We start from the raw sequence: 57,671 nt of genomic DNA, 5'->3' as shown, positions 1-57,671 counted from the left end.
CATTGCCATCACGGCCGAACTGCCATTTCGTGGCCGGAAGATCGTGCATGATGGAGCCTGGTCGAAAGGACGGCGCGATCAGGCAAGTGCTAACGCCGTCTGAACGCACTGATCCGCTAGGGTGATGGAAATCGTGAAGGTTGGCCGCATATTGTTCCTAACTGCCGCCGGAGTTAATCATGTTCAGTAAAGACCTCGAACACACCATCGGACAGTGCTACAAGCGCGCCCGTGAGGCCCGGCATGAATTCATGACGGTGGAACACCTGCTGCTGGCACTGCTCGACAACCCGTCCGCCCAGGCCGTCCTCAAAGCTTGTGGCGCCGATGCCGACCGCCTGCGCCAGGAACTGGAACAGGCCATCGAGGCGTCCGTCTCGCGCCTGGCCGAAGATGATGGGCGCGATACCCAGCCGACGCTGGGCTTCCAGCGCGTGCTGCAGCGCGCGGTGTACCACGTGCAGTCCTCGGGCAAGAAGGAGGTCACCGGCGCCAACGTACTGGTGGCGATCTTCGGCGAGAAGGACTCGCATGCCGTGTACTACCTCAACCAGCAGGACGTCACCCGGCTGGACATCGTCAATTATCTCTCCCACGGCATCGCCAAGCTGGGCGAGGAGGGCGAAGTGCCGCCTGCCGCCGATGGCGAAGGGCGTGCCGAAGGGGCCGAGGGTGAAGGCAAGGGCGATGCCCTGGCCGAGTTCGCCAGCAACCTCAACGAGCAGGCCCGCAACGGCAAGATCGACCCGCTGGTCGGCCGTGCCGATGAAATCGAGCGCACCATCCAGGTCCTGTGCCGCCGCCGCAAGAACAACCCGCTGTACGTGGGCGAGGCTGGCGTGGGCAAGACGGCGATCGCCGAAGGCCTGGCCAAGCGCATCGTGGAAGGTTCGGTGCCGGACGTGCTCGCCGATGCGGTGATCTACTCGCTGGACCTGGGCGCGCTGGTGGCCGGGACCAAGTACCGCGGCGATTTCGAAAAGCGCCTGAAAGGCGTACTGACTGCGATGAAGAAGCTGCCGAACGCGGTGCTGTTCATCGATGAGATCCACACCATCATCGGTGCCGGCTCGGCCTCGGGCGGCACCATGGATGCCTCCAACCTGATCAAGCCGGCCCTGGCCTCGGGCGAGCTGCGCTGCATCGGCTCGACCACCTTCCAGGAATACCGCGGCATCTTCGAGAAGGACCGGGCGCTGGCCCGCCGCTTCCAGAAGATCGACATCGTCGAGCCGACCGTGGGCGAAACCTACGAGATCCTGCAGGGCCTCAAGCCCAAGTACGAGGCCCACCACGGCGTGACGTACGCCGATGACGCGCTGCAGGCCGCGGTGGATCTGTCGGTCAAGCACATCAACGACCGTCTGCTGCCGGACAAGGCGATCGATGTGATCGACGAAGCGGGTGCCCGCCAGCGGCTGCTGCCGGACGGTGAGCGCAAGGAACTGATCGACATCGAAGAGATCGAGACCATCGTCGCCAAGATGGCCCGCATCCCGGCCAAGCAGGTCAGCGCGACCGACAAGGACGTGCTCCAGCATCTGGAGCGCAACCTGAAGATGGTGATCTTCGGCCAGGATCCGGCGATCGAGACGCTCTCCTCGGCGATCAAGCTGGCCCGCTCGGGCCTGGCCAATCCCGAAAAGCCGATCGGCAACTTCCTGTTCTCCGGCCCCACCGGCGTGGGCAAGACCGAGGTGACCAAGCAGCTCGCGCTGCAGCTGGGCATCGAGCTGGTCCGTTTCGACATGAGCGAGTACATGGAGTCGCATTCGATCAGCCGTCTGATCGGTGCCCCTCCGGGCTATGTCGGGTTCGACCAGGGTGGTCTGCTGACCGAGAAGATCGTCAAGACCCCGCACTGCGTGCTGCTGCTGGACGAGGTGGAAAAAGCCCACCCGGACATCTTCAACATCCTGCTGCAGGTCATGGACCGCGGTGTGCTGACCGACACCAATGGCCGTGAGGCGAACTTCAAGAACGTGGTGCTGGTGATGACCACCAATGCCGGCGCGGCCCAGGCCTCGCGGCGGTCGATCGGCTTCACCCGCCAGGACCATGCCACCGACGCGATGGAAGTCATCCGCAAGAGCTTCACGCCGGAGTTCCGCAACCGTCTGGATGCGATCGTGCAGTTCCAGGCACTGGGCTTCGAGCACATCCTGCGCGTGGTGGACAAGTTCCTGATCGAGCTGGAAATGCTGCTGCAGGAAAAGCATGTCAGCCTGTCGGCCACCCCGACCGCGCGCGACTGGCTGGCCCACCATGGCTTCGACCCGCTGATGGGTGCGCGCCCGATGGCCCGGGTGATCCAGGACAAGATCAAGCGTCCACTGGCCGACGAGCTGCTGTTCGGCAAGCTGGTCAACGGCGGCAAGGTCAGCATCGACGTCCGCGACGATCAGCTGTTCGTCGAGACCGAAGCCGAGCCGGAGCGGCTGTTGCCGGCCACGGTGTAACCCCGGTCTCGTCTCGTTGCCTGCAATCGAAAAGCCCCCGCAAGGGGGCTTTTTTGTGCGTGGGCCCAACGCGCCTGCTCAGCGGCGCATGCGCGCCTTGCGGGCGAACTCTTCGGCGCTCAGGGGTTCCACCGCAGCGACGGCGCAGCTCTGGGAACTGGTCTTGAGCTTGGTCACCCCGGCGCCGCACAACTGACCGTCCTGGCCGGGCGTGGCGAACGTCAGTTTCGGAGACATCGCCGCACTGGTGCACGAACGCTCAAAGCGCACGAGGTAATGCTGGTCACCATTGCGCAGCAGCACATCGCGATCGGCGCGGTTGCGCACCACCTGCTGATCGGCAGACAGCGTGATGCAGTCCGTGGGTGCGGCGGGCTCGGCGGCCTGGGCCGAGGCAGCGGTGGCAACGCAGGAGGCGAGCAGGAGCAGGGAAGGCAGGCACTTCATGGCGGGGGCATCGGGCAGGATCCGGATTGGATCGAGCGCCAGAGTGGACGATTGCCCGCAAGGGCGAATCTGCATCAAGGCATCCTGACCGACGTCAGGGTGCACTGGGTCAGGGTGCCGCATGGCAGGGTGGGGTCGCTGGCTGAATGGCGCCCACGCGAAAAGGCCAGCACCTGGCTGGCCTTCTGGCGGGAACAACCCCCGGACCGCTTATTTCATGCGGTAGGTGATGCGACCCTTGGTCAGGTCGTACGGGGTCATTTCGACCTTGACGCGGTCGCCCGTCAGGATGCGGATGTAGTTCTTGCGCATGCGGCCGGAGATATGGGCGATGATTTCATGCCCATTTTCCAGTCGTACGCGGAAAGTGGTGTTCGGCAGCGTCTCGCTGACGGTGCCTTCGAACTCGATGGAGTCGTCTTTCGACATGTAGTCCTGTGCAGTTCTGTAACCGGCCGAGCTGGCCTGAAGAGCGGGCATTTTACGCGCGTCGGGCGTTTGATGCAAAGTTTTGGTTAAGGCGGTCCCGGATCAGCGAGTTCGGTGGCAGCCAGGACGCCGAACAAATCCACCCAATCGCCTGCGGTGGCAGGCTGTTGGACCTGTTCACGCACCAAGGCGAGAAAGCGCTGCCGCGGCCAGTGTTCTGCCCCCATGCGCAGCAGGTGGTCGTTTTCCACCTGTGCATCGATCAATGGCCATCCCCAGCCGGCCAGCCGGTGGGCCAATCCGGCCAGGGCGACCTTGGAGCCGCCCGACGCCGCGCTGAACATGCTTTCCCCGAAAAACATCCGACCGATCGCCACCCCGTAGATGCCACCGACCAGGTGATCGCCCTCGAACACCTCCACCGAGTGCGCGAAGCCGAGCTGGTGCAGCTGGACATATGCATCGCGCATGTCAGGCGTGATCCAGGTGCCGTCCTGGCCGGGGCGCGGGCTGGCCGCGCAGGCATCAATCACCTGCTCGAAACGGGTGTCGGCCCGCAGTGTCCAGCTGCTGCGCCGGAGCGAGCGTCGAAAGCGGCTGGACAGGTGCACGCCGTTGGTGCGGAACACCATGCGTGGGTCCGGCGACCACCATAGCAGCGGCTGGCCTTCGGAGAACCACGGAAAGATGCCGCCTGCATAGGCATTGAGCAGTCGCACCGGTGAGAGGTCGCCGCCAAGTGCCAGCAGGCCGTCCGGATCGCGCAGGGCGGTCTCGGCGGGCGGGAACGGCGCATCGGGTGCCTCGTCCAGGCGCCAGGGCAGTCGGCGGGTCACGCCGGGTCGACCTTGTCGGCCTTGAACGGGCTGTGCGCCGCCAGCACCCGCGCATAGTGGGCGACCTCGGCGCGTTCCTGCGCGCACCACGCCACCAGGGCATCGGCAAAGGCCGGTTCTGCGATCCAGTGGCGGCTGCGTACCGTGTGCGGCAGGAACCCGCGGGCCAACTTGTGCTCACCCTGCGCGCCGGGCTCGAAGTGGGCCAGTCCCTCGCGCAGGCAGTAGGCGATGCCCTGGTAGTAGCAGGTCTCGAAGTGCAGGCCGGGCAGGGTGGCACCGCCCCAGTAGCGCCCATAGAGCGTGTCCGCGCCACGCAGGCACAGCGCGCCGGCAACCGGCTCGCCATCGAGCACGGCCAGGAAGATCACCAGCGCGCGCGGCATCGTGCGGGCGAGATGCTGCAGGAACGGGAGTGTGAGCGCGGGCGAGTTGCCGTACTCGGCGAAGGTCTGCAGGTAGAAGCCATGCATGGCGCGCAGGTCGGCCTCGGTCGCCTCATCGCCATGCACGATGCGATACGTGACACCACTGCGCGCGAGCTTGGCGCGTTCCTGGCGGATGTTCTTGCGGTGCTTGTGGTCCATCGCGCCGAGGAAGTCGTCGAAGGTCTGCCAGCCACCGGGGTTGTGCCACTGGAACTGGATGTCCTCGCGCAGCAGCCAGTCCGGGCTGAAGGCGGCGTCTTCGTCGGCGGGGTGGAAGTTGATGTGGGCCGAGGACCAGCCCATGCGAGCCACTTCGCCTGCCAGCACTGCCAGCAGCGCGGCCCGGTCCTCGACGGTGCCTGCCAGCACGCGTGGCCCGGTCACGGGCGAATACGGCACCGCGCCCAGCCATTTGGGGAAGTAGTCCAGCCCATGCTGGGCGTAGGCATGCGCCCAGGCGTGATCGAACACGAACTCGCCGTGCGAATTGTCCTTGAGATAGCCAGGGATTGCTGCGAGCAGGGTGTCCCCGTCCCACAGGGTGAAGTGGCGTGGCCGCCAGCCCCACTCCGGGCGCAGGCAGACGTGTTCTTCCAGGCCGGCCAGGAAGGCGTGCGACAGGAAGGGGTTGCGACCGTCGTGCAGGGCGTCCCAGGCAGCGGCGGGGACATCGGACAGGCGATGCAGGAAGCGTGGATCGGGCATGGGCAGAGGATAGAGCAGGTGGGGCGGGCGCAGTGCGCGCGGAACGTACCGGCCAGTAAAAAGGCCGGTGAACGATTCACCGGCCTTCGTGTGCTGCGCGATGCGGGCGGCAGGTCAGCTCGCCTGACCCTTCGCATCCAGATAGCGCTCGGCATCCAGCGCGGCCATGCAGCCGAAGCCGGCCGAGGTGATTGCCTGGCGGTAGTGTTGGTCGGCCACGTCGCCGGCGGCGAACACGCCTTCCACCGAGGTCTGGGTGGCGTTGCCGCCCAGGCCCGAGCGGATGTCCAGGTAGCCGTTGTTCATCGTCAGCTGGCCATCGAACAGGCTGGTGTTGGGGTGGTGGCCGATCGCCACGAAGAAGCCGTGGGCCTCGATGTCACGGGTGCTGCCATCCAGCGTGGACTTCACGCGCACGCCGGTCACGCCGGCCTCGTTGCCCAGCACTTCGTCCACCTGGTGGTGCCACACCGTCTCGATCTTGCCGGCGGCGACCTTGGCGAACAGCTTGTCCTGCATGATCTTTTCCGCCTTCAGCGTGTCGCGGCGGTGGACCAGGTAGACCTTGCGGGCGATGTTGGACAGGTACAGGGCCTCTTCCACAGCGGTGTTGCCGCCGCCGACCACGACCACGTCCTGGTCACGGTAGAAGAAGCCATCGCAGGTGGCGCAGGCCGATACGCCGCGGCCCTTGAAGGCCTCTTCGCTGGGAATGCCCAGGTACTTGGCGGTGGCGCCGGTGGCGATGATCAGGGCATCGCAGGTGTACTCGGCGCTGTCGCCAATCAGCTTGAACGGGCGCTGGGAGACATCGGCGGTGTGGATGTGGTCGAAGATGACCTCGGTCTCAAAGCGCTCGGCATGCGCCTGCATGCGGCTCATCAGGTCCGGGCCCATCAGGCCGTGTGCATCCCCGGGCCAGTTGTCCACCTCGGTGGTGGTCATCAGCTGGCCGCCCTGCTGCAGGCCGGTGATCACGACGGGCTTGAGGTTGGCGCGCGCGGCGTAGACGGCGGCGGTCCAGCCGGCCGGGCCGGAACCAAGGATCAACAGGCGGGAGTGCTTGGAGTTGCTCATGTAAGCTCGCAATAGAAGGTAGGGCGGGACGCGGGCAGGGTGATTGCGCGGCGTCCGAGCGAAGTCATAGAGTGGCGGCAGGGGCGGGGCGATTCAAGGCGCGCAGTGGAACGCGGCGGCCCGAGAAGCGCGACGCCCATTCCGGCGCCGGAGTTTTGACGCTGACCGTGCCGGCCAGCGGCCGGCACCTACCGGGGTGGGGTCCAGTCGTTTATTATCAAGCACTAACAGTGCATTCCCAAGGTGTGGTCTAAGGTGGCGAAACAGGTCCCGGAACGAGCCAAGGCGTCCGACAGCAAGGCAGCGCCGCGCAAACCGGCCGGCGAGGACAATCCGCGCCGGCAGCGCCTGTGGCGCGACCTGGGGTTGATCGCGGTCGCCCCGGCATTGCTGTATCTGGTCGCCAGTCTGTTCACCTACTCGGCCACCGACCCGGGCTGGTCGCATACCGGCAGCGTGGTCGCGCCGGTCCACAACATGGGCGGTCGCGCCGGTGCGTGGATCGCCGATGTGCTGCTGCAGCTGTTCGGCTACATGGCCTTCGTGTTGCCGATCGTGCTGGGCGCACTGGCCTGGATCGCGATGTTTGGACTGAAACGGGAGGCCAAGGGCGAGCATGACCTGGATCCGGCGCTGCGCCTGGTCGGCCTGGTCGGCTTCCTGATCGCCGGCACCGGCTTCCTGCATCTGCGCCTGTTCGTGGCCGATGTGGCCCATGCTGGCGGCATCCTCGGCAAGCTGGTGGGCAGCTCGCTCAGCGTGGGTTTTGGCGCATTGGGCGCCAACCTGTTCGTGCTGGTGCTGCTGCTGGCCTCGATCACGCTGGCCACGGGCATCTCCTGGTTCGTGGTGATGGAGAAGATCGGCAACTGGGTGCTGGCACTGCCGCCGCTGTTCAACAAGAAGAAAGAGCAGGCCACCGAGTGGCAGCAGACCCGCGCGATGCGCGAGGAGCGCCAGGAAGTGCGCAAGGTCGACGCCGAGGTGCGCGCCAAGCGCGAGCCGGTCAAGATCGAGCCGCGGCCGGAGCCGGTGCTGGAGAAGAGTGATCGCGCCAAGCGCGAGACCCAGATTCCCATGTTCCGCGGAGTCAATGGCGATGGCTCGGATGTGCCGCCGCTGGCGCTGCTGGATGATCCCAAGCCGCAGCCCAAGGGCTACGACGAGGGCACACTGGAGACGCTCTCGCGCCAGATCGAGTTCAAGCTCAAGGACTTCCGTATCGATGCGCAGGTGGTCGGTGCGTATCCCGGCCCGGTGATCACCCGCTTCGAGATCGAGCCGGCCCCGGGCATCAAGGTCAGCCAGATCAGTTCGCTGGACAAGGACATCGCGCGCGGCCTGTCGGTGAAGTCGGTGCGCGTGGTCGATGTGATCCCGGGCAAGTCGGTGGTGGGCCTGGAGATCCCCAACGTCACCCGCGAGATGATCTATCTCTCCGAGCTGTTGCGCTCCAAGGAATACGACAAGTCCGCCAGCGTGCTGACCCTGGCGCTGGGCAAGGACATCGCCGGCCGCCCGACCGTGGCCGACCTGGCGCGCATGCCCCACCTGCTGGTGGCGGGCACGACCGGCTCGGGCAAGTCCGTGGCGGTCAATGCGATGGTGCTGAGCCTGCTGTACAAGGCCTCGCCGAAAGACCTGCGCATGCTGATGATCGACCCGAAGATGCTCGAGCTGAGCGTCTACCAGGGCATCCCGCATCTGCTGGCGCCGGTGGTCACCGACATGAAGGAGGCCGCCAACGGCCTGCGCTGGTGCGTGGCCGAGATGGAGCGCCGCTACAAGCTGATGAGCGCGGTGGGTGTGCGCAACCTGGCCGGCTTCAACAAGAAGGTCAAGGATGCCCAGGACGCCGGGCAACCGATGATGGACCCGCTGTTCAAGCCCAACCCGGAACTCGGCGAGGCCCCGCGCCCGCTGGAGACGCTGCCGTTCATCGTCATCTTCATCGACGAATTCGCCGACATGATGATGATCGTCGGCAAGAAGGTGGAAGAGCTGATCGCCCGCCTGGCGCAGAAGGCGCGTGCGGCCGGCATCCATCTGATTCTGGCCACCCAGCGCCCCTCGGTGGACGTGATCACCGGCCTGATCAAGGCCAACATTCCGACCCGTATCGGCTTCCAGGTCAGCTCGAAGATCGATTCGCGCACCATCCTCGATCAGTCCGGCGCGGAAACGCTGCTGGGCCACGGCGACATGCTGTATCTGCCGCCGGGTACGGCGTTGCCGGACCGCGTGCACGGCGCGTTCGTCTCCGATGAGGAAGTGCACCGCGTAGTGGAGCACCTCAAGGCCAGCGGCCCGACTGACTACATCACCGGCGTGCTGGACGAAGTGCAGATGATGGGCGATGGCGTCGTGGTCGGCCCCGGTGGCCTGCCCGAGGCGGGCGGCGGTGGCGGCGATGAGTCCGATCCGCTGTACGACGAGGCCCTGCGCATCGTCACCGAAACCCGTCGTGCCTCCATCTCCGGCGTGCAGCGTCGCCTGAAGATCGGCTACAACCGCGCCGCGCGCCTGATCGAAGCGATGGAGGCGGCTGGCGTGGTCAGCCCGCCCGAGCACAACGGCGACCGCAGCGTGCTGGCGCCGCCTCCGCCCAAGTAACGCCGGGCCCGGCCTGGCTGCGTAGAACCCGGGCGCGGCCCGGGTGTTGCCGAGCACAAGGAACCTGCAATGAAGCCGATGATCTGGACGATGCTGGGCGCCATGACGCTCGCGCCGGTAGTGGCGTGGGCCGATGCCCAGCCCGTGCCGGCATCCGTGACACCCGTGGCACCGCCCACCCCGGGCGGGCAGAGCGGCCCGGCCGCGGGCGCTGAAGCGCAGGCCAACAACAACTTCAGCTTCGTGCGCTATCGCGCCGACTACGTGGTGCGCCCGGATGCGGGCAACACGCAGACCGAAGAGTACGAGATCCTGCTCAAGACCAAATCAGCGATCGAGCAGTTCAGCCAGGTGCGGCTGAGCTACAGCGAGAAGATGGAAACGCTGGAGGTGCTGCAGGCCTACACGTTGACGGCGGATGGCCAGCGCCGCGACGTGCCGGCCGACCGCATCTACACGCAGGAAAGCTATTCCAGCGCGGCAGCGGCGATGTACGCCGACCGCAAGGTGCGCGTGGTGGTCTTCCCGAATCTGGCGCCCGGTACACGCGTGGTCTACCAGACCCGCCGCACCCAGAACACGCCGTACTTCCCGGGCTACTTCGGCCTATGGGAAACCTTCAGCGTGTTCACCCAGTACGACGATGCCCGCGTGACCCTGAGCGCGCCTGCCGATCTGCCCATGCAGGTGGAGCAGCGGGGCGTGCAGGGCAGCCAGGCGCCGCGTGTGCGCAATGGCATGGCGCGCTGGGAGTGGACGTACCGACGCACGGATCCGCTGAAGGCGCAGAACTGGTCCGCCGCCGCGTGGGAGTACAGTCCCACCATCATGGCCAGTACGTACCGTGACTGGTCGCAGGTGGCGCAGGCCTACCAGCTCAAGGGTGGCGAGGCCGCCGCTGTCACGCCGCAGATCCAGGCGCTGGCCGACGAGCTCACCCGGAGCATTACCGATCGCCGCGAGCAGGCCGCCGTGCTGTACCGCTGGGTGGCGCAGAACATCCGCTACGTGGCGGTGTACCTGGGCAACGGCGGGCTGGAGCCGAACCCGGCGCAGAGCATCCTCGACAACCATTACGGCGACTGCAAAGACCATGTCGTGATCCTGGAGCGTTGTTGGCTGCGCGTGGCATCCAGAGCACGCCGGTGCTGATCGGTGCTGGCGGTGGACCGACCTTGCCGGCGATTCCGCTGCTGGGACGTTTCGATCACGCCATCACCTACATCCCCGAGTTCGACCTGTACCTGGACTCGACCGCGCCCTATGCGCGTATTGGCCAGTTGCCCGAGGGGGATCTTGGCGCGCCGGTGCTGCATACCCGCCAAGCCGTCGTGGCGCGCACCCCGGCCAACGATGCCTCGCGCAACGGCAACGGGATCGAGGCAACGTTCCGGTTCGATGCGGCGGGCAATCTGTCTGGCCGGACCGTGCTCCAACCGAGCGGCGTGACCGAAATTGGCATGCGCGGCGCCTTCGCACGGCTCAACGCGCAGAACCGGGCGCGTGCCGAAGAGTCGATGATGGCTGCGTCCGGCTTCGACGGCAGTGGCGCACTGACGCTGCTGGGTGACCCGCAGGACCTGACCCGGCCGTTCAACTTCCGCTATGACTTCCTGGCCAGCGACTACGTCGATTTTGGCGTGGTCGGCGGGATGGTGCTGCCGGACGCACCGGGCAGCCAATCGTTCCGTGACCTGTATGTCAGCACGTCGGCGCCGGAAAACGCAACGCCGTTCTACTGCAACGACAGTCTGCGCGATGAGCGCTACCAGCTGACGTTCCCAGCGAACGTGCCGATCGTAGCGATCCCGCGCAGCCAGCACTTCGCCAATGCGGCGGGTGAATATCAGGTGGACTGGACGCGCGAGGGGCAGGTGATCACCGCGCACCATCGGCTGCACCAGCGGGCCGTGCGCGGGGCGGATGCGCTGTGCCAGCCTCAGGATTACGCCGCGTTCCGCGAGCTCTACCAGCAGGTACGCCGCGGCTTCCGCGGGCAGGTGGTGTATGGAGACCTGAAGACGGTGCAGGCCGGGCCGTAAACCGCGATTGGAAAGCGGCTACCAGCGCATAATGTGCCCCTGATCGCCCATTCAGGATTGAATGGGCACACTGCCTCCCATCCTTCCCATTTGCCTGGATACCTGCATGCACACCACCTTCCGCCGCTCCCTGCTTGCCGCCACTCTGGTTGTTGCCAGTGTCGGGTCGGCGTCGGCCTGGGCAGGCGCCCGTGATGAACTCAACCGCTTCACCCAGGGCCTGAAGGGCCTGGACGGACAGTTCAGCCAGCAGGTGTTCGACAGCAAGGGCAAGGTCAAGGAAAACACCAGCGGTCGCGTTGCGTTGTCCGCGCCGCGCCTGTTCCGTTGGGAGTACATCAAGCCGCACGAACAGTTGATCGTGGCCGACGGCAAGAAGGTCTGGGTCTATGAGCCGGACCTGGAGCAGGCCAGCGTGCGCCCGCAGGGCCAGGAAGAGCAGAACAGCCCGCTGACCGCATTGATCAATCCGGCGCTGCTGGACAAGCAGTACGACGTCAGCGAAGAGGCCGCCGTGCGCGATGGCCTGCAGTGGCTGTCGCTGAGCCCGAAGCGCGAGACTGACACTGCCTTCCAGTACGCCGCCCTGGGCTTCAATGGCCAGGGCCTGGCCCGCATGGAAGTCGTGGATGCGGTCGGCCAGCGCACGGTGATCAACTTCACCGGCTGGAAGCGCAACCCGAGCTTTGCTGCCGGTACCTTCAGCTTCACCCCGGCCAAGGGTGTGGACGTCATCGGCGAATGACGGTGTAGTGCCGGCCGCTGGCCGGCATCCCCGCTGCAATCTGCCGCGATACACTAGACACGTGGCCAGAAACCGAACGACTTTCAATGGGCCCGATCTGCTGACGGTGGATCGGGACAACATGCGTCCGCTCGCCGAGCGGATGCGCCCGCAGACCCTGGATGAGATGGTGGGCCAGAAGCGCCTGCTCGCACCGGGCAGTGCGCTGCGCCGGGCCGTCGAGTCCGGCCATGTGCACTCGATGATCCTGTGGGGCCCGCCGGGCTGCGGCAAGACGACGCTCTCGCTGCTGCTGGCGCATTACGCCGATGCCGAGTTCCGCGCGATCTCCGCCGTGCTGTCCGGCCTGCCGGAGGTGCGCCAGGTGCTGGCCGAGGCCGCGCAGCGTTTCGCTGAAGGGCGCCGCACGGTGCTGTTCGTGGACGAAGTGCACCGTTTCAACAAAGCCCAGCAGGATGCGTTCCTGCCGCATATCGAACGCGGCACCATCGTGTTCGTGGGCGCGACCACCGAAAACCCCTCGTTCGAACTGAACTCGGCGCTGCTGTCGCGGTGCCGCGTGCACGTGCTGGAGTCGGTCTCTCCGGCGGACATCGTGGAGGCGCTGGAGCGTGCGCTGCAGGACACCGAGCGTGGCCTGGGCGCGGAGCAGCTGCAGGTGGCGCCGGAGGCGTTGCTGGAGATCGCGACCGCCGCCGATGGCGATGTGCGACGCGGCCTGACCCTGCTGGAGATCGCGGCCGAGCTGGCCAGTGGCGACGGCGGGCGGATCAGTCCGGAGATGCTGGTGCAGGTGCTGGCAGACCGCACGCGTCGCTTCGACAAGGGCGGCGAGCAGTTCTACGACCAGATCTCGGCGCTGCACAAATCCGTGCGCAGCTCCAACCCCGATGCCGCGCTGTACTGGCTGACGCGCATGCTCGATGGTGGCTGTGATCCGTCGTATCTGGCACGTCGCCTGACCCGGATGGCGATCGAGGATATTGGGTTGGCCGATCCGCGCGCGCAGTCGATGGCGCTGGAAGCCTGGGACATCTACGAGCGGCTGGGCAGCCCGGAAGGTGAACTCGCGTTCGCGCAGCTGGTGCTGTATCTGGCGAGTACCGCCAAGTCGAACGCCGGCTATGCCGCGTTCAACAAGGCCAAGCAGGAAGTGCGCGAGACCGGTACCCAGGAGGTGCCGCTGCACCTGCGCAACGCCCCGACCAAGCTGATGAAAGAGCTGGGCTACGGCAAGACCTACCAGTACGACCATGATGCCGACGGCGGGATCGCGCTGGATCAGACCGGTTTCCCCGATGCGATGGGCGAGCGGGTGTATTACGAGCCGGTGCCGCGCGGGTTGGAGATCAAGCTGAAAGAAAAGCTGGATCGCCTGCGTGCCGCCCGGGAACAGGCGCGTGCGGAGAAGGGCGCGGAATGATGGACGGCATCGGCCTGTGGTGGCAGCAGCTCGGACTGGTGATGGCCGGCGGCGCACTGGGCGCGGCGCTGCGTTTCATGATCGGCGATGCGATGCTGCGCCAGTTCGGTACTGGCTTCCCGTGGGGCACGCTGACGGTGAACCTGGTCGGCGCGTTCGTGGCGGGTTACGTGATGATCTGGCTGCAGAGTCGTGGCACGGCCGCGGTGTACTGGCGCGCCTTTCTGATCGTGGGAATCGTGGGCGGGTTGACCACGTTTTCCTCGATGATGCTGGAGTCGCTGGTGTTTACCCGCGCGGATCGAAGCCTGATGGTGCCGCTGTATCTGGGTATCAGTCTGCTCGGTGGCATGCTGCTGGTGTGGGCTGGTGCGCGTGTGGCCGAGGCGTGGCGCTGAGGTTCACGCGCTGCCATCGCAGAAATCCACGCAAAACGCTGGATTAAAGTGATGTCTCACGATATCGTGCGCGCCCCCGTTTGCATCCTCGTCCGTCATGCGCGATGAACAAGACCCCGGAACACTGGAACTGACGCTGCCGCGCAAACGCGGCCGTCCGCCCACGTTCGGCTACGCGATGACCGATGCACAGCGTGCGGCCCGTTACCGTGCGCGCCGCGCCGGGCAGGCAGGGCATGCCGATGTGCGCAACTGCAGCGACATGGTGCTGTTGGACAAGATCCGCGCCTCGATCACCAGCAAGGACCCGGAACTGACCGGCTTCCTGGTGCACGTGCTCTGGCAGCGCTACCCGCTGCAGCTCAAGTAGGCGCGCCCGCCCGTTCCTGATCGAGCAGGCCCGTCAGGCGCATGGCCAGGGCTTTGACCAGCGGGTCGGCCGTGGTGCGGTGAAGCAGGGCGATCTCGAAGGTATCGATAGGCGGCAACCCTTGTTCCGGGCCCAGTACGATGTGTTCGCGACTCAGGGCGCGCGCCGGCAGCAGACTGATGCCCATGCCGTCGGCGACGGCGCCCTGGATGCCGCTCAGGCTGGAGCTGGTGAAGCTGATCCGCCAGCGGCGACCGAGTGCTTCAATCGCATCGATGATGTCGTCGCGGTACAGCCCGCGCGGCGGGAAGGTGACCAGCGGGACCGGGTCGAGGTCGATGCAGCCGTTGCGGGCGCTGTCGATCCACACCATCGTCTCCGGCCAGCAGGCCACGGCGGCGCGGCTGTTGCGGCGCTGCTTGACCAGGATCAGGTCCAGTTCGCCGTGATCGTAGCCATTGGCCAAATCACGACTGAGGCCGCTGGTGACTTCCAGCTTCACCTGCGGATGCTCCCGATTGAAGGCGCCAAGCAGCTGGGTGGTCGCGGCGCTGACGAAGTCTTCCGGAACCCCCAGCCGAACGGTGACGGCCACCGTGGTGCCGGCCAGCGCTTCGAGGAGCTGGTCGTTGAGTGCCAGCAATTGGCGGGCATGGCCGAGCACGAGCTGGCCGGCATCGGTGGGATGCACATCACGGTTGCCCCGCACCAGCAGTGGATGGCCGGCCATGTCCTCCAGCCGGCGGATCTTCTGGCTGATGGTGGATTGGGTGGAATGCAGGCGCGCCGCAGCCGTGGTGAAGCTGGCGCAATCGGCCACCATCACCATGGCGCGCAGGAGATCCAGGTCGAACAGGGTGCGATTCGGTTTTTCACTTGCGGTCATGCCGCCATTCTGAATCGCAATGACTTTCTGCGCCAATGCCGACGCGCTTGCGGTCAGGGCGTGTTGGTGCCCGCCGACGCTTCCGGCGGTTCGCGACGGGCCAGGTTGCGGGTGATCCGTTCACCTGCCTCGCGCATGGCCTCATGCAGTGCAGGCGGTCCCAGCACTTCGAACTCCAGCCCCAGCGCCAACAGCCAATACACCACCGTGCCCAAGGGGTTGGCGGCGCAGCGCAGCAGGCAGCGCCGATCATCGACTGCTTCCAGCTCCCCGGCCGATGCCGGTATCTGCTGGCGCATGACCGAGAGCGGCGCATGCAGGATGATCCGGGCCTCGTCGTGGTGCTGGCCCAGTGAGAGCGAGCGGGCGACCCATTGGCGCAGGTCACCGTCGCCTGGGCCTGCGCGGGGTGCAAAGTGCGCGCCCACCAGCGGTGCGCTGGCGATCCGGTCGATGCGGAAGGTGCGCCAGTCATTGCGCCCGGTGTCCCAGGCGACCAGATACCAGCGGCGGTCGGCATGCACCACGCCCTGAGGCTCGACCTGACGTGCGCTGGAAACGCCCTCCCGGTCGGTGTAGTCGAAGCGGAGTTGTACCTGGTCGCGGCAGGCGCAGGCCAGGGTGGTCAGGCGCCCGGCATCCACCTGCGGGCCGATCGGGTGGGCGGGCAGAAGCGCCGAGCGCAGTGCGGCCAACCGGGGGCGCAGTCGCGGCGGCATGGCCTGTTCGATCTTCACCAGTGCCGTGATCGCGGTCTGCTCGATGCCGCTGATCGTGCCGGTCACCGCCGTGCGCAGCGCGACCGCCGCCGCCAGCGCCTCCTCGTCATCCAACAACAGTGGCGGCAATGCACGCCCCGGGCGGAACGCATAGCCGCCGGCGAGGCCGGTGCTGGCGTGGATGGGGTAGCCGAGCTGGCGCAGGCGATCAATGTCACGCCGGAGCGTGCGCGGATGGATGGCCATGCGCTCGGCCAGCTCGCCGCCGGCCCAGTGCGGGCGGGATTGCAGCAACGAAAGCAGGCTCAGCAGGCGGGCGGACGCGGTCAGCATGCGCGGCAGCGTAGCAGCCATTGCGGGCCGATTCTGTCCGCAATGCTGCCTAGTCTTGAGCGCACGGTGCAGCACCAGTCCCGCCGCACCTTTCCACCCCTCTCAAGGAGTTCTTCAATGTCCCTCGTTTTCTATTGGCACCCGATGTCCAGCGCCTCCCCGGTCGCCTGCGCCCTGGCCGAACTGGCCGTCCCGCACGACCGGGTCAGGATCGACATCCGCAGCGGCGAACAGCGCACGCCGGCGTACCTGGCGATCAACCCGAACGGCAAGGTCCCGTGCCTGGTGGTGGACGGCACGCCCTTGTTTGAAGGCCTGGCCATCCACCTGTGGTTGGGCGAGCAGTACGGGGTGGGCCAGGGCCTGTGGCCGGCGGCGGGGACACCGGCTCGACTGGAGGCGATGTCCTGGAGCACGTGGGCGTACGTTACCTACGCAGCGGTGCTGGGGCGGGTATGGCTGGCGACCGTGGACGATGCGCTGCGTAGCGTCGAGCATGCTGCCGCCGGCATCCGTGCCGCCAACGAACTGCTGGATCTGTTGGAGGCGCGCCTGTCGCAGCAGCCGTGGATGCTTGGCGAGGCATACTCGTTGGTGGATCTGGTGGTTGGCCAGGTGGTGGGCTACGGCACCCATCTGGGGGCGGTGGTGGGTGCGCATCCGGCGGTTGCGGCCTGGCTGCAGCGGGTGCAGACCCGCCCGGCCATGCGGGGCGAGAACTGAGGCTGCTGCGTATTGCAGCAGGCTCCATTGCAATCATGCATGCGCATCATGCTGAAATTTAACTGGTGAATGTGCCGGGCCTGACCGTAAGGTGGCCCGGTTCTCTTTTTCCGGTGCGCGCTCCATGTCCTTCCGTCTTGCGATCCCGGTGCTGCTTGCACTGGCCCCTTCCGCGTTCGCGGCCGAGCAGGCCGATCTGATGATCCGGCATGCCACCGTGGTCGACGTCGAGCGCGCCACGACGGTGGCCGACCAGACGGTCGTGGTGCGTGGCCAGGACATCGTTGCGGTCGGCAATGACCGGGCGATGCGCAAAGCGTGGCGAGCCACGCAGGACGTGGATGGCAAGGGGCGCTATCTGATCCCCGGGTTGTGGGACATGCATGTGCACTTCGGCGGCGGGCCGGCGCTCATCGAAGAGAACAAGGCGCTGCTGCCGCTGTACATCGCCCATGGCATCACCACCATCCGTGATGCGTCCGGTGATCTGCCCGAGCAGGTACTGCAGTGGCGCGGTGAGATCGCCGACGGTCGCCTGGCCGGCCCTCAGCTGTTCACCTCCGGGGCGAAGATCGAAGGCATCAAGCCGGTCTGGAAGGGCACCCTCGAAGTGGGTTCGCAGGCCGACCTGGATGCAGCGTTCGTGCGTCTCAAACGTGACCGCGTCGACTTCGTCAAAATCACCGACAGCACCCTGACCCCGGAGCTGTTCCTGGCTGCCGTGCGCGGGGCGCGCGCCAATGGGTTGCGTGCTTCCGGCCACATTCCGATGGCGTTGACCGTGCAGCAGGCCGTCGATGCCGGTATCAGCTCGATCGAGCACCTGGACTACGCCTACAAGGCCGGGGTCAAGGATGAGGCGGCCATCGCCGCGGACTTCGCGGCCAAGCGGATTGATCGTGCCCAGGCCAACGCACGGCTGGATGCCGGCTTTGATCGTGATACCGCCATGGCCGCTTACCGTGGTTTCGCCGCGAAGGGCGTGTTCGTAACGCCGACGCTCAATGGCGGCCGCATCCTGGATTTCCTGGACCAGGATGATCATCGCGATGATCCGTATCTGGCCTACATCGGCCCAAAGCTGCAGGCCACCTACGCCTGGCGTGTGGAGCGCGCGGCCAAGGCAACCCCGGCCCAGATCCAGGCCCGTCACCAGGAATACCACCAGGTCGCGGCAGTACTGCCGATGCTGCAGCAGGCCGGCGTCACGATCATGGCCGGCACCGATGCGGGCTTCCTCAACTCCTTCAACTATCCCGGTATCGGCCTGCATGAGGAACTGTCGCTGTTCGTCAAGGAAGGGTTGACGCCGGCGCAGGCCTTGTCGGCGGCCACCCGTGCAGGCCCGGCCTGGTTCGGCACGCTGGATCGCTACGGCGCGGTTGCGCCGGGCAAGGCGGCTGATCTGGTGCTGCTGGAGCGCAACCCCCTGGAGGACATCGAGGCAACGCGCGGCATCCAATACGTGGTCGTGCGTGGTCACGGGTATGACCGCAAGGCACTCGACGCACTTCTGGAGCAGACCAGGGCGAAGGTGGCGGAGTGGAAGGCCGAAGACGCGGCGCCCAAGCCGTGATGCATCAGGGCGGAGTGCATCGGTTTGGCCGCCGCATCGGATCGGCTCAGCCGGCTGCCTCGTCGGGCGGGGTGGCAATGCGTCGCCCCAGTGCATACGCCGTCGACAGATGGGCCGGTGCATCGCCCGAGTCCGTTTCCAGCAGCAGCGTGGACGAGCGTATCGGCGCGCCGCAGTAATCGAAGATGCCGGTCTCGATCTGGATCTTCATTGCGTCGGTGTAGCCGCGCTTGTGCCAGGTGCGTTCGTCGGCACCGCCGATGCCGACCAGGTGGATGGGCAGATGCCCCAGTTTCTTGAGCACGCCCTGGCCGCTGCTGTCGTCATAGGCCCAGCCATTGGAGAACACGCGATCGATCCAGCCCTTCATGAGGGCCGGCATGCTCCACCAGTAGACCGGAAACACCAGTACCAGTGCATCGGCGCGGTCCAGGCGGGCCTGTTCGGCCAGGACGTCAGCGGGGAAGGGCGCCTCGCGTTGATGGCCCTTCATGTCGTCCTGGTTGAAGCGGGGGTCGAAGCCCTCTGCACTCAGGTCGGCCAGTTCGGCCGTGGCACCGACGCCTGCCGAAGTGATGCCTTCTGCAATGCGGCGGGCGACGGCATGGGTCAGGGCGTCTGGATTGGGGTGGGAGGTAACAATCAGGGTGTGCATCGGCGTCCAGAGGTGGGGGAGGCTGTATACTTTCGGTAAGTTACTGACTGTAAGTTACGATTGGTATATAGCCATGTCAAGCCCTCGCGAGCCTGCTGCCCCCACCACGCCACGCCGCCGCATGTCCCGCGACGAGCGCCTGCGCCAATTGCTGGAGGAGGCCTGGCGGCTGATCCGGGAGGAGGGCACCGACGCACTGACGCTGGGGCGGCTGGCTGAGCAGGCCGGGGTCACCAAGCCGGTGGTGTATGACCATTTCGGGACGCGGGCGGGTCTGCTGGGCGCGCTGTATCGCGATTTCGATGCACGGCAGGGGGTGGTGATGGAGACGCTGTTTGCCAGTAGCGGCCCGACCCTCGCGGCGAAAGCGCAGGTCATCGCCGACGCCTATGTGGCCTGCGTGATGAAGCAGGGGCGCGAGATTCCCGGCGTGATTGCTGCGCTGGCCGGCTCGCCTGAACTGGCGCGGATCAAACGCGACTATGACGTCGTGTTTCTCGAGCAGTGTCGCGCGCTGCTGTCTCCGTTCGCGCCCGACGGCACGTTGGCCCAGGCCGGGCTGTGGGGCATGCTGGGTGCCGCCGAAGGTCTTTCGTCTGCGGCGACGACCGGCGACATCACACCGATGGAGGCCGAGCAGGAGCTGGCCGCGACGATCGAGGCGATGGTGATGCGTGGTTGAGCGTTGCAGTACGGCAGCGCGCTTGAGCGATGGCGCGGTGCGCTGGGCGGATGCGATCGGGCGCGTATGATGTCCCGCCCTTCTGGACTGGATGCCATGCGCGCTTTTCTCACTGTTGCTGCACTCACCGCCGCGATCACTGTGGCCGTGCCCGCCAGTGCTGCGACGCTGTCGTTGACTGAGCGCCTGAAGAGCGCATCAAGTGTCGAGGTGAGCCAGGTCCCGGCGAGCGGCGCGTCCTTGATCGGCCGGGTGCAGCAGTTCCGCAATGGCGACAGCCTGGTCCGCCTCGGCGAGGGTGGGGGTGAACCGCTGGTGCTGACGCTGTGCGATGGCAAGGCGCATATGAATCTCGACGCGCGCTGGCCGGGCGCGCCCGCGGCAAAGACGCAGGAAGAGAAGCAGATGCGTGCGTACGGCCTGTACATGGCGGTGATGGGCGGCATGGCGATGGCGCAGAGCATCGCGGGTGAGACGCTGGAGGTTCCCGCCGAAGGGCAGGCTGTCACGGTGCAGCGCGAGATGCCCTGGGCCTATGGCAAGGAGCAGTACGCAGTGACGGTGAGCAACAGGGCCGACGGCGAGCTGCGGATCAGGGTGGCCAAGACGGGAACCACTACCAGCACACCAGCGGCGGGGCCCGATGACGTCGTCAGCACCGACGGAGACAAGGCCGCGCGCCTGGCCGAACTTGAGCCGGTCGGCACCGCCCGTGAGCTGGTGATCTCCGCAGCGCCGATGGGAGCGTCCGTGCCGGACGACATGTCCTTGAAGGGTTGGATGTCGGTCAGCGGCAAAGGCGGTGCGACGGTGGGTGCGGCACGCAAGGCCTCGGGCGATTGCGCGCGCTGAACCGGGTGGCGCAACGTCAGTGATACCCATTCTCATTTGAGTTACACTGGCGCGATAGCACCGTCCCTCGCTCCGGGTAGTCATGAATGTTTCCTCGTCGCTGATCTCTTCCGTATCGCCGTGGTTGCGCACGCTGGGCGTGGCAACCGTGATCGGCATGGCGGCGCTGTCACCCGCCTCGGCGCAGCAGCGCAATCCCGAGCAGAAGGTGGGTGAGACGGTGCTGGATGAGCCGGCGCAGAGTTATCGTTTCGAACACTTCGTGCTCGACAGCCCCGACAAAGCCCGCCGCTGGCGGGTGAATGTCGGCGTGCCAACCAAGGCCTCGGCCACGCCGGCACCGGTGCTGTACATGCTGGATGGCAACGCCGCGGCGATGGTGCTCGACCAGACGATGCTTGCTGATCTGGCCGCGCACGCCGCGCCGGTGCTGGTGTTCATCGGTTACGACAACGACCTGCGCATCGATTCGCCGTCACGCACCCGCGATTACACCGCGTGGATCGACACCGCCGACGACGAGAACGGCACCTCGCAGTCCAGCGGCGGCGGTGCGTATGCGTTCTTGGATCTGATCGAACGCCGGATCAAGCCGGAAGTGCAGCGCCGCGCCAACGTCGATCTGCAGCAGCAGTCGCTCTGGGGCCATTCGCTCGGCGGCCTGTTCGTGGTCAGCACGCTGTATACGCGGCCGGCCGCGTTCCAGCATTACGTGTCGGCCAGCCCATCACTGTGGTGGAGCCAGGGCGCCCCGCTGGGCGACATGGAGCGACAGTTCATCGCCAACGCCCAAGGCCAGCCGGCACAGGTCACGGTGATGCTTGGCGGCGACGAGCGCACCGGCAACCGGGGTGTGCGCGACATGACCAATCCGCGTGTGGTCGCTCATCTGCGCCGTATTGGTGGCGCCACTCCCGATGCCGCGCAGCAGCTGGCCACGCGCCTGGCCAAGGTGCCGGGCCTGACTGTGCAGTACCGCGAATTCCCCGGCCTTGGCCATGGGCCGATGCTGCCGGCATCGCTCAAGGCCACGCTGAGCCAGTTGTATGGCATCGCCGATCGCAGCGGTACGCCCGCGCCGGCCCCCTGATTTTTTCGTTACCCAGGCAGTTCCGTGGCCGTGTGCCACCGCCGCAACGGACCGCGGCCACGCCAAGGCAAGCACTGTGACAACGCGCCAACCGGCGCGCCCCCAACAGAAGGAGTCTGCTGATGTACACCCTGAAAACCCTCCCGCGCGTCGCCACCCTGGCCCTTGCGCTGTCGCTGGCCAGCCCGACCGTGCTCGCCCAGCCGGTGTTCGATGCGCCGGCCAACGGCTTCCGCGGTGAAGTGGTCAGCCGCGGCCAGAACGTGGTGCCGGGCAGCGACGCCGAGGTGATCGGCCGCCAGTTCGTCCCGGGCCAGCAGGTGACTCTGCTGCGCGGTGAAACGGTGCTCAACGCCACCCCGTACGTGGTCGATGCCGAGGGCAACTTCAAGGGCAAGGTCGCGATTCCGGCCGATGCCGTGCCCGGCCAACAGCCGGTGATCGTGCGTGCCAGCCAGCCGTCCGCCGCCACCGTGCTGTCGCTGCGCGTTTCGCCGAACCTGCCGCTGAGCGGCCAGCAGAACTTCAACCAGACCTCGGCCAAACTGGTACAGGGCCTGTACCAGTCCGCGTACAGCGCGGCCAGCAACGCGGTGTTCGTCACCGCTGCCGTCGGTCGCCCGCCGGTCACCCAGTCGCAGCTGCTCAAGCTGGACCCGAAGACCCTCAAGGTCACCGCCAAGGTCACGCCGGCGGAAGTGCCGGGCGGCAAGGGCGGTGCAGTGTTCGCGGTCTATGGCGTGGGCGTGGATGATGCCAACGGCAACGTGTGGGTCACCAATACCCGCCAGGACACCGTGGCTGTGTATCGCCAGAAGGATCTGTCGCTGGTGCGCCAGTTCGATGTCGGCACTGTGCCGCATGCCCGCGACGTCGTGGTCGATGGCCGTCATGGCAAGGTATTCGCTTCGGCCGCCGGTGAGGATCATCTCTCGGTGTTCGATGCCCGCACCCTGCAGCCGCTGGAGCCGATCGCCCTGGCCTCGGGCGTGGACGACAAGAAGTTCGTCCCGATGAGCCTGGTGCTGGATGAAGCGGCCGGCAAGCTGTTCACCGTCAGCATCGGCACGCCCGAAGCGGCCGTGATCGACACCACCACCGGCAAGGTGGAGAAGGTCATCGATCTGGGCAACGCGATCAGCGCCTCCGGCGTGGCCTATGACGCTTCGGCAGGTCGCCTGTACGTGGCCTCGCAGGGCACTGACAACCTGCTGATCGTCGATGTCGCCAGCGGCAAGGTGCTGCACGACGTGCCGGTCGGCGCCGGTGCGCTGAACGTCGCTTTCGAGCCGGTGTCCAAGCTGGCCTATGTGACCAACCGCGGTGCCGGCACGGTGACCGTGGTCGATGGCAACGGCAAGGTGGTGGGCAACCTGGATGGCGGCACCTTCCCGAACCATGTGCGTGAAGATGGCAAGGGCAACGTGTTTGCCGTCAACAAGTCGCGTGATGCCCAGGATCCGAAGGGCGACCGCATCACCCGCATCAGCACCCGCGCGAACTGAGTCCTGCGCAGTGCGTTGCACTGGCGGCGGGGCGAACAGCCCCGCCGTTCTGATTGAAAAGGAACTGCCATGAAGTCGATTGTTGTCCGCCGCAGCCTGCTGGCGCTGTCCCTGGTTGCCGTGATCGCCGGGTGCTCGAAGGAACCTGCCGCACCGGCTGCCGACACCGCTGCGGCACCTGCGGCACCTGCCGCGCAGGGCGCTGAAGCGTTGCCGGACGGCTGGCAGCGGTTGGCGGGCGTGGACGTGCCGGATATCGACGGCGCCACCCAGCAGTTGCCGGCACAGGTCACCTCCGATGATGGTGTGGCCACGACGGTGACCGATACCTCCAAGATCATTGCTGGTGGCGATGACATCATCGCCGTGCTCGAAGCGCTTGGTCTGGACGACCAGGTCTACGCCGCGCCGCTGCGCTCGGCCACCGCGTCCGGCCGCAAGGCCCCCAAACAATTTCTGTTCAACCGCACCACCGGCGTGGAAGGCGTGTTGAGCCTGCAGGGCACCCTGTTCCTGGGCAACAGCCTGCGCCGCCATTCCGATCTCGCCGCCAAGCTGCGCGGCGCAGGCGAGGCGGCGGTGATCGTCGACGATCTGCAGCCGGCCGCGGACAAGGTGCGCAAGGTCGCCGCCGCCGTCGGCATGGCCGAGCAGGGTGAAGCATTGGCCACGAAAGTGCAGTCGCAGCTGGATGCGGCCAAGGCCAGTGGTGCCGCATTGGCATGGCACCCGCGTGTGATCCATGTTTCCGCGACCGGTGCCGGCGGCGCGCCGACGGTGGCCGGTTCGGACAGTGCGTCGGGCAAGCTGATCACGCTCGCCGGCGGCATCAACATCGGCGACGAAGCCGGTGTGGCCAACTACTCGGCCCTCAGCAATGAAGGCGTGGTGGCCGCTGCGCCCGACGTGATCCTCGTGACCGAGAACGATCTGGCCCTGTTTGGTGGCCAAGCCGGGCTGTGGCGCGCCTATCCGACGCTTCGGCAGACGCCGGCCGGTGCGGCCAACCGCGTGTGGGTGATGCCGGATGTGGAGTTGAAGTCCGCCAGCGTTGCCTCGGGCAGTGGTGCGGTGGCACTGGCTGCTGCTTTCGCAACGGTGCCGCGCCCGTGAGGGCGTGAGGCATGGCGGTGTTGAGTCCTGTGCGTCGCCGTGGCGCGACTGTGTTGATCTGGGCCGCGGTGGGGCTGCTGATCGCGGTCATTGCCTCGTTTGCGGTGGGCCCGTTGCGCCTGCCACCGATGGAAGTGCTGCAGGCGATCGGCGTGAAACTGGGGTTGGTCGATCCGGCCAGCGTCAGTACCCGCGATCTGGCCGTGGTATGGCAGCTGCGCATTCCGCGTGCCTTGCTGGGCGCGATGGTGGGGGCCGCACTGGCGATGGCCGGCGCGAGCCTGCAGGGGTTGTTCGGCAATCCCTTGGCCGACCCCGGCATTGTCGGCGTGACCCAGGGCGCTGCGTTGGGCGCGGTCTCGGCGATCGTGCTGGGTGCCGGCGCCTTCGGTGCATGGACGCTGCCGCTGGCGGCGTTCGCCGGTGCCGGTGGCGCGATCACCTTGACGTACCTGCTGGCGCGACCGGGGCAGGGCACCGGCACGGCGACATTGCTGCTGGTCGGCATTGCGATCGCGGCGTTCTGCTCGGCGATGATCGGGTTCCTGACCTACGTCGCCAGCGAGAGTGAGCTGCAATCGCTGGTGTTCTGGCAGATGGGTTCGTTGGCCCAGGCCGACTGGATGGACGTGATCGCGGTGGCGCCGGTGTTCGTGCTCGGCACGATCGCGTTGCTGCGTCTGGCTACGCCCTTGGACATGCTCGCGCTGGGTGAGCGTCAGGCCCAGCACCTGGGACTGGATGTGAAGCGCACGCGGCTCAAGTTGATTGCTTTCAGTGCGTTGCTGGTCGGTGCCGCCGTCGCCTTTGCCGGCTCGATCGGTTTCGTGGGTCTGGTTGTGCCGCACGTCGTGCGTCTGCTGGTCGGCCCCGGCCATCGCTGGCTGCTGCCGGTCTCAGCCGTCGCCGGTGCGCTGCTGATCGTGGTCGCCGACACCGCCGCACGCACGCTGGATCCGCCGTCGGAGATTCCGCTGGGCCTGTTCTCGGCCGCGCTGGGTGCGCCGTTCTTCCTGTGGCTGGTGATGCGTCAGCGCCACCGGAGCGGCGCATGAGCGCGCTGCTGCAATTGCAGTCGGTGCAGTTGAGCCGCGGCGCGCGGCGCATTCTGGATGACATTACGCTGGATTTCGTGCCCGGCACGGTGACGGCGCTGGTTGGGCCGAACGGCGCGGGCAAGTCAACGTTGCTGGCGGTGGCCGCAGGCGATCTGGAGGCGGAGCAGGGCAAGGTGCTGCTGCGTGGTCAGGCGCTGGCGGACTGGAAAGCCAAGCCGCTGGCACGCGAGCGCGCGGTCATGCCGCAGGAGCACGCGGTGCGGTTCGCCTTCCGTGTGCATGAAGTGGTGGCGATGGGGCGGCTGCCGCATCCGCCGGATCCGGTCAAAGATGCCGCCTGCATTGCCGATGCACTGGCACGAGCGGACCTGCATGCGTTGATCGAGCGGGAAGTGGAACATCTGTCCGGTGGCGAGGCGGCGCGGACGACCTTCGCCCGCGTGCTGACCCAGGATACGCCGTTGTTGTTGCTGGATGAGCCGACGGCCGCCCTGGATCTGCGGCATCAGGAGCGTACGCTGCGTGCGGTACGCGACCTGGCCGATGCCGGTGCCTGTGTGATCGTGGTATTGCATGATCTGAATCTGGCCGCTGCGTATGCGGACCGGATCGTGTTGCTGGAGCAGGGCCGCGTGGCGGCCGATGGCACGCCCACCGAGGTCCTGACGGTGGAACACATCGAACGGGTGTACCAGCAGCCGGTGCTGGTGCTGCGGCATCCGCAGCGCGATGTCCCGTTGGTGGTGGTCACCGACGCCTAGCGCCGGGAGTTACCCCGGCGCCGCCACCAGTTACCAGCCGAACCGCGCCGTCGCCATCACGGTGCGGCCACTGCCGTAATAGCACGACGACACGCCGGTGCAGGTCGATACGAAACGCTTGTCGGCCAGGTTGCTGGCGTTGAGTGCCAGCTGCACCTGGGTGCCGCCGATCTGACCCACGTCATAGCGGATCGCCGCATCGAACAGTGTGTAGGACGGAATCCGGTACAGGTTGGCGCTGTCGCCGTAGCTGACACCGTTGTAGCGCGCGCCCGCAGCCAGGCTCAGGCCCTGCAGTGCGCCGGCCTGGAAGGTGTAGTCCGCCCAGAACGAGGCGCTGTAGTCGGGCACCATCGCCAGTTCCTTGCCTTTGTAGGGTGCCGAACGGGTCATCTCCGAGTCCATCCGTGATGCCGCGCCGATCAGGCTGAAGCCCTCGATCGGGGTGATCCGGCCTTCCAGTTCGATGCCGCGCACGCGACCTTCGTCGCCCTGGATCGAGCAGGTCGCGGTGCCGGTCGCGCCGCAGTTGCGGTGCGAGGCTACTGGATCATCCACGATCATGTTCTGCTGGCGCAGGTCGTACACCGACAGTGTCACCAGGCCGTCCACCGAGGCGGGCTGATACTTCAGACCGGCTTCCCACTGCGAGCCGGTCACCGGTTCGAACGCGGTCTGGGTGAAGCTGTCCAACGGCGATTTGGTCGAGGGCTGGAACGATTCGGCGTAGCTCACATACGGGGTCAGCCCGTTCTCGAACACATACAGCACGCCGGCGCGGCCGGTGAAGGCCTCGCTCTTGATCACATTGCGTCCGCCCGGCGTGGAGATGCCGGTAGCGATGTTGCGGTTGGCGCTGCTGCTGTCATCCTTGGTCCAGTCGTAGCGACCGCCGAACGTCATCCGCCAGTTGCCGAGCGCCAACTGATCCTGCAGGTACACGCCGCTCTGCCGGTTGATGCCGGCGGTCGGGGTTTCCGTGCTCACCGTCGGGCGGTAGGTCGAATAGACCGGATTGAAGATGTCGATCGGGCGCGGGCTGCTCATGGCGCTGCGCACACCTTCCCAATCCGCACGCTGCCAGTCCCAGCCGAGCAGCACGGTGTGATCCACCGCGCCGGTGCTGAAACGCGCCTGCAGGCGCGTATCGAAGGTGTCGCCATCGGAGTCGCCAGTGCCCATCACGCCGCGACGGTTCTGGGTGCGGCCATCGGCATTGAGTGCGCCAAAGGTGACCACGCTGCGGAACAGCGAATCGACATGCGTGCGGCGCGCGCTCTGGGTCAGCGTGAGGTGGTCGTTGAACTGATGCTCGAACATCCAGCCGGCGGTCCACAGCGTACGGTCGAAGGTGTTCCAGTCCGGCTCGCCGATGAAGGTACTGTTCTTCATGTAGCCCGACGCCGTCGGATTGAGCGTGCCGGCGGCCGGCAGGAACTGGTAGGTCGAGCCGCCATCGTCCTTCTGGTACATGCCCAGCAGGGTCAGGCGGGTGCGCTCGGCGAGCTGCCAGGTGTAGCTGGGCGCGAGGAACCAGTGTTCCTGCTCGGTGCGCTTGATCTGGGTCTGGCCGTCGCGATAAAGGCCGACCAGGCGGAACAGGTGATCATCAGCGGCCGTGCCGGCGCCCACGTCAAAGGCAGCGCTGTACTGGCCATTGGCATCCACGCCCAGGCGCAGCTGCTGCACCTGATCGGGCGTCGGCGTCTTGCTGACCTGGTTGACCATCCCGCCCGGGGCCACCTGGCCGTACATCACGGCAGACGGACCCTTGAGCACTTCCACGCGCTCCAGGTTCCAGCTGTCGAACATGCTGCGGTTCCACTGGCTGCCCTGCGGCGCGCGCATGCCATCCAGGGTGACGTTGTTGGACCAGCTGCCGGCATCGAAGCCGCGGATGCGGAAGTCGTCCACGCGGTTGTCGATGCCCGAGCTTTCCAGGCTGACACCGGCGACGTAGCGCATCGCATCGTTGAGCGACTGCACGCCACGGGCATCCAGTTCGGCGCGCTCGATCACGGAGACCGACTGCGAGGTTTCGGCCAGTGCGGTGCTGGTCTTGGTGGCGCCGCTGGTGCTGTTGGCAGCGCGGTAGGCGTTGACGCGCACCGCATCCAGATCGGTGGCGGTCTGGGCATGGGCGGTGGGCACAAACGCGGCGGCAAGGCAGGCCAGGGCCAGCAGGTTGGGGCGCAACCGGCGCGGGTTCGGGGAGAAAGAGGAGGTCATGGGCAACAGCTCGGCAACGCGGAAGGAGGGACGCGAGCGCGGCTCGTTGCTTTGAAGGGCGGAGCCTGGCGCGCGGGCGTCGCCGCTGGCGACGCATCGGCCACCATTTTAAGGATTACCGCCTTATACGCAATTGCGACCCATTCGCATGTTCGGGCTGCTTTAGGTATCCGCGTGCCAATAATGAGCGTTATTTGCGTTCATGATGCTCATTGTTGCGCGAGTGTTGTCAATAAGGGCTTGTAGCCGGCCACGGGAGGTCTACAATGCCGGCTACACCCCAGGTGACCCTCATGACTTCGATGCCGCTTCTGACGTTTTTTACCCTGACCCGCGTTTACGCGGCACGGGCGCGTCTGCCAATCGGAGTGCGAGGCTGCTGACCGGAACACCGGTCACCCTGGACCCCACGCAGAGCGCCCACCGGGCGCTCTTTTCGTTTCCACGCACCAGAACTGTCTGAAGGAGAACGTGCCATGCACCAGATCGCCGAGCCCCAAACCTGGCCGCACGCCCGTTAGCCAACGGCGGCGTGCGGCTCCCCGATGTTGGCAGTGAGACCTATCCCATGAACACCCATACCCAGACCCTTACCCTCCGGCGCAACCTCGGCATCATTGCCCACATCGACGCCGGCAAGACCACGCTCACCGAGCGCCTGTTGTGGAAAACCGGCGAGATCCATCGCGTTGGTGAAGTCCACGACGGTGCGGCGACCACCGATTTCTCGGCGATCGAGCGCGAGCGCGGCATCACCATCGGCGCGGCCGCCGTGCAGGCGCATTGGGCACCGCGCGACCAGCCGGTCCATCACCTGACCCTGATCGATACCCCCGGCCACATCGATTTCGCGATCGAAGTGGAGCGGTCCCTGCGCGTGCTGGATGGCGCGGTCGCAGTGTTCTCCGCAGTGGATGGCGTGCAGCCCCAGTCCGAATCGGTCTGGCGCCAGGCGCGTCGCCACGGGGTGCCGCTGATCGCCTTCGCCAACAAGATGGATCGCACCGGTGCGTCCTTCGAACGCGTGCTGACCCAGCTCCGCGAGAAGCTGCGTGCCACGCCATGGGCGCTCGGCGTGCCGCTCGGGACCGAAAGCCAGTTCAACGGCTGGGTGGACCTGGTCGACTGCAGTACTGTGCATTGGGATGACAAGGGCACTGCCTTGCGGCATGCCTGGACGACCGATGAGGCTGCCCAGTGGCTACCGCAGCGCGAGGCGCTGATCGAAGCCGTGGCCGACGCTGACGACGTGCTGGCACAGGCGTGGCTGGAAGGCGCGGTGATCGACAACGCACAGCTGCGCGCGGCGATCCGTCGCGGCACCCTGGCCGGTGCCGGCGTACCGGTGTTGGCCGGCTCGGCGTTCAAGAGTAAGGGTGTGGAGACGCTGCTGGACGCGGTGGTCGACTATCTGCCCTCGCCACTGGATCGGCCGGCGGTGATCGCCACCGAGAACGGTAACGACGTGCTGCTGCCACCGGACCCGGAGGGCCCGCTTGCGGCGCTGCTGTTCAAGATCACGCACCAGAACCACGGTGCGCTGAGCTTCGTGCGGGTGTATTCGGGCACGCTGAAGGTGGGCGACGCGCTGGCCAGTTCGCAGCATCCGCAGGGGCGGCGCGTCAGCCGCCTGGTGCGGGTGCAGGCCGACCAGACCCACGACATCAAGCAGGCCGTAGCCGGTGACATCGTCGCGGTGCTGGACTGGAAGGATGCGGTCAGCGGTGAAACGCTGAGTGCGCCATCGCGCCCGCTGCTGCTCGATGCGATCCAGGCGCAGCATGCGGTGCTGGCATGGCGGCTGACGGCGGAAAAGGCCTCGGACCTGATCCGCATCAGCCAAGGGTTGGCCAGCCTGGCGCAGGAGGATCCGTCGTTCCGTGTCGAGACCGATGCGGACAGCGGTGAAACCCTGATCTGGGGCATGGGCGAGCTGCATCTGGAGGTGATGGTCGAGCGTCTGCGCACGGAGTGGGGCGTCAACGTCCGCACCGGCGAGCCACGCGTGGCCTATCAGGAAACGCCGAAGCGAGCGGTGCAGCGGGTGGAGGGCAAGGTCGCCAAGCAGACCGGCGGCCAAGGCCAGTTCGCCCAGGTGCTGATCGATGTGGCGCCGCGCGAGGATGGCGAGGTGATCTTCGTCGACCGCACTGTGGGCGGCGCGATCCCGCGCGGCTTCGTCAACGCAGTGGAGAAGGGCGTTCGGGCGGCACTGGGCGAAGGCCCGCTGGGCCATCCGGTGGTCGGTATCGAGGTGACGCTGGTCGATGGCCAGACCCACGTCAAGGATTCCTCGGACATGGCCTTCCATCGCGCCGGCAGCGAGGCGGTGAAAGCGGCGCTGGCCGAGGCGGGCACGCAGCTGCTGGAGCCGGTGATGGAGATCGCCATCCACGCGCCGTCAGGCAATGTCGGCGATGTGGTGGGCGATCTCAACCGCCGCAGCGGACGGGTGGCCTCGATCGAGGACCAGGATGGCCAGGCGGAAGTGCTTGGCTATGCACCGCTGGCGCGACTGGGGGGCTACACCACCTCGCTGCGTTCGCTGACCCAGGGGCGCGCGTCCAGCGACATGCGCTTGAACGGGTATGAGGCGGCGCACGCAGCCTGATTGTCGATGTGGCAAGAGAAGAGGGCCGGGCAACCGGCTCTCTTTTTTCGTGTCAGCGTTGGCAGTCCGCACAGTCCCGGATGCCCGGCCACAGCTAGAATGTCTTCCGTAACGTCGCACGCAGCCAACGGCTGCAGCGACCGGATTTCTCTTTGGAGTACGGCCATGAGCAACACGCATTTCTACCCGATCGGCACCCCCGGCCAGCCCTGGGGCGACGCCGAGCGGGCGCAGTGGCGTGCCGCCCAGCAGCGCCAGCGCAGCTACCACGACGATGTGGTGGTCGCCCTCGAGGCCCTGGAAGAGCGCTTCGAGGTAGTCCAGTACGGACAGCTGGACTACGCACCGGATCACTACCCGCTGTTTGCGGTGGTCAACCGTGAGTGGGACGCCTCCTTGCCGACGGCGCTGGTCACCGGCGGTGTGCACGGCTACGAAACCAGTGGCGTGCATGGCGCCCTCCAGTTTCTGGACGAGCGGGCGGATGCCTACGCGGGCCGCATCAACCTCATCGTGGCACCCTGCGTCAGCCCGTGGGGCTATGAGCGCATCCAGCGCTGGAACCCGGACGCGATCGATCCCAACCGCAGCTTCCGTGGCGATGGCCTGATCAAGGAGGCGGCCGCGCTGATGCGCTGGATGGCGGCACGGGGCGACACGCTGCTCGTCCACATGGACCTGCACGAAACCACCGACAGCGATCTGCAGGAATTCGATCCGGCGCGCTGCGCGCGTGACGGGATCACGCTGGAGCCGGACATCATTCCCGATGGCTTCTACGTGATCGGCAACAGCGAAGATCCGCAGCCGGCCTTCCAGCAGGCGTTGATCGCCGCAGTGGAGAAGGTCACCCACATTGCCCCGGCCGATGCGAAGGGCGAGTTGATCGGCATGCCGTTGCAGTCGCCGGGGGTGGTCTGGGGCGAGTCGCGCTCGATCGGCGCGTGTGCCGGTTTCACCGATGCCCGCTACGCCACGACCACCGAGGTCTATCCGGACAGCCCGCGCACGTCGCCGGCCGAGTGCAATGCCGCGCAGGTAGCGGCCATCTGCGCGGCGCTGGATTACGCGCTCGCACACTGAGTGCCGCGTCATCGGGGCGCGCTGCAATGGCGCGCTTCGGCTTCAAGAGCGGCCCCATCGCCGCTCAACAGCGCCCGAAGGACAGGCCGTCAGGCGCAAGTTCAGGGCCAGCTCAGCTGTCGAATCTGATCGAATCCCTTGCGCCGCAATGTGTTTGGCGACATTGCGGCGCCTTGGCGCGGCTCATCGATCGGCTCTGCCAATGAATTACAACTAATTGCATGGGCTGCCCTGCAGCCCATTGGTACGTTGGCGCCCGCTGTCGCATCAGGCCACTCGTTCCGGTGATTCCCGTCACGGTTTGAAGGATCCAGAAGCGACAGTCCGTATTGGACGGGACGACTGACGAGGAACACGAGTGAACAACATCTACCGCATTGTCTGGAGCGCGGCCACCGGCCGTTGGGTCGTGGCCTCTGAACTGGCCACCCGCAGCCCGCGGCAAGCCGGTCGCCGTCGGCTGGGACACCGGCCCTTGGTGCTGGCGTTGGGCATGAGCCTGCTGGGCGTCGCCACCGCGCACGCGGAATCGCTCGATTTTCCCGCCAGTGCAACCGTGGATATCGGCAGCGGGACGCGCCATATCGACGGTCTCACCGTAGCCAATGGCGCCAGCGGCAGCATCGTCGGTGCGGGTGGCACCCTGGTGCATGACGGGGCTGACTTCCGCGTGGGTGGTACGGCGCGCAGCACCGAGCAGAATCTGGACATGGGCGGGCTCTCGAATTTCGTGTTCGATGGCGCGGGCAATGTGTTCAGCGTCAGTGGCCGCGCCACCGGGGGTGCGGCCAACACCACCGGCATCAGCAACGCATTGGTAAACCTGGCCGGCGGCACCAACGTGATCACCGCCGCTTCGTTCGGCGTGGCCGACGTCAGCCGCTCCGTGCAGGGGCCGGCGACCAACCAGGCGACGCTGCGGCTGGGTCAGGACAACATCGTCAATGCCGATGTCGTCACCATCGGCACCAACCAGACCAATGGCATCCTCAACTTCCAGGACGGCGTCAGCAACGGCACGCTTCGCCTGCGTGGCACCGATGGCAGCACGGCCGTCAGCAGCTGGGACATCGCGGCAGGCTCCAACAGCAACTACAGCGGTACCGTGGGGACGGTGGATCTGAGCGCAGGCACGCTCGATGCGAAGGTCGATGCGTTGACCATCGCCACGTCCCGCTATGGGACGCAGCCTGCGGTGGGTACGTTGACCATGGGTGCCGGTTTGCTTGACGCCAATACCATCCTGCTTGGCCAGCGCAGCAGTACCATCGGTGGGGGAGGCACGACGGCACGATTGATCGTCGGCGCCGGTGGGGTGGTGCAGGCTGGCGCGGTGACGCTGGGTGACCGTACCGGCACCACGGGCACGGTGAACGCGTCGGTCAATCTCACGGGCGGTGCGCTTCGCGCCGACAGCGTGCTGGCCGGCGCGGGCGCCGCCACGCGTGCGATCAACTTCGATGACGGCGTGCTGGGCAACCGCGCCGAGGGCCGCGACAGCCAGATCAATGTGCCGATTGTGCTGGCTTCCACCGGGACCCACACCTTCCAGGTGGAGGGTGCAGGTGCACTGATGACCGTCAGCGGGCTGGTCAGCGGGGCCAATGGCACCCTGCGCAAGGCAGGCGATGGTGTGCTTGCGCTGACCGGCACGAACACGTACACCGGTAGCACCACCGTCAATGAAGGCCTGATCCGCTTCCAGAGCGCGGCCAACCTTGGCAGCGGCCAGATCGTGCTCGATGGAGGTGGTCTGCAGTGGGCAAGCGGAACGACCACGGACATCTCCGCGCGGCTGGCGGCGCTCGGCCGCGGGGGTGCTGTGTTGGATGTGCAGGACAATGACGTGACGCTTGCCAGCGCGATGTCCGGTGCCGACGGCGCGCTGATCAAGCGCGGCGACGGCGTGCTGACACTGGCCGCAGATAACACGTATACCGGCGTCACGCGCATCGAACAGGGCGAGCTGGTGCTGGGCACCGGCGGTAACGCGGGTTCGATCGCAGGCGATGTGGCCAATGATGCGCGCCTGACCGTCAATCGCAGTGATACCGCCACGCTGGCGGGCGCGATGCGCGGTAGTGGCGAGCTGGTGCAGGCCGGCAGCGGCACCCTGGTGCTGACGGGGATGGCCACCCATACCGGCGGCACCGTCGTCAGCGCGGGCGTGCTGCAACTCGGCGACGGCGGAAGCACCGGCAATCTGCTTGGCGACGTCAGGCTCGGCGCAGGCACCGCGTTGCGGATCCAGCGCGACGATGCGCTGTTGCTGGAGGCCAACGTGACCGGCGAGGGCGCACTCGTGCAGGCCGGTGCCGGGACCACGGTGGTCGCCGGCGATCTGCAGCATGGCGGTGGTACGCGCATTGAGCACGGTGCGCTGCGCCTGGGTAACGGTGGCATTACCGGCAGCGTGCAGGGCGACATCCACAATGACGGCATGCTGGAATTCAACCGTGCCGATGATCGGGTGTTGACCAATGCCGTGCAGGGAACCGGCGGACTGGTCCAGATGGGGCAGGGTACCCTGCGCATCGCCGATGACCAGGCCTACACCGGCGATACCCGCGTGCTTGCCGGCCGCCTGCAGGTGGACGGCAGCATCCAGTCCAATACCTGGGTAGCGGCTGCCGGCACGCTGGGCGGCGGCGGTGCGATCCATGGCGATGTGAACAATGCCGGTGTGATCGTGCCGGGCAGCGGCAGCGACTACGGCATCCTGACTGTGCATGGCGACTATGTGGGCAATGGTGGCGCGCTGGTGCTCTACACCTATCTGGATACCGACGGTTCACCGTCGAGCCAGTTGGTGATCGATGGCGGCCGCGCCAGCGGAACGACGCAGGTGCGGGTCAACAACGCACGCGGCAGTGAAGGTCACACCACCGGCGATGGCATCCTGGTGATCGCCACGGAGAATGGTGGCACCACCGACCGTGATGCCTTCCGCCTGGGCTACCCGGCACGCAGTGGTGCGCTGGGCTATGAACTGTTCCGCGGTGACCTGCAGGGCCACTTCACCGACAACTGGTACCTGCGCAATTCGTTCGTGGTGCCGCTGCCGATGCCCGAGCCGACCGCACCGGTCGATCCGGTAGATCCGGTGCATCCGACGGACCCGACAAGCCCGATCGTCCCCGTCGATCCAGTCATGCCAATCGATCCCGTCGTGCCCGGACCAAGCGGTCCCGATCCGGTCGACAACGGCGACCCTGTGCCGGTGCTGCCGGTCGACCCGATCGATGTGACCCAGCCGCTGCCGCCCGGTACCTATCCGATCATCGGGCCGGAACTGGCGACCTATGGCACGGTGCAGCCAATCGCGCGTGAGCTGGGCCTTCTCAACCTGGGCACGATGCGCGAACGCGGCCCTGCAGACGTTCCTGCTGGCGCTTCCGAGGGCAGGGCCGCCTGGGCGCGCGTCACCAACCGCCATGTCGACAACGCCTACCGGGCCTTCGCGGCACCGCAGGCCCGCGGCGATCTGTCCGGCCTCCAGGTGGGTACCGATCTGTGGCAGCACGCCCGCAATGACGGTCAGCGCAGCCGTGTGTCGGGATATCTGGCGCACAGCCGGAGCAGCGTGCGGGTCGATGGCGTGTTCACCAATGACGACGCCACCGGCTATGTGCGTGGGCCCACCGGTTCGCTGGACCTGCGCGCCACCAGCGCTGGCCTGGGCTGGACGCTGCAAGGGCAGGGCGGCGGCTATCTGGACGCGGTGGTGCAGGGCACCCGCTACAGTGGTTCGGCACATACCGGTGCGATGCGACTGCCGATCCGCGGCGAGGGTCACGCCCTGTCGGTGGAAGTGGGCCAGTCGTTCGCGATGCCGCTGACGCACGGCAGCTTCGTGCTGGAGCCCCAGCTGCAGGCGATCTGGCAGCAGGTGGACATCAAGCACACCGCCGATGCCGCCGGCACCGTGGATCTGGGCACCACGCGGGGTATCACCGGGCGCATGGGTGTGCGCGGTGCCTGGGTGCTGGATGCAGCCTCCGGCACGCGCTGGAGCCCCTATGTGGGTGTGAACTACTGGCACGATCCGCGTGCCAGCAGCCAGGTCACATACGCAGGCCGCGACCAGGTGCCGCTGGAATCGGGCGGTGGCCGCGTCGAGATGACGCTGGGCATGGAGGTGCAACTGCGTGGCGGCTGGGGCCTGTTCGGCTCGGGCGGCTACCAGCGCTCCACGGGTGCGGGCGATGACCAGCAGCGTGACAGCGTGAATGCGAGCGTGGGCATGCAGTACCGCTGGTAACGTCCAGCACGCCGCACGCTGGTCATGACGGCGACCCTTGGACAGGGTGGCCGTTCGCGTGCGTGGGCCCGATCAGCTCTTCAACCAGCGCTCGCAACCTGCGGTGCCCTCTGCGGACGCTGCTGCCTTCGCACAGGTCGCGCTCATCTGCGCCTGCAGCCGGCTCAGGCTCTCCGCACCGTGGTGCGCGTGGCTCCACGCCTGCAACGCGGTGCCCAGCCGTTCGAAGCGCTGCCGCGTGCGCTGGTGGTACCCGGCCGGCTGGGCGGCCAGATCGGCAATCACTTCGCCGGTGGCCTGCTCGATGGCGGGTGCATCCTCGGGGGTCAGCCGGAGCAGGCCCTCGACATACAGCACGCCCCACTGCACGCGGGTGGCCGGTCCTTGAGCGCCCTGGTAAGCCTTGTGCAGCCACGAGACCGCAGAAGCCTTGTCGCCGCGTTCTTCGGCCAGCTCCGCCAGTTCCGGCATGTAGTAGTACGGTGTCTGGCTGCGGTCGAGCTCGGCCAGCAACAGCTTCTCAGCCGCGGCGTCGTCCTTGATCTGGCGCAGCACATACACGGCGGTGCTGATGGTCGCCTGGCGCTCGTGCGGCGTAGTCGCGGCGGCATCGGCAGCGGCGACACGCTGCTGTGCTTTCTGCTTCAGGGCAGCCGGAATCTCGCCATCGGGGTGCTGCTGGCGCTGCAGCGTCAGCTCGGTGATGACGGTGCCCAACCGCGCATCGGCTTTGTCACCCAGCGCGTGGTCGGCGGCATCCAGCGCGCCCAGCAAGCGCGTCCCCAACTGCTGCGCCTGGGCCGGGGTGGCACTGGCCAGTTTCACCAGGGCGGGACCCTGGTAGCCCAGCAGGTCACGGTTGGCGCGGACTTCGGCGGGTGCGTCAAGCACAGCCTCCAGGAGGCTGCGCGTCGTTTCGCGTTGTGCGGCTGTCGGCGTCGCGTCCGGCTTGCCCGCACCCAGCGCCAGGAGTGCGAACCGCCGCTGCAGGGCCGGCTCAGGCGCCGCCTTGGCCAACTGCTGCAGCAGTAAGGCGGCATCACGCTCGCCGGCCAGGCGATTGGCATCCACCTCCCAGCCGTAGTCGCCCAGCACGCGCCAGTCCTCCGCGCTGACCTCCTGTGGCGCCGTCAACGCGTGCTGCAGAACCTCGCTGACCGCGGTGCGCCGGCTGACGGCCAGGGTCAGGGCGCGGGTCAGCGCTTCGCTGTCATTGCCGCCGGCCAGGCGGGTGAGTTCATTGCGCTGAGGGTCGAGCACGATGAGCGTCGGGTAGCCGCGCACGCCAAAGCGTTCGCCCCACGCCTGTGCACCCTCCTCATCGCCATCGAGATAGACCGGCACGTACTGGCGCGTGAGTGCGATGAAGGCCGGATCCTTGAACAAGGTGGCCTTGAGCTGGTTGCAGGGCGGGCACCACACGGCACCCCAGTACAGCAGCACCGGTTTGCCGCTGTCGCGTGCCTCGGCAAAGGCATCGTCGACATCGCCGTGGCGCCAGGCAATTTCCGCAGGGGCCTGTGCGGTCGCGGCAGGTGCCACGGTGGCCGCGGGGGAGGGGGCAGGCGAGCAGGCCGGCAGCAGGGCGACGACGCCCAGCAGGCCAAGGGACAGAGCAAAGCGCATTGAGGAATCCAGAAGTGGGCAGGGCAGGAGGCGTGCTTGATTGTAGGAAGCAAGGGAAGTTCCGGCCGGATCGCTCTGATGCGGATTGCTCATGACGGCAGGCCCCGGCGTGATAAGGGCGCATGCAGGCGGCCTGCGCGCTTCGTCCGCATAGCGCTCCCATGCGCCCCGCGCGTTGACGAATGTCATGGTTTGGCCGCGCGCCGATATCGCCATCGGCGAACACGACATAACGCCTGCGCATTTCTGCATTGGGGCGCGAGCGGGGTTAATGAATTGGCTTTCCCCACTACCGATGTAACCACGATGACAACAGCTCGTTCTTCCCTGCGCCCGCACCTGCTGGCGTTGGCGGTGTTGCTTGCCACCGCATCTCCCCTGGTACATGCACAGTCCACCACCGGTGCGATCGCCGGTCAGGCGCCGCCATCGGCGCAGCGTATTTTCGTTCGCAGCGACACGGGTTTCACCCGTGAAGTGGCGGTCGATGCGCGCGGCCGCTACACCATCCCCCAGCTGCCGCTTGGCCGCTACTCAGTGGAGGCACGTGATGCCGACGGCAACGTAGTGCAGACCCGGCAGGACGTTGCGCTGACGGTCGGCACCAGCACCGACGTCTCCTTCGTCGAGGTCACCCGGCTGGATGGCGTCCAGGTCAGTGCCGACCGCGCGGCGGCAGCCATCGATGTCAGCAGCGTCGACTCGCGCACCGTGATCACGGCCGAGCAGCTGCAACGGCTGCCGCTGGGCCGCTCGGCCGAGGCCATTGCCCAGCTCGCGCCCGGCGTGATCGGCAACAGCGGCAACGGCACGTATGCCGGGCCGACCGGCGCCCAGCTGGTGAGCTTTGGCGGTTCGTCCGCCGCAGAGAACGCGTACTACATCAACGGCTTCAACAGTACCGATCCACTGCGCGGCCTGGGCGGCCTGACGCTGCCCTATGGCAGCATCGACCAGCAGGAAATCTATACCGGCGGCTACAGTGCCAAGTACGGCCGCTCCGATGGCGGCGTGATCAACGCCGTCGGCAAGCGTGGCACCAACGAATGGCATTTCGGCGGCCAGGCGACCTGGGAGCCGGCCTCCACACGCTCGGACAAGGATGACGTGCGTTATCCCGGCGACGGTGCGTTGTATGCGCCTGAGAGCAAGGACCGCGAATGGGTCAGCACGCAGAGCATCTACGCCGGTGGTCCCTTGATTGAAGACCGGCTGTTCTTCTTCGGCTCCTACGAGCTGGAGCGACGCGAAGGTACCGACGTCAAGAATGTGGAGGCGACCAATTCCTACTCCAGGTACGAGTACGAACGCCCGCGCTGGTACGCCAAGGTGGACTGGAACATCACCGACAACCACCTGATCGAACTGACCGGCGCCTCCAGCCGCAACGTCTTCCGTGGCGACATCTTCGCCTACGACTACGACACGCTCACCCGCGGCGCCCAGCGCGGCAAGGAAGACACCACCAAAACCGGCGGCGACCTGTGGACGGCCAAGTACACCGGCTATCTGACCGACCGGCTCACCGTGAGCGCGCAGTACGGCGAAATGCGCACGGATGACTACATCGGCAACCCGGCCTACGACGGCAGCCTGACCTACATCAACAGCCCCACGCTGCAGAATCCGGCACTGAACGGTGGTGCGCCGATCACCAATACACAGACGACCTCGCTGCTGGTCAACCCGGACCGCGGCAACCGAAGCAACAACCTGCGCCTCGATGCCAACTACGTCTGGGGCGACCACAGCATCACCGTCGGCATCGACAACCAGAACGCGCGTGCCTTGAACCGCGGCTCGGTGGCCTCGGCCGATGGCTATTACTGGATCTACGGGCAGTCCAACCCGAACGTGCCGATCAATACCGGGCTGGGCGTGCCGGCCACCGGCGGCGTGCGCAATGGCGAAGACGGCTACTACGTGCGCCAGTACATCTACAGTGCGCTGGCCTCGGTGCGTGCGTCGCAGCGGGCGCAGTACATCGAAGACAACTGGCAGGTGACCGATCGCTTGCTGCTCAATCTCGGCCTGCGCCTGGATCAGTTCACCAACTTCAACCGCGATGGCGATGCCTACATCAAGCAGACCAGCGGGCAGTGGGCGCCACGTCTTGGCTTCAGCTGGGACGTCGACGGCGATGGCCGCTTCAAGGTGTTCGGCAACGTAGGGCGCTACTACCTCGCGCTGCCGCTGAACCCGGCGTTCAACGCAGCGGGTGCGACGCTTGCCACCTCGACCTACTACACCTACGGCGGCATCGACAGCAACGGCTATCCGACCGATCTCACCCGGTTCTCCGACGCGGTGTCGGCCAACAACAACTACGGCCTGCTGCCGGATGCGAAGACGGTGGCCACCTCCGGCATCGAGCCGTCCTACCAGGACGAGTTCATCCTCGGCTTCAGCAAGGCACTGGGCCAGAACTGGGTGTACGGGGCCAAGGCGACCTACCGCGTGCTGCGCAGCGGTGTGGACGACTACTGCGATATCGATGCGGTGCTCGGCAAGGCCAGCAGCCTGGGCTACAACGTGACCAAGGACAGCAACCCGGTCAGCTGCTGGCTGATCAACCCCGGGCGCGCCAACACGTTCAACCTCGTGGATACGGGCGGCAATTACGTGACCGTGCCGCTGAGCAACGCGGAAATGGGCTTCCCGCAGTTCAAGCGCAACTACTACGCGGTCAATCTCTCGCTGGAGCATCCGTTTGATGGTCGCTGGTATGCCCGCGGCGACTACACCTGGTCGCGCAGCTACGGCACCACCGAAGGGCAGCTGCTCTCCGGCATCGGCCAGACCGCCGTGTCCACGACCCAGGCGTGGGATTACGCCCAGCTGATGGAGCACACCAACGGACCGCAGAGCAACGATCACACCCATCAGTTCAAGCTGCATGGCTATTACCAGCTGACGCCGGAGTGGCTGGTCTCGGCCAATCTCAAGGTGCTCTCCGGCTCACCGTTCAGTGCGCTTGGCTCGTATGGGCCGGACTTTGAAGACCCTTCCGGCTATGGCATCGCGTATCACTTCTACAACGGCCAGCCGGCGCCTCCGGGCAGCCAGGGGCGCCTGCCGTGGCTGAAGCAGCTGGACCTGGGGGTGTCCTACCGCCCTGCAGTGGCCGAGGGTCGGCTGGGCTTCAACCTGGATGTCTTCAATGTACTCAACAGCCAGGTGGCGCTGTGGAAGTCGCCGTACTCCGAGCTCGATCCGGGCCAGCCCGACCCGCTGTATGGCGCAGCGACCATCCGGCAGGCGCCGCGATCGCTTCGGGTCAGCGTGAGCTACGACTACTGAGGGAGGAGAGCAGGGCGGGCGGGGGAGGCAACCCCCGTCTGCTTGCGATGGCATGGGCGCCTTTCACGGAGAACGTGGCGCGCCGTTAACGGTAGGCGATGCAGTCTGGGGCCATTACCAGTGGAGCCCCTCATGCAGAACCAGATCCGAATCAAGGCAGGGTTGGCCGCGGTCGGTTTGACGATGCTGCTCTGCGCCTGTTCGCCGCAGGGTCGGGGTGATGCCGCTTCGATCGTATCGCCCAGCGGCGCGGACCCGGGGGCAGCGAAAGCCGCCGGTCCCGGACCGGCGTCAACCACGGCCGGGCACCCGTCCCCCGTGTATCAGGAAGGGGGGTCGGGCATCGCGGTTGGACCGGTTGCAGGGGCGCGGGTGGAGCAGGACTTCCAGCGTGACTACCTGGCGTCGCCCACCTGGAAGCTGTTTGCTTCGCCGGACAGCGTGGGCACACCGCTGGTGGCCCTGGTGCTGGAGGGCTCGGATCGTGTTACAGCCGGGGAGTTGCGGATCGGGCGCAGCGAGGATGCCGCGGCGGTCAACGCCTGTCTTGAGCTGCCTGCCGAAGCGACCGGCCCAGCGGCGGCGACCACGGTCGATATCGGCGGTGTGCCGTTCACGCACTTCACCGTGGGTGATGCGGCGATGAGCCACTACGTCAATGCGGAGAGCTATCGCGCGGTACGCGATGGCAGTTGCTATGCCATCGACCTCGTCGTGGCCGGGATCCGACCCGAGGTATACGATCCGCCGAAGGTGCCGCCGTTTACGCAGGCGGACGCGGCGTCACGGTTGGCCGAGGCGTTGAAGGCGGTGTACTGGGCACGTTGACAGCTCACCTGCCGGCTATCGGGATGGAGACGTACCGGCATAGGGTGGAGCATCCCGCGCTATGATCTGGCCGGCGACGGTCCTTCTATATGCAGCCGGTTGGCTTCTGATTGGGCTGCGCGTCCGGGTCGAGACGTATGTCAATCTGCTCGAATCGGCCCTTCAGGGCGAACGCGCCCTCGGGCAGTAGCAGACACCCTTCGACCACCGTCACCTCTCCAAGGGAAGCTGGCCCCGGTGCCTGCAATGTCGTTGCTTCTGGGCGCCAACGCCAGTGCTGGCGATCACGGTCCTGGCTTCCCCAGCGGCAGACCGGCCCCACGTTCGTGCCCCGGCAGACGCTCCAGCCCATGCCGTCCGAGCATGTCCTGGAGGCGTGCGCGTACCTGGTCCCTCTCCGCGGGCGCACATTGATCCAGAATCTCGGCCGCCAGGGTTTCAAACTGCGGCCAGAACTGCGCTGGATGGCGCACGCGCGCCACCCAGTGATCCAGCTTGTCGGCCAGCGACTCCAACTGCACGTGGATCCCGGGGCGCATGCTCATCCCGGAACCGCAGGCAGGTCCAGCGTGACACGGTAGTAATGACCGTCGTCGCGGAGCTGGACGCTGAGGTCCGGCTGCAGGACGTCATCCACATGCAGTGTCGGCTGCCCCTGCGCCGTGCGGGTCACCACGAACTCATACCGGCTGCGGCCGAAGCGGTAGTTAAGTTCGAACGACGGCCAGTGATCGGGCAGGCACGGTTCAAGCGACAGGCGGTCGCCTTCACGGCGGATGCCGAGCAGCGATTCGACCAGCAGGCGATACATCCAGCCGGCCGAACCCGTGTACCACGTCCAGCCGCCGCGACCCACGTGCGGCGACACGGCGTAGACATCGGCAGCCAACACGTAGGGCTCGACGCGATAGGTCTGGACCGCCTCCGGGTCCAGCGCGTGGTTGAGGGGATTGATCATGTCTGCCAACTCCCAGGCACGCGCCGCATCACCCTGCTGTGCAAATGCCATCGCCGCCCACACGGCCGCATGGGTGTACTGGCCGCCATTCTCGCGAACACCGGGTACATACCCACGAATGTAGCCGGGATCCTCCGTGGTCTGGTCGAAGGGAGGATCGAGGAGCTGGATCAACTTGGCGTCCTTTCGCACCAGATGCGTATACAGCGAGTCCAGTGCCTGCGATGCACGCTCCGGCGCGGCAACGCCGGACAGCACCGACCAGCTCTGGGAGATCGAATCGATGCGGCACTCCTGATTTTGTGACGAGCCCAACATGGCGCCGTTGTCGAACCAGGCGCGGCGATACCATGCACCGTCCCATGCATGCTGTTCCAGGTTCTGCCGCAGGCGGTCGGCCTGCTCCTGGCACCACTGCGCGCGGGCGGCATCGCCACGCGCGTTGGCCAGCCCGATGAAGCGACGAAGCGTGTCATGCAGGAAGAAGCCGAGCCACACGCTTTCACCGCGCTGCTGGTCGCCGACGCGGTTCATGCCGTCGTTCCAATCGCCGCTGCCCATCAGCGGAAGCCCACGCTCACCGAGCAGCCGGCACCCGCGCTCCAGCGCGACGACGCAGTGCTCATAGAGAGTGCCGCGCTGTGCCGAAAGGGTCGGCATATCGTAATAGCCTTCCTCCTCCGGTGTCACCGCGCGACCCTCGATGAAGCCAACCACGTCGTCCAACACGCTGGCGTCGCCGGTGACCTCCAGGTAGCGGCAGGCACCCTGGGGCAGCCACAGATAGTCGTCCGAGCAGCGGGTGCGCACGCCCCGACCTTGCGGCGGGTGCCACCAGTGCATCACATCGCCCTCGGTGAACTGATGTGCCGCGCAGAGCAGCAGGTGCTCGCGGGTCAGGTCCGGGCGCGTGTGTATCAGGGCGAGGGCATCCTGCAACTGGTCGCGGAAGCCGAACGCGCCGCCGGACTGATAGTAGCCACTGCGTGCCAGGTAGCGGCAGCCCAGCGTCTGGTACACCAGCCAGCCATTGGCCAATGCGTCGAATGCCGGGTCCGGCGTGCGTACCTGCACCGTGGCCAGCACATTGCGCCAGTGGATGCGCACGGCGTCCAGCGCATCGATGGCTTCCTGATTGCCCTGGCGGCTTCGTGCCAATGCCAGCGTTTCCTCGCGGTCGCGCCCCGCGCCCAGGCGGAACGTGGTTTCACTGCGGTCGCCCGGCGCCAGCTCCAGCGGCACCTGGATTGCCGCGCAGGGATCCATGCCCGCACCGGCCCGTGCATCCAGACGCTCGCGACGCAACGCCGCCGGTGCGTGCAGGCCGCCATTGCGGCCGATGAACTCCAGGCGGTCACAGGTCCAGCCACAGCCCTCGGCATCGGTGTCGAAGAAGGCCATCCGCCCGCCGAACTCGGTGCTGTAGCTGTTGCGCGCCAGCAGCGCCCCGGTGTGCTGATCGCGTTCGGTGACCACGTGCATGCGCGATTTCGGGCGCAGGTCACCCATGACCCATTCGACGTAGCCGATGGCCGACAGCCGCCGTGGCCTACCCGACAGGTTGTGCAACCGCAGGACCGAGAACTTCAGCGCGGCCGTGACATCGACGAAGACCCACAACTCGCTGACGATCCCGTCTTCGACGTGCTCGTAGACCGTGTAGCCGAAGCCATGGCGGGTACGGTACGCCCCGGTGCCCCGGCATGGCAGCGGCATCGGCGACCAGACGCGGCCGGTGTCCTCGTCGCGCACGTAGAAGGCCTCGCCGCCGGTGTCGGACACCGGATCGTTGAGCCACGGCGTCAGGCGGAATTCGTGCGCGTTTTCGAACCACGTGTAGCCCGGTGCACTCTCGCTGACGACCGTGCCCAGGCGGGCGTTGGCGATCACATTGGCCCACGGCGCCGGCGTCGGGGCGCCTTCGCGCAGCACCACGACGTACTCGCGGCCGTCCTCGCTGAAACTGCCGGTACCGTTGTCAAAACTGCCCGCGCCACGGTACGGAAGGAACGGCCACGGGTCGTCCACCTCCTCGTCGTGCTCGACACCCGGGGGCAGTCCAGGTTCGGGTCCCGGGTCTGCGACCACGGGCAGCCCGGGCGTCTCTTCCATCGCCAGTGCCAGCTCCTGCTGCTCCGCCTGCGGCACCAGCGCCGGAATCCGTCGCACTGGCAGCGGCTGGCGCCCCACCTGCGCGGCCAGCGTGCCGTCCTCGTCGCTGAGTACCACCCGTGCTACCGCCTGCAGCAGAACGCGGTCCTCGTGGCTCATGTTCTGCACCGGCCGCACAAAAATGCCGCCGGGGCGATCCAGCAGGCCCGTCTCCGAACTGGCGGCTACCATCCCCAGGATCTGGTCCTGCAGTTCCTGCCGATAGCCAGCCTTGCTGTCGTTCCAGATCACCAGGTCGGTGTTGAGTCCCTTCTGGCGCCAATACGCATGCGCCTGCACCAGCTGCCTGACCAGTTCTATGTTCTCTGCGTCGGTGACTTTGAGCAGGACGATGGGCAGGTCGCCCGAGATGGCATGGCCCCACAGACCGGATTGCCCGCGCTGGTTCTGCTGGAGGACGGCGTCGCCCGCGCGCAGCAGGGGATTGGCATACAGCACGTGGCTGGCCAGGCGCTCGTACAGCGACGCCTCGGCCTGGCTGGCGTTGATCTGCCGGCGCACCACCTGGCTGTGTGTCCAGGAAAGGTCGAAGACACGGTCGGCCAGGCGACGGTCACGGTATTTGTCGACCATCGCCTCGCAACCGGTGCGGTCCGCGCCAATGCCATACACCATGTCCAGCTGCACGGTCTGCTCGGGCTCCAGCACCACGCGGACGCGGATGGCCACGATCGGGTCGAGCACCGAGCCGTCCGTACCGGAGAGGTCGGTATCGGTGGTCAACGCCTGCGGCGTGCGCGGCGTGTTGCCACGCCCCAGGAAGCGCGAACGGTCGGTCTCGTAGGAGATCGACACCACCTCCGCGTCATGCACGGCGACCAGATGGAACATCCACGGTGGCACTTCGTCGTGCGAACGGGGCCGGCGCGTGCAGAGCACGGCCTGCTTGGCGGCCAGGATCTCGCTCTGCACGAAGAGGTTGCTGAAGGCCGGGTGCGCATCGTCGGACGCGGCGGGCGCCAGCACCACTTCGGCATAGGTGGTGATCTCCACCGTGCGCTGGCGGCGGCCGCGGTTGGTCAGGCGCAGGCGCCTGAGCTCGATGTCATCCTCGGCGGAAATGGCGACCTGCAGATGGCTCTCGCAGCCGCGGCGGGCACCGCGGAACTCGGCCTTGGCGTCGGAGAAGATCGCCTCGTAGTGGTCCAGCGCCACGCAGGTGGGCTGGTAGGCGGCAGACCAGAACTCGCCGCTGTCCACGTCGCGCAGGTAGCAGAACGTGCCCCAGGCATCGGTGGTGCCGTCTTCGCGCCAGCGGGTGAGTGACAGATCGCCGTGGCGGCTGTAGCCGCCGCCGGCATGGGTGAGCATGCCGTGGTAGCGGCCGTTGGAGAGCAGCTGCACCTCAGGGCGCGGGCCCGCCGGGTCGCGCAGGACGCGCAGGGAGGTCTCGTGCTCGGCCATGGCCGAATGCTCGCCCAGGGCTTCGACCTCATGCGGATGGAATACGCCGATGCGCGGGATGCGTTCCTGCAGCAGCAGCAAGGTGGCCTGGAACTCGGTATCGGCAACGAAACGGCGCTGCATCGGCTGGTCACGCAACAGGTAGTCCAGCGACAGCAGGCCCATGCCCTGGTGGTGGGCCATGAACGAACGCAACAGAACGTGATCCTGCCCCGGTGGTAGCCGGGCGGGGGTGTAGTCGATCGCCTCGTACATACCGAAGCGGCCGGAGAACCCTGATCCCTCGAGTGCCTGGAGGTTCTGGCACGCCGCCTCCGGTGCCACCATCAAAGCCATCATGCTGGCATAGGGCGCAATCACCCGATCCTGGCCGAGGCCGCGCTTGAGCCCCAACCCGGGCACACCGAACGCGCGGTACTGGTAGTTCAGGCGGGCATCCACAGCGTTATAGCCGGACTCGGACACGCCCCACGGCAGGTTCAAGGTGCGGCCGTAGACGATCTGTGCCTCGACCGCGTGCCGCGCGGTCTGGTCGAGCAGCGTGTCGGGATAGCTGGGCATCACCAGCTGCGGCATGAGGTACTCGAACATCGAGCCACTCCACGACAACAGCGTCGGTGTGCCGTTGACCTCGGTGAGCATCCGCCCGAGCGCAAACCAGCTTTCCTGCGACAACTGGCCCTGGGCGATGGCGACGAAGGCGCACAGTCGCGCTTCGGAGGCCAGCAGGTCGTAGAAGCTGTTGTCCAGGCGATGGTCGTCGACGTTGTAGCCGATCGAGAGCAGGTTACGGGTACGGTAGAACAGGAACCCGTACTCCATCAGTGAGAACTGTCCGGCGCGGTGCGCCAGCGCCTGCACCTGCTCGATGCGCGCCTGTGCGTCCGCACCGGCGGAGCCGGGCAGGGCGGCCAGCTGGCGCAGGCTGGGTACCGGAGCCTCGACGTCTACGCCGACATCGGCAGGGAGGTCGGCGAGTGTTGCGTGGGCGGCATGGCATTCGGCCGCAAACAGGGCCGGCCAGTGCAGCTCCCCTTCCTCGGGCGCCGGTGGTGCCGGCCACTGCGCCAGCACGGCATCGGCCAGACCGGTCAGCTCCTGCAGCCGGTCGAGCAGCTGTGCCGTCCCCCGCGGCGGGTCGGTACGCGTCGAGGCGATCCGCTGGCGAAGGTGCTTGAGCGCCTCGCCCAAGGGCGCGTCAGCGGGGCGATGGCGCTGCCGTTCTTCTTCCAGTACGCCGAGCGTATCGGCCAGGCCATCGAACGTGTGCGGTGCCAGCACCGGCGCGTCCACGAGCGCGAGCAGGCCTTGACGCAGCGTCAGCAAGTGGCCGGCCAGGTTGCCGCTGTCCACGGTGGAGACGTAACGCGGCTGCAGCGGCGCCAGGGTCTCGGTGTCGTACCAGTTCAAGAAGTGGCCGCGATGGCGCGGCAGCTGGTCCAGCGTATCGAAGGTGAGGGCGGTACGTTCCGCGACCGCGCCCAGCTGGAGCCAGCCGAAATCCCATGCCGACAGATTGGCCAGCAGGGAGAGGCCGATGTTGGTCGGCGAGGTGCGCCGCGCCACCACCAGCGTTGGATGCTCCTGGATGTTATCCGGCGGCAGCCAGTGATCCTGCTCGCGCACCCACGCCTGGAAGAACGACCAGGTGCGCCGAGCCAGCCGGCCCAGGAACGCCCGCTGGGTCACGGACAGTTCGGCCACGCTGGCGGCCGGCGGCCGGCCCAGCCACGCCATCAAGGCGGGTGCGAAGACCCACGCCAGCAGCAGGGGCAGGGCGACAGGCAGCGCCTGCGGAGCCACACTCGCCACGACCGCCGCCAGCGCCACCGCCAGCAACGATGCCGGCGCCATCACCCGCCATTCCGCGCCGCGGTCGCTGCCCAGGCGGCGCTCGACTTCGCTGGAGGGGTTCCACTGCAGCAGGTGGCGGCGGGTGACGGTCATGCGCCAGAGCGTGCGCAGCACGGCGCCACCTGCGAGCAACGCTTCGTAAGGCAAACACGCGACCTGGGTGGCCGCGCGCAGCAACGACTGCAGCGTGCCGCGCCCAACCATGATGTAGTGCGCTTCCAGCGGGGTGTCGTCCGGAACGCTCAGCGCATCGCGCAGCATGCCGATCAGCGGCGGCGCGAACCACAGTGCCAGCACCCAGGCGGTCCACGCAGCCGGGCTTTCGGCATACAGCCAACCCGCCACAAGCAAGGCCAAGGCAGCGATCGGCACCAGGCTCCGGCGCAGGTTGTCCAGCAACTTGCCGCGCGACAGCAGGCTGAGCCGGTTGCGTTCCCATCCCGATCCCGGGCGCGGGGTCCATGGCATCAACCAGGGCAACAGCTGCCAGTCGCCGCGGATCCAGCGCGCACGGCGCTTGGCATCGGCGGCGTAGCGCTCCGGATAGTCCTCGTACAGGCGCACATCGCTGACCAGGCCGGCGCGTGCATAGCAGCCTTCCAGCAGGTCGTGGCTGAGGATGCGGTTCTCGGGCAGGCGGCCCTCCAGCGCATGCTCGAACGCTTCGACGTCATAAATGCCCTTGCCGACGAACGAGCCCTCGTCGAACAGGTCCTGGTAGACATCCGAGACCATGCGCGAGTACGGATCGATGCCGGGCTCGCTGCCGAACATCCGGGCAAACCGCGAGGTGCGGCGCGTGCCCAGACTGGTGCCGACGCTGGGCTGCAGAATGCCGTAGCCCTCCACCACACGTTGCAGCGCCGGATCGAAGCGCGGGCGGTTGAGCGGGTGCGCCAGGGTGGCGACGAAGGCGCGTGCGGCATCCCGCGGAAGCTGCGTGTCCGAATCCAGGGTGATGACGTAGCGAACGCCGATCAGGGCCGCCGCATCCCCTACGATGCGCATGAACGCGGCCGCATCGCCCTGGCGGAGCAGGGCATTGAGCGCTGCCAGCTTGCCGCGCTTGCGCTCGTGTCCCATCCACACCCCTTCGCCCGGGTTCCATTGCCTGGGACGGTGCAGCAGGTAGAAGCGGTCGCCGCGCTCAGCCGCATAGCGACGGTTCAATTCCTCGATGCGCTCCACGGCGTGCGCGAGCAGGGTGTCGTCCGTCGGCGTCTCGGCGGCCGCGGCATCGAGAAAGTCCGTCAGCAGCACAAAGCGCAGCTGAGGGTCGCGGTTGGCCAGGAAGCGGACCTCCAGTGCTTCGGTCAGGACATCGATGCCGTCGATGCTGGACAACATCGAGGGGACCGCGACCACGGTGGAGCAGGCGGGCGGGATACCTTCGCTGAAATCGAGTTTGGGAAGCGGCCTGGGGGTGACCAGTACCGTTGCCGTCCAGTTCACCAGGACGATGCCCAGCTCGCTGAACACCAGCAGCCCGAACAGCGCGGCCAGCCAGACGGGCACCGAGCCACTGCCCGAGGCCAGCAGGCCAGCGGTGGCCACCACCGCCAGCAGGGCGATGGGCAGCAGGTACAGGGCAAGGGGCACGCGATGCGCCAGCCGCCGTGCCTTGCGGTGGCGCGGCGCTGCCTCGGCCACGGCGTCAACGGTGGCGCTCACGCCTTCGCCGACGAGCCAGTAGCCCACGTGCATGCGCGGCCCATCGACTGGTGTGGCCGCCCGCGCCAGGTCCAGCGCGATGGTAGCCACGCGCTCTTCGGCGACGCGGCTGCCACGGGCGATCTTCTCCACCACGTGCCGGTAGGCGTCGCGGGTGCCGAAATCCATCTGCGCATATACGGCCATCGGGTCTTCCCGCAGCCGCTGCTCGACCACACTCATGTCTTCGACAAAGGTGCGCCAATCCATGGTGGAGAGGAAGCGCAGGCTGCCGATGCTGTTGCCGATGGAGACTTGGTCGGCCGCCTGCTGCTGCCCTTCGGCGGCGACCAGTTCGTCGATGCGCTGCCCGGCCGCGGCGGCCCACTGTTCCAGCCAGGCGATGGGCATGGCCCACGCGCCGCCGCGCCCCTGCAACGAGCGGGTCAGCTCGGCGATGAAGGCGCCGGTCAAGGGCGGCTCGGAGCGTGCCATGTCGGCCACCACGAGCACGACATCGGTCGGGGTGTCGGAGGCCGCGCGGTTGAGGTTGTCCGCCCATTGGGCAGCCAGGCCACGGTCCGTCCCGTCGCGCATCACCCGTGCCGCCATCCGCCGCAGGTTCTCCAGCAGGGCCAGGCGCAGCATGATCGGAACGGCCCACAGCTCGCCCAGGCTCAGCGGCGCGAGCGACTGGTACGAGGCGATGAAGCGGCCCAGGGTATCGGCGTCAATGCGGCCATCGCCGTGCGCGATGGCCTGCATCGACAGCTCATACACGCGCGGCAACCCGGCCGACGGACCGGCGACCAGCGACGGCAGCTGCCGGCTGTAGCCGCGCGGCAGGTGGCGTCGCGCGGTCTGGATTTGTTCTTCGATCAGGTAGTAGTTGTCGAGCAGCCATTCCCCGGCCGGGGTGACCGGCCGCTGCTCGCGTACCACGTTGCTGAGCAGGGTGTTGGCGTCTTCCAGCACACGCTCATTGGCCTGCAGGCGATCGAGCAGGCGCTCTGCGCCCGGTCGCATCCGCACCCGATGCTGGCGCGCCAGTACGCGGCCGTATGCCTCCATCTGTTCAACGCTGTACAGCGCCGCACGCAGTGGGACCTCGGTGGCTTCGATGGCCGGGACCGAGGCCTGGCGCTCACGCCAGCGCCAACGGACAAGACGACGCAGACGGAGCCAACGACCAAAAAGACGGCGAAAGTGGGGCATAGGTTACCGAGGGGGGCAGGTCGCGTCCTTGCATAGTTGCATTCGGGGTGGCGTGGTAGCTGTGAAGGCGGGGAGAGAGAGAAGGGGGCTCCGGTGGTCGCGGCGCAACCTCAGGCCGTCGGTACAGTGCCGCCGTCGATCGTGTACTCGGCACCGGAGATGGATGCCGCCCGAGGCGAGACGAGGAATGCAATCAGATCGGCTACCTCAGCCGGCGTGGCCGGGCGCCCCAGCGGAATGCCGCCCAGCCCCTGCATGACCTGCTGCTTGGCACCCTCATAGTCGGTGCCTGCATTGGCTGCAATCCGCTCCACGAAGGCGATCGCAGCATCTGTCTCTATCCAGCCCGGTGACACGCGGACCACGCGCACTCCCTTGGGTGTGACTTCCTTGGAGAGAGCCTTGCTGTAGGTAGACAACGCCGCCTTCGCAGCGGCATAGGCAGTCGTGGCGTCGTGCAGCGGGAGTACGCGCTGGATCGACGTCACATGCAGGATCACCCCCGAGCCTTGGTCGATCATGGCGGGCAAGCAGGTGCGGTCCATCCGGACCGCCGACATCAAATTCAGTTCGAGTGCCTTCGCCCACTCCGCATCGTCCAGACGAGCGAAGCCTCCTGCCGGTGCCGACGACCCGCCCACCACGTTGATCAGGATGTCGAGGGCGCCGAGATGATGCAGGGCTGCCTCCGATGCGAGTTGTACGCCTTCGGCGGTAGCGAGATCGGCCGCCACGTAGAGCACGCCATCGACCGGGTGCTTCGGCGCCGACAGTGCTGTGGCCACTACCCGGGCACCCAGCGTGGACAAGAGATCGGCGACTGCCACGCCCAGGCCGCGGGCAGAGAAGGACCACCTATTAGCGATACTTGTCGACGGTAGGGAAGCTCGATGCGGATGGCCTGTTGGCAAGCAGCCGCACCTTTGAACTAATGTAGACGTCGGGCGGGAACAACGGCGCCGACGCTCCCAAACGACCATCCTTAGTCGGAGTTTAAGCTCAGCCTCAGTCAGGTGGCGGCCCGCGCAACAAACTATCGAAGATTGCCTCCAAGTTGCTCCTGTTGCCGTTGGTTGCAATTTCCCCTTGTATCTCAACGAAAGGAAGGTGCGCCACCTTATGGGCCACAGTCAACCAGTCGCCTCGGATCTCCTTCATTGTTTCTTTATCACCAAGCGCTGACTGCAACTCAGTTCCCAAACCGAAGCGACGTGCAACTTGGCGTACGCGCTCCTCATTTTCTGCGGAGACTCGATGTTCCAGCCCTGCCTCCAAGAGCGCCTGCGCGACCGTCGCTCCCTCTCCCCGTGTGTTGGCGATTGAATAGAGAGCCAGTGCATCAGGCTGCATGGATGGAGAGACGATGTAGTGAACCGTAACGTTCAAGGCATTGCCATAGCGTCGCTTCAAAGCCGGCAATGTCTCTAGGCTAAAGTGCTGGCAAGCAGGGCACATGAAGTCTTCGTATACTTCTACTGTGACTACGTCAAGCTGTTTTGGCCTGAGGTCGACGACGGCAGCGTAGTCGCCCGCTACTCCCTTTCCACCTACAGTTCCAACACCGCTGCCGCATGAACTGAGTGCAAGCGTCAGCGCAGCGATGAACCCGGTGCGTATCACCATACTTACTCCACCTTCATGCTTCATGTTGCTTCTCGGAAATTGTCAAAGATCACCCCCGTGCGGATGGAACCTCAAAAGCAACGGGAACATGCAAGCGCGCATCCGCCACGAGCGCGTCAGCGGCTGCGCTAAGCTCGCCAACATCCAACAGCGGAAACTCAACATCATGGGCGTAGACCTGCCGGGCGAACTGCCAGTAGACGATGCTCTCACCCATGACTGACTCGTAGTACCTGAAAACTTGGAGCATCGTTCTGTAATTCAGGAGATCAGCGTCCACATCCCCTTCATTATAGAAAGGGAGGCAAGGCTCAATACAGGGGCCCATCTTGGTGGCGAAAGCCATGCCGATCCCAACCGGCGTGCACACGACCGGCAAAATCCTTGCATTCGTTTTCCTCGCCAACACTGCAGTACCAAGCATGATGTTGATTGCCCGGCCGCAGAACGGGATCTGAAATGTATCCAATTCGTTCTTGAAAACGTCGGGCATGATGATCACCACCGCGCCGCTCTGAAGTGCCCGCAGCGCCTTTCCCATCCCAGCCCTGTTGTCGTAAAGAATGTGCACGTGCGATTGCGGGTCGTTCAGCCACACCCGCTTGCAAAGACCATCGAACACTTCATTGCCTGGATGTGTTGCCGGGTCTCCATAGAAGATATAGATGTCGCGCGAAGACCTCACGCGCTCGATGAGTGACACAATGGAATTGATGTAAAGGCCATGATGCGGCAACGCAAGTATGATGCCGCGATCATTCAACAAGGCCGTATCCAACGAATCGTAGTTGGTTCTGTCAAGTGATGAGGTCATCTTGAGCACGCTCTCCTTGGTGACACTTTTCCAGATTGAGCTGATAACCTTTTTCTGGAAGTACCAGTGGTAGAACTTGCCAAAGCGGCCATTGGACCGCTCGCAGGCTATACGAAGGGCGCGATAGTCGCGCTCTGTCAACGGTGTTTCTAGATAGCGCTCAAGCCAGCGATATCGGCGATTCACAAAAATGATGGGGGCCATAGCGGCAACGAAATAGGACGGTAGAAACATCTCAGCGGCCTACCTCTATCAATCGATTCGTGACATCACTGATCTGCGTGAGGGTTGCACGACCAGCGTCATCGATGGGCCGATCTCCATACAGATGGTAGATGGCCGATTGGAAATACTTGGCTCTTAACCTTGCCTCGCGTACTCGACCTAAAAGCGTGCGCTCTGACTGTCGTTCGCTGGCAAGCCAAGCCTCTCCAAGCCTGCCTGCCTGAACGAAGTAGCGCTTTAGGAATGAGACCGCGACTTCAATCGCGCCAGGTGGCGAGATGGAAACCATTTTTCCGTCTTCTACCATCCTGAGTGTGTAGCCGTACTTGGAGAAAAGCACAGGCTCCAGTCCAGAGAGAAACTCGGGACCATCGTCAGACACTACAGAGATCGTAGCTACGTCAGGTCCGAGCAACTGATCGCTGCAGATGATTACAAACGGGTAGCGCCCCGGCGTCTCTCTTAGGCTCTGTAGCAGCTCGATTGGAGCGATAGATCCAGTAACTTCAGGCGCAACCAGCGGCAGTTCCGGATGCAGTTCGAGCATTTCACCTATGCCGTTGATGGCCGCGCGAGTGGACGGGGCAAGATAGACGGCAGGAGCGGCATGCGAATCTGCGAGATGGGCTTCGATTGCGCCAAACAAAACACGGGAATGAACATGTTCTTGATGGTCCACTTTTCATCCTTGTTGGATCAACATCCCTGGGCAAAGCGGCCGGCTCTGGGATAGGGCGGCGTTGCCATCATCGTGAGGCAACGCCGCTACTGCAATTACTGCGGAACGCAGTCGTTACCATTCGAACCACAGCAGTCGCTGCAGAAATCCTTCCGAGTGCCGCGCGGACCGACAAAGTTAAACGCCGAGACAATCTTCTCCGCGATCTGAGCGCTGGCCTCCAAGACCTCCTCAATGGCGCTCGACTGATTAAGCATTGCGGTGTTGGTATTCATGCAGTTCATCTCCTTATTGATTAGCACAATACCTGAACGTCCGTTCAGGTCATTGAAATATAGAGAGATGCTCTAGACATAGCAATGCCCCGTTGACCAATTTGCGACGAATTCCTCCGAACCTATAGGCCCAAGATCAACACAGGCGGGCTTTCCGGCCGATCTGGTCTCGGCTTATCAGCAGTGGCCATTGAGAAGCCAAGCCCCACAAGGCCATTCTCCCTGATCGCCGGATCCGGTGACATCAATTCTTACGGGCGGACCTCACCGAGGGGTTAGGCCACTCCAGTCCTTCTCCGACCTTGGGGTAATTGATCTGGTTTCAGTTTCAGGCGCCGCGTACGTCTCGGAACCCGTACGGTCTGGCGAGCTTGATCAGAACAAAGCGCGGGAACCGAACTGACGGCTCTCGCAACCCATTGTAGCCGAAGGCGTTTCACCACTTCGGTATGCCCATTGTCGCTTTACGGCCGCCTGGTAAGGAGCAAGAACGTCAAGAGGAGGGGATGGATCATCGCCGTGATCACCACTGCGCCTAATCAGCTCAGCGTCATCTGACTCTGTCGACCGGCGCCTTCTAACAGGCTTATGCCTAGCCCTGCGTGCTTAGACCTAACGCTCGGAAAATAGCTGCGATACTGCAAAGCCCTCCGATTGCAGCTTCTCAGCAAGCCCAGAATTCTCGATCAGACTCCTTGCCGGGAGCGTGGTGAACACCACATCGTGCTGCGAAAGCGCTTGGTGTACCGCGCTCAGCCAAGCCGCATCCACCATTGCATAAGGATTGTCTACGCCTCCGCTCCTGGCAATAGCTTCGTTTGTCAGGCGCGCCCAGCAACCATCAATCGGCTGGTAGCTCCGTTCGGCGTCCCGATAGCGACGGACGTCGCCGACAGCCCACGCCTCTGCAGCAGCCGTTGAATGCTCGACGTAGCCATCCAGCCCTTCCAACGTCTTTTCCAGGCACCCCACATCGGCAGCTCGCGGGATATCAAATTCCTTGAGGGTTCTACGAAGGTTCTCGTTAGGAAGGCTGTAGCGAGCGTCTACCCTCTTCAAACCAGCATTTTTGGTGGCCTGAGCGATAACCTGACCGAGCATAGGGCTATCCGTCAATCCGCTTTGCTTGAGCGCCGCACTGTACAGTTCGTATGCTGCATACATTGGGCGCTGCTTCTCGACGCCGGCGTCTCTTCCGAGGTATTTGGCCTTAAGTTGCTGCCACTTGTCATATATATCAGAGGGGACAACCTCCTTCAGCGATTGACCGCCGTCATTCCTTCGTGCATTGCGGATGCTCGATGCGAGCGTCAGCCCACGGAGCAGGCTCACACCGTCTCCGGTCCGCAGCCCAGGCCCGGTCAAAACAACGTCAGACTTGGCGATGTACTCGCTTATCAACCCTGTATCAAGAACTCCGGACTCGGGCAGCGGCAATTGCGTGCCGAGTACGATTAGCTGCTTCTGCCCTTTGCTGAAACGCCAAAGTGGGGGGGACTTCACCCCGACACTCACCGGAGGAAGATCCTGCGTCAGCCCTGGAGCGGCGAACTCTACCGCTCCAGCAGCAGGCGAAGCCACCACCGCAGAAGTGACCATTACCGCGAAGATTGATCGAACGCTCATCGCCATCAGAAGTCCACTGCCAAAATACTGAAGATTGTCCTGCCACTCCACTATCGCTTAATCTGCCATCAGGCTACAAGTCGTGCCACTTTGCACCGCGGTGCAGCAATGGAGATTCATGGACGATCCTGCACCTGTGATTCTTGCCCCGTCAACTGCCCCCCGAGTGCGGACCGGCGGAGCATGGCACAGTCTTCGGCGCTCCATCAAAGCCCACCCCGTGCTGTTGGCTTGCTGGGTATTGAGCCTCTTGATCTCATGCGGTTCGATGTTAGCGCTCCCGTTGATTGTCGCAAGAACTGTCGACTCCGTCCGTCTCGGTGACCAAGCGTTCATCGTCTTGGCCATCATTGGGACGGTGTTGGCCGTGAGTACAGCGGGCCGGTTCTATTCCGTCACCATGATTGGCGAATACGCTGCCGCAGATTTAAAGAGCGCCTTGCTGGCGCACCTGTTACGGATGGATGGCCACTTCTACGACAACATTAAGATGGGGGAGCTAACTTCTCGCATGACAACAGATGTGGGGACGGTGCGCTTCGCTGTCGGCGGGGCTGGCTCAATTGCCATTCGATGTGTGGTCACCGGTTTTGGTGCTACGGCGATGCTGATCATCAGCCATGCGCAGCTCGCTCTGTATGTGCTCTTGATTGCGCCCGCGGCCGGCGCTATGACTGCGGTTGGCGCGCGTTCGATTAGAAGCGGTGCACTTCAACTCCATCAGCTGCTAGCGGAGGCCTTCGCTCTGGCAGGCGAGCGTCTTTCAGCCACCCATGTTGTAAGGGCCTTCGGACGAGAATCATATGAGGCAGCTTTTTTTCACAGATCACTGCATCGCGTGACCGTAGCTGCGCGAAACCTCGCTGCCAGGAACGCTGTCCTTCAAGGCGTGAATCTCTTGGCACTTGGGCTGGGCATTACCCTGACCCTACGGCACGGCGCACTTCTAGTGGCGTCCGGCGAAATGAGTCAGGGCGCGCTTGCGCAGTTCGGGCTTTATGTTGGCGTGCTTCTGATGGCCGCCATTGAAGCCTCTCACGCATACGCCGTGCTACAGAGGGCTAGGAGCGCGCTTGAACATATCGACGCAGTGCTGAAATTGCCCACACCGCCTGAGACCTTAAGTGAAGTCACACGCCTGCCATCGCCTCCAGAAGTAATTTTTTCGGACGTCAGTTTCAGCCACCACGGGACCGGGAAACAACTTACCCTTGACAGAGTCAGCTTCCAAGCGCCGCCCGGAAAGATCACTGCACTTATAGGTCCCTCAGGCTCTGGAAAGTCCACGATACTCTCCCTTGTTCAGCGCTTCT

General features: G+C 65.8%; 39 protein-coding genes and 1 pseudogene (1 of these 40 only partly in view). 22 read left to right on the top strand and 18 right to left on the bottom strand.

Features of this window, described 5'->3' with window-relative positions:
* Positions 1 to 179: 179 nt before the first annotated feature.
* Positions 180 to 2,459: an ATP-dependent Clp protease ATP-binding subunit ClpA gene (gene clpA, locus AC13F7_RS17880; RefSeq protein WP_282259506.1), complete on the top strand. Its 2,280-nt coding sequence runs from the start codon at positions 180 to 182 to the stop codon at positions 2,457 to 2,459.
* A 78-nt stretch (positions 2,460 to 2,537) separates the two neighbouring features.
* Here clpA and AC13F7_RS17875 read toward each other — a convergent pair whose 3' ends face one another.
* From AC13F7_RS17875 to trxB, 5 genes are all read right to left on the bottom strand, one after another.
* The gene (locus tag AC13F7_RS17875) at positions 2,538 to 2,981 is read right to left on the bottom strand and encodes a hypothetical protein (protein ID WP_483002526.1); all 444 of its coding nucleotides are present in this window, start codon (positions 2,979 to 2,981) and stop codon (positions 2,538 to 2,540) included.
* A gap of 135 nt (positions 2,982 to 3,116) precedes the next feature.
* A complete protein-coding gene (gene infA / locus AC13F7_RS17870; protein ID WP_005409596.1) occupies positions 3,117 to 3,335 on the bottom strand; it encodes a translation initiation factor IF-1 in 219 nt (72 codons plus the stop codon).
* An 86-nt stretch (positions 3,336 to 3,421) separates the two neighbouring features.
* Positions 3,422 to 4,171 carry a leucyl/phenylalanyl-tRNA--protein transferase gene (gene aat, locus AC13F7_RS17865; protein ID WP_483002525.1) on the bottom strand — a complete coding sequence of 250 codons (750 nt, stop codon included), beginning with the start codon at positions 4,169 to 4,171 and terminating at the stop codon, positions 3,422 to 3,424.
* Positions 4,168 to 5,304, bottom strand: a complete 1,137-nt coding sequence (locus AC13F7_RS17860) for a GNAT family N-acetyltransferase (RefSeq protein WP_483002524.1) — start codon at positions 5,302 to 5,304, stop codon at positions 4,168 to 4,170. The genes aat and AC13F7_RS17860 overlap by 4 nt, the downstream gene beginning before the upstream one ends.
* A 114-nt stretch (positions 5,305 to 5,418) precedes the next feature.
* A complete protein-coding gene (trxB, locus tag AC13F7_RS17855; RefSeq protein WP_319209043.1) occupies positions 5,419 to 6,381 on the bottom strand; it encodes a thioredoxin-disulfide reductase in 963 nt (320 codons plus the stop codon).
* A gap of 255 nt (positions 6,382 to 6,636) precedes the next feature.
* Between trxB and AC13F7_RS17850 the strand changes: the two genes are divergently transcribed.
* From AC13F7_RS17850 to AC13F7_RS17825, 6 genes and pseudogenes are all read left to right on the top strand, one after another.
* On the top strand, positions 6,637 to 8,994 hold the full coding sequence (locus AC13F7_RS17850) for a DNA translocase FtsK (protein WP_121036781.1): 2,358 nt from the start codon (positions 6,637 to 6,639) through the stop codon (positions 8,992 to 8,994).
* 69 nt (positions 8,995 to 9,063) lie between these two features.
* Positions 9,064 to 11,036 (top strand): annotated as a pseudogene (locus tag AC13F7_RS17845) (DUF3857 domain-containing protein).
* Between the two features lie 106 nt (positions 11,037 to 11,142).
* Positions 11,143 to 11,781 (top strand): outer membrane lipoprotein periplasmic chaperone LolA, encoded by a 639-nt coding sequence (gene lolA / locus AC13F7_RS17840; protein ID WP_123729244.1) that lies wholly within the window; start codon positions 11,143 to 11,145, stop codon positions 11,779 to 11,781.
* A 121-nt stretch (positions 11,782 to 11,902) separates the two neighbouring features.
* Positions 11,903 to 13,204 carry a replication-associated recombination protein A gene (locus tag AC13F7_RS17835; protein ID WP_481467349.1) on the top strand — a complete coding sequence of 434 codons (1,302 nt, stop codon included), beginning with the start codon at positions 11,903 to 11,905 and terminating at the stop codon, positions 13,202 to 13,204.
* Positions 13,204 to 13,602 carry a fluoride efflux transporter CrcB gene (crcB, locus tag AC13F7_RS17830; RefSeq protein WP_265307908.1) on the top strand — a complete coding sequence of 133 codons (399 nt, stop codon included), beginning with the start codon at positions 13,204 to 13,206 and terminating at the stop codon, positions 13,600 to 13,602. The genes AC13F7_RS17835 and crcB overlap by 1 nt, the downstream gene beginning before the upstream one ends.
* Before the next feature lie 97 nt (positions 13,603 to 13,699).
* Entirely contained in the window at positions 13,700 to 13,972 is a 273-nt protein-coding gene (locus tag AC13F7_RS17825; protein ID WP_019184750.1) for a hypothetical protein, read from the top strand.
* On the opposite strand, the gene AC13F7_RS17820 is transcribed toward AC13F7_RS17825, so the two are convergent.
* Positions 13,965 to 14,858, bottom strand: coding sequence for a LysR substrate-binding domain-containing protein (locus AC13F7_RS17820; RefSeq protein ID WP_483002523.1), 894 nt, complete (start codon positions 14,856 to 14,858; stop codon positions 13,965 to 13,967). The two genes, AC13F7_RS17825 and AC13F7_RS17820, sit on opposite strands and share 8 nt — an antisense overlap.
* 53 nt (positions 14,859 to 14,911) lie before the next feature.
* Positions 14,912 to 15,931 carry a helix-turn-helix transcriptional regulator gene (locus tag AC13F7_RS17815; protein ID WP_483002522.1) on the bottom strand — a complete coding sequence of 340 codons (1,020 nt, stop codon included), beginning with the start codon at positions 15,929 to 15,931 and terminating at the stop codon, positions 14,912 to 14,914.
* Positions 15,932 to 16,027: 96 nt separating this feature from the next.
* Between AC13F7_RS17815 and AC13F7_RS17810 the strand changes: the two genes are divergently transcribed.
* Positions 16,028 to 16,633: a glutathione S-transferase family protein gene (locus tag AC13F7_RS17810; RefSeq protein ID WP_483002521.1), complete on the top strand. Its 606-nt coding sequence runs from the start codon at positions 16,028 to 16,030 to the stop codon at positions 16,631 to 16,633.
* 124 nt (positions 16,634 to 16,757) lie between these two features.
* Complete coding sequence (locus AC13F7_RS17805) at positions 16,758 to 18,209, top strand: amidohydrolase family protein (RefSeq protein WP_483002520.1); 1,452 nt, start codon at positions 16,758 to 16,760, stop codon at positions 18,207 to 18,209.
* Positions 18,210 to 18,255: 46 nt separating this feature from the next.
* On the opposite strand, the gene AC13F7_RS17800 is transcribed toward AC13F7_RS17805, so the two are convergent.
* Positions 18,256 to 18,864: an NAD(P)H-dependent oxidoreductase gene (locus tag AC13F7_RS17800; protein WP_483002519.1), complete on the bottom strand. Its 609-nt coding sequence runs from the start codon at positions 18,862 to 18,864 to the stop codon at positions 18,256 to 18,258.
* Between the two features lie 121 nt (positions 18,865 to 18,985).
* Between AC13F7_RS17800 and AC13F7_RS17795 the strand changes: the two genes are divergently transcribed.
* The 7 genes from AC13F7_RS17795 to AC13F7_RS17765 all read left to right on the top strand — a co-directional run bounded on the left by AC13F7_RS17795 (position 18,986) and on the right by AC13F7_RS17765 (position 25,925).
* Positions 18,986 to 19,546: a TetR/AcrR family transcriptional regulator gene (locus tag AC13F7_RS17795; protein ID WP_481467357.1), complete on the top strand. Its 561-nt coding sequence runs from the start codon at positions 18,986 to 18,988 to the stop codon at positions 19,544 to 19,546.
* 96 nt (positions 19,547 to 19,642) lie between these two features.
* Complete coding sequence (locus AC13F7_RS17790) at positions 19,643 to 20,398, top strand: hypothetical protein (protein ID WP_483002518.1); 756 nt, start codon at positions 19,643 to 19,645, stop codon at positions 20,396 to 20,398.
* 82 nt (positions 20,399 to 20,480) lie between these two features.
* Complete coding sequence (locus tag AC13F7_RS17785; protein ID WP_483002517.1) at positions 20,481 to 21,488, top strand: alpha/beta hydrolase; 1,008 nt, start codon at positions 20,481 to 20,483, stop codon at positions 21,486 to 21,488.
* Positions 21,489 to 21,610: 122 nt separating this feature from the next.
* Positions 21,611 to 22,993 (top strand): YncE family protein, encoded by a 1,383-nt coding sequence (locus tag AC13F7_RS17780; protein WP_483002516.1) that lies wholly within the window; start codon positions 21,611 to 21,613, stop codon positions 22,991 to 22,993.
* Positions 22,994 to 23,062: 69 nt separating this feature from the next.
* Complete coding sequence (locus tag AC13F7_RS17775) at positions 23,063 to 24,106, top strand: heme/hemin ABC transporter substrate-binding protein (protein ID WP_483002515.1); 1,044 nt, start codon at positions 23,063 to 23,065, stop codon at positions 24,104 to 24,106.
* 20 nt (positions 24,107 to 24,126) lie between these two features.
* A complete protein-coding gene (locus AC13F7_RS17770; RefSeq protein WP_483002514.1) occupies positions 24,127 to 25,161 on the top strand; it encodes a FecCD family ABC transporter permease in 1,035 nt (344 codons plus the stop codon).
* Complete coding sequence (locus AC13F7_RS17765; protein WP_483002513.1) at positions 25,158 to 25,925, top strand: heme ABC transporter ATP-binding protein; 768 nt, start codon at positions 25,158 to 25,160, stop codon at positions 25,923 to 25,925. Before AC13F7_RS17770 ends, AC13F7_RS17765 begins: the two co-directional genes overlap by 4 nt.
* A 30-nt stretch (positions 25,926 to 25,955) precedes the next feature.
* Here the strand turns inward: AC13F7_RS17765 and AC13F7_RS17760 are convergent, their stop codons facing one another.
* On the bottom strand, positions 25,956 to 28,154 hold the full coding sequence (locus tag AC13F7_RS17760; RefSeq protein WP_483002512.1) for a TonB-dependent siderophore receptor: 2,199 nt from the start codon (positions 28,152 to 28,154) through the stop codon (positions 25,956 to 25,958).
* Positions 28,155 to 28,722: 568 nt separating this feature from the next.
* Here AC13F7_RS17760 and fusA point away from each other — a divergent pair.
* From fusA to AC13F7_RS17745, 3 genes are all read left to right on the top strand, one after another.
* Positions 28,723 to 30,765: an elongation factor G gene (fusA, locus tag AC13F7_RS17755; RefSeq protein ID WP_483002511.1), complete on the top strand. Its 2,043-nt coding sequence runs from the start codon at positions 28,723 to 28,725 to the stop codon at positions 30,763 to 30,765.
* Between the two features lie 165 nt (positions 30,766 to 30,930).
* Complete coding sequence (locus AC13F7_RS17750) at positions 30,931 to 31,848, top strand: M14 family metallopeptidase (RefSeq protein ID WP_483002510.1); 918 nt, start codon at positions 30,931 to 30,933, stop codon at positions 31,846 to 31,848.
* 358 nt (positions 31,849 to 32,206) lie between these two features.
* On the top strand, positions 32,207 to 36,109 hold the full coding sequence (locus tag AC13F7_RS17745; protein WP_483002509.1) for an autotransporter outer membrane beta-barrel domain-containing protein: 3,903 nt from the start codon (positions 32,207 to 32,209) through the stop codon (positions 36,107 to 36,109).
* A gap of 72 nt (positions 36,110 to 36,181) precedes the next feature.
* On the opposite strand, the gene AC13F7_RS17740 is transcribed toward AC13F7_RS17745, so the two are convergent.
* Complete coding sequence (locus tag AC13F7_RS17740) at positions 36,182 to 37,735, bottom strand: thioredoxin family protein (protein ID WP_483002508.1); 1,554 nt, start codon at positions 37,733 to 37,735, stop codon at positions 36,182 to 36,184.
* A gap of 306 nt (positions 37,736 to 38,041) precedes the next feature.
* Here AC13F7_RS17740 and AC13F7_RS17735 point away from each other — a divergent pair, with 306 nt between their 5' ends.
* Together AC13F7_RS17735 and AC13F7_RS17730 are read left to right on the top strand one after the other, a co-directional pair.
* Positions 38,042 to 41,035, top strand: a complete 2,994-nt coding sequence (locus tag AC13F7_RS17735; protein ID WP_483002507.1) for a TonB-dependent receptor — start codon at positions 38,042 to 38,044, stop codon at positions 41,033 to 41,035.
* A gap of 132 nt (positions 41,036 to 41,167) precedes the next feature.
* Complete coding sequence (locus tag AC13F7_RS17730; RefSeq protein WP_483002506.1) at positions 41,168 to 41,863, top strand: hypothetical protein; 696 nt, start codon at positions 41,168 to 41,170, stop codon at positions 41,861 to 41,863.
* A gap of 284 nt (positions 41,864 to 42,147) precedes the next feature.
* Here the strand turns inward: AC13F7_RS17730 and AC13F7_RS17725 are convergent, their stop codons facing one another.
* The 8 genes from AC13F7_RS17725 to AC13F7_RS17690 all read right to left on the bottom strand — a co-directional run bounded on the left by AC13F7_RS17725 (position 42,148) and on the right by AC13F7_RS17690 (position 56,409).
* Positions 42,148 to 42,408 carry a hypothetical protein gene (locus AC13F7_RS17725; protein WP_483002505.1) on the bottom strand — a complete coding sequence of 87 codons (261 nt, stop codon included), beginning with the start codon at positions 42,406 to 42,408 and terminating at the stop codon, positions 42,148 to 42,150.
* A complete protein-coding gene (locus AC13F7_RS17720; protein ID WP_483002504.1) occupies positions 42,405 to 51,116 on the bottom strand; it encodes a GH36-type glycosyl hydrolase domain-containing protein in 8,712 nt (2,903 codons plus the stop codon). Before AC13F7_RS17720 ends, AC13F7_RS17725 begins: the two co-directional genes overlap by 4 nt.
* Positions 51,117 to 51,226: 110 nt before the next feature.
* A complete protein-coding gene (locus AC13F7_RS17715; protein WP_483002544.1) occupies positions 51,227 to 51,982 on the bottom strand; it encodes an SDR family oxidoreductase in 756 nt (251 codons plus the stop codon).
* Positions 51,983 to 52,121: 139 nt separating this feature from the next.
* Entirely contained in the window at positions 52,122 to 52,763 is a 642-nt protein-coding gene (locus AC13F7_RS17710) for a DsbA family protein (protein ID WP_483002503.1), read from the bottom strand.
* 25 nt (positions 52,764 to 52,788) lie between these two features.
* Positions 52,789 to 53,787, bottom strand: a complete 999-nt coding sequence (locus AC13F7_RS17705; protein ID WP_483002502.1) for an LpxL/LpxP family acyltransferase — start codon at positions 53,785 to 53,787, stop codon at positions 52,789 to 52,791.
* 1 nt (position 53,788) lies between these two features.
* On the bottom strand, positions 53,789 to 54,457 hold the full coding sequence (locus tag AC13F7_RS17700) for a hypothetical protein (protein ID WP_483002501.1): 669 nt from the start codon (positions 54,455 to 54,457) through the stop codon (positions 53,789 to 53,791).
* A 95-nt stretch (positions 54,458 to 54,552) separates the two neighbouring features.
* Complete coding sequence (locus AC13F7_RS17695) at positions 54,553 to 54,732, bottom strand: hypothetical protein (protein ID WP_483002500.1); 180 nt, start codon at positions 54,730 to 54,732, stop codon at positions 54,553 to 54,555.
* A gap of 612 nt (positions 54,733 to 55,344) precedes the next feature.
* Positions 55,345 to 56,409 (bottom strand): TraB/GumN family protein, encoded by a 1,065-nt coding sequence (locus AC13F7_RS17690; protein WP_483002499.1) that lies wholly within the window; start codon positions 56,407 to 56,409, stop codon positions 55,345 to 55,347.
* Positions 56,410 to 56,476: 67 nt separating this feature from the next.
* Here AC13F7_RS17690 and AC13F7_RS17685 point away from each other — a divergent pair, with 67 nt between their 5' ends.
* Positions 56,477 to 57,671, top strand: the 5' portion of a protein-coding gene (locus tag AC13F7_RS17685) for an ABC transporter ATP-binding protein (protein WP_483002498.1). 560 nt of this gene lie beyond the right edge of the window; the window shows 1,195 of its 1,755 coding nt (coding positions 1–1,195); its start codon is at positions 56,477 to 56,479; the stop codon falls past the right edge of the window.

It is taken from the genome of Stenotrophomonas sp. K-6 (assembly GCF_056861555.1).
Note: the sequence above shows the minus strand (reverse complement) of the source record. Positions and strands in the feature narration are given on the sequence as shown.

Coding starts and splice junctions, on each gene's coding strand:
- clpA (WP_282259506.1), top strand. CDS start 180: ATGTTCAGTAAAGACCTCGAACACACCATCGGACAGTGCTACAAGCGC.
- AC13F7_RS17875 (WP_483002526.1), bottom strand. CDS start 2,981: ATGCAGATTCGCCCTTGCGGGCAATCGTCCACTCTGGCGCTCGATCCA.
- infA (WP_005409596.1), bottom strand. CDS start 3,335: ATGTCGAAAGACGACTCCATCGAGTTCGAAGGCACCGTCAGCGAGACG.
- AC13F7_RS17860 (WP_483002524.1), bottom strand. CDS start 5,304: ATGCCCGATCCACGCTTCCTGCATCGCCTGTCCGATGTCCCCGCCGCT.
- trxB (WP_319209043.1), bottom strand. CDS start 6,381: ATGAGCAACTCCAAGCACTCCCGCCTGTTGATCCTTGGTTCCGGCCCG.
- lolA (WP_123729244.1), top strand. CDS start 11,143: ATGCACACCACCTTCCGCCGCTCCCTGCTTGCCGCCACTCTGGTTGTT.
- AC13F7_RS17835 (WP_481467349.1), top strand. CDS start 11,903: ATGCGTCCGCTCGCCGAGCGGATGCGCCCGCAGACCCTGGATGAGATG.
- crcB (WP_265307908.1), top strand. CDS start 13,204: ATGGACGGCATCGGCCTGTGGTGGCAGCAGCTCGGACTGGTGATGGCC.
- AC13F7_RS17825 (WP_019184750.1), top strand. CDS start 13,700: ATGCGCGATGAACAAGACCCCGGAACACTGGAACTGACGCTGCCGCGC.
- AC13F7_RS17820 (WP_483002523.1), bottom strand. CDS start 14,858: ATGACCGCAAGTGAAAAACCGAATCGCACCCTGTTCGACCTGGATCTC.
- AC13F7_RS17815 (WP_483002522.1), bottom strand. CDS start 15,931: ATGGCTGCTACGCTGCCGCGCATGCTGACCGCGTCCGCCCGCCTGCTG.
- AC13F7_RS17810 (WP_483002521.1), top strand. CDS start 16,028: ATGTCCCTCGTTTTCTATTGGCACCCGATGTCCAGCGCCTCCCCGGTC.
- AC13F7_RS17805 (WP_483002520.1), top strand. CDS start 16,758: ATGTCCTTCCGTCTTGCGATCCCGGTGCTGCTTGCACTGGCCCCTTCC.
- AC13F7_RS17800 (WP_483002519.1), bottom strand. CDS start 18,864: ATGCACACCCTGATTGTTACCTCCCACCCCAATCCAGACGCCCTGACC.
- AC13F7_RS17795 (WP_481467357.1), top strand. CDS start 18,986: ATGTCCCGCGACGAGCGCCTGCGCCAATTGCTGGAGGAGGCCTGGCGG.
- AC13F7_RS17790 (WP_483002518.1), top strand. CDS start 19,643: ATGCGCGCTTTTCTCACTGTTGCTGCACTCACCGCCGCGATCACTGTG.
- AC13F7_RS17785 (WP_483002517.1), top strand. CDS start 20,481: ATGAATGTTTCCTCGTCGCTGATCTCTTCCGTATCGCCGTGGTTGCGC.
- AC13F7_RS17780 (WP_483002516.1), top strand. CDS start 21,611: ATGTACACCCTGAAAACCCTCCCGCGCGTCGCCACCCTGGCCCTTGCG.
- AC13F7_RS17775 (WP_483002515.1), top strand. CDS start 23,063: ATGAAGTCGATTGTTGTCCGCCGCAGCCTGCTGGCGCTGTCCCTGGTT.
- AC13F7_RS17765 (WP_483002513.1), top strand. CDS start 25,158: ATGAGCGCGCTGCTGCAATTGCAGTCGGTGCAGTTGAGCCGCGGCGCG.
- AC13F7_RS17760 (WP_483002512.1), bottom strand. CDS start 28,154: ATGACCTCCTCTTTCTCCCCGAACCCGCGCCGGTTGCGCCCCAACCTG.
- fusA (WP_483002511.1), top strand. CDS start 28,723: ATGAACACCCATACCCAGACCCTTACCCTCCGGCGCAACCTCGGCATC.
- AC13F7_RS17750 (WP_483002510.1), top strand. CDS start 30,931: ATGAGCAACACGCATTTCTACCCGATCGGCACCCCCGGCCAGCCCTGG.
- AC13F7_RS17740 (WP_483002508.1), bottom strand. CDS start 37,735: ATGCGCTTTGCTCTGTCCCTTGGCCTGCTGGGCGTCGTCGCCCTGCTG.
- AC13F7_RS17735 (WP_483002507.1), top strand. CDS start 38,042: ATGACAACAGCTCGTTCTTCCCTGCGCCCGCACCTGCTGGCGTTGGCG.
- AC13F7_RS17730 (WP_483002506.1), top strand. CDS start 41,168: ATGCAGAACCAGATCCGAATCAAGGCAGGGTTGGCCGCGGTCGGTTTG.
- AC13F7_RS17725 (WP_483002505.1), bottom strand. CDS start 42,408: ATGAGCATGCGCCCCGGGATCCACGTGCAGTTGGAGTCGCTGGCCGAC.
- AC13F7_RS17720 (WP_483002504.1), bottom strand. CDS start 51,116: ATGCCCCACTTTCGCCGTCTTTTTGGTCGTTGGCTCCGTCTGCGTCGT.
- AC13F7_RS17710 (WP_483002503.1), bottom strand. CDS start 52,763: ATGAAGCATGAAGGTGGAGTAAGTATGGTGATACGCACCGGGTTCATC.
- AC13F7_RS17705 (WP_483002502.1), bottom strand. CDS start 53,787: ATGTTTCTACCGTCCTATTTCGTTGCCGCTATGGCCCCCATCATTTTT.
- AC13F7_RS17695 (WP_483002500.1), bottom strand. CDS start 54,732: ATGAATACCAACACCGCAATGCTTAATCAGTCGAGCGCCATTGAGGAG.